General features: G+C 72.3%; 52 protein-coding genes and 1 riboswitch (1 of these 53 running past the window's edge). Of the genes, 29 read left to right on the forward strand and 23 right to left on the reverse strand.

What is annotated here, in order from left to right; translation table 11 throughout:
• Positions 1–174: 174 nt before the first annotated feature.
• The gene (locus tag ABZS54_RS14130; RefSeq protein ID WP_355534562.1) at positions 175–453 is read right to left on the reverse strand and encodes an Lrp/AsnC ligand binding domain-containing protein; all 279 of its coding nucleotides are present in this window, start codon (positions 451–453) and stop codon (positions 175–177) included.
• Between the two features lie 109 nt (positions 454–562).
• Positions 563–1,159 (reverse strand): exonuclease domain-containing protein, encoded by a 597-nt coding sequence (locus tag ABZS54_RS14135; protein ID WP_355534564.1) that lies wholly within the window; start codon positions 1,157–1,159, stop codon positions 563–565.
• 298 nt (positions 1,160–1,457) lie between these two features.
• Between ABZS54_RS14135 and ABZS54_RS14140 the strand changes: the two genes are divergently transcribed.
• The 6 genes from ABZS54_RS14140 (at position 1,458) to ABZS54_RS14165 (ending at position 8,085) form a co-directional block, all read left to right on the forward strand.
• Entirely contained in the window at positions 1,458–1,694 is a 237-nt protein-coding gene (locus ABZS54_RS14140; protein ID WP_355534566.1) for a hypothetical protein, read from the forward strand.
• A 674-nt stretch (positions 1,695–2,368) separates the two neighbouring features.
• Positions 2,369–3,673 (forward strand): NYN domain-containing protein, encoded by a 1,305-nt coding sequence (locus tag ABZS54_RS14145; RefSeq protein ID WP_355534661.1) that lies wholly within the window; start codon positions 2,369–2,371, stop codon positions 3,671–3,673.
• 202 nt (positions 3,674–3,875) lie between these two features.
• Positions 3,876–4,079 carry a hypothetical protein gene (locus ABZS54_RS14150; protein WP_355534568.1) on the forward strand — a complete coding sequence of 68 codons (204 nt, stop codon included), beginning with the start codon at positions 3,876–3,878 and terminating at the stop codon, positions 4,077–4,079.
• Between the two features lie 177 nt (positions 4,080–4,256).
• Positions 4,257–5,321, forward strand: a complete 1,065-nt coding sequence (locus tag ABZS54_RS14155) for an NlpC/P60 family protein (RefSeq protein ID WP_355534570.1) — start codon at positions 4,257–4,259, stop codon at positions 5,319–5,321.
• A gap of 90 nt (positions 5,322–5,411) precedes the next feature.
• A complete protein-coding gene (locus ABZS54_RS14160; protein ID WP_355534572.1) occupies positions 5,412–6,800 on the forward strand; it encodes a hypothetical protein in 1,389 nt (462 codons plus the stop codon).
• Positions 6,801–6,816: 16 nt separating this feature from the next.
• Entirely contained in the window at positions 6,817–8,085 is a 1,269-nt protein-coding gene (locus ABZS54_RS14165; protein ID WP_355534573.1) for a M48 family metallopeptidase, read from the forward strand.
• A gap of 146 nt (positions 8,086–8,231) precedes the next feature.
• Here ABZS54_RS14165 and ABZS54_RS14170 read toward each other — a convergent pair whose 3' ends face one another.
• The 3 genes from ABZS54_RS14170 to ABZS54_RS14180 all read right to left on the reverse strand — a co-directional run bounded on the left by ABZS54_RS14170 (position 8,232) and on the right by ABZS54_RS14180 (position 10,752).
• Positions 8,232–9,416 (reverse strand): ArsA-related P-loop ATPase, encoded by a 1,185-nt coding sequence (locus ABZS54_RS14170; protein ID WP_355534575.1) that lies wholly within the window; start codon positions 9,414–9,416, stop codon positions 8,232–8,234.
• Between the two features lie 7 nt (positions 9,417–9,423).
• Entirely contained in the window at positions 9,424–9,858 is a 435-nt protein-coding gene (locus ABZS54_RS14175; RefSeq protein WP_355534577.1) for an SRPBCC family protein, read from the reverse strand.
• Positions 9,859–9,984: 126 nt separating this feature from the next.
• Positions 9,985–10,752, reverse strand: a complete 768-nt coding sequence (locus tag ABZS54_RS14180; protein ID WP_355534579.1) for a metallophosphoesterase — start codon at positions 10,750–10,752, stop codon at positions 9,985–9,987.
• Between the two features lie 449 nt (positions 10,753–11,201).
• Here ABZS54_RS14180 and ABZS54_RS14185 point away from each other — a divergent pair, with 449 nt between their 5' ends.
• Positions 11,202–13,007 (forward strand): AMP-dependent synthetase/ligase, encoded by a 1,806-nt coding sequence (locus tag ABZS54_RS14185; RefSeq protein ID WP_355534581.1) that lies wholly within the window; start codon positions 11,202–11,204, stop codon positions 13,005–13,007.
• A gap of 112 nt (positions 13,008–13,119) precedes the next feature.
• On the opposite strand, the gene ABZS54_RS14190 is transcribed toward ABZS54_RS14185, so the two are convergent.
• A complete protein-coding gene (locus ABZS54_RS14190) occupies positions 13,120–14,265 on the reverse strand; it encodes a glycosyltransferase family 4 protein (protein WP_355534583.1) in 1,146 nt (381 codons plus the stop codon).
• Positions 14,266–14,354: 89 nt separating this feature from the next.
• Between ABZS54_RS14190 and ABZS54_RS14195 the strand changes: the two genes are divergently transcribed.
• From ABZS54_RS14195 to ABZS54_RS14210, 4 genes are all read left to right on the forward strand, one after another.
• A complete protein-coding gene (locus ABZS54_RS14195) occupies positions 14,355–15,650 on the forward strand; it encodes a glycosyltransferase family 87 protein (RefSeq protein WP_355534584.1) in 1,296 nt (431 codons plus the stop codon).
• Between the two features lie 146 nt (positions 15,651–15,796).
• A complete protein-coding gene (locus tag ABZS54_RS14200; protein WP_355534585.1) occupies positions 15,797–16,243 on the forward strand; it encodes a DUF5304 family protein in 447 nt (148 codons plus the stop codon).
• Positions 16,244–16,398: 155 nt separating this feature from the next.
• Positions 16,399–17,337: an ROK family glucokinase gene (locus ABZS54_RS14205; protein WP_355534587.1), complete on the forward strand. Its 939-nt coding sequence runs from the start codon at positions 16,399–16,401 to the stop codon at positions 17,335–17,337.
• A 108-nt stretch (positions 17,338–17,445) separates the two neighbouring features.
• Complete coding sequence (locus tag ABZS54_RS14210; protein WP_355534589.1) at positions 17,446–18,156, forward strand: endonuclease/exonuclease/phosphatase family protein; 711 nt, start codon at positions 17,446–17,448, stop codon at positions 18,154–18,156.
• A gap of 61 nt (positions 18,157–18,217) precedes the next feature.
• Here ABZS54_RS14210 and ABZS54_RS14215 read toward each other — a convergent pair whose 3' ends face one another.
• The 3 genes from ABZS54_RS14215 to ABZS54_RS14225 all read right to left on the reverse strand — a co-directional run bounded on the left by ABZS54_RS14215 (position 18,218) and on the right by ABZS54_RS14225 (position 21,725).
• A complete protein-coding gene (locus tag ABZS54_RS14215) occupies positions 18,218–20,017 on the reverse strand; it encodes a protein kinase (RefSeq protein WP_355534591.1) in 1,800 nt (599 codons plus the stop codon).
• Positions 20,018–20,101: 84 nt separating this feature from the next.
• A complete protein-coding gene (locus ABZS54_RS14220; protein ID WP_355534593.1) occupies positions 20,102–20,938 on the reverse strand; it encodes a hypothetical protein in 837 nt (278 codons plus the stop codon).
• 7 nt (positions 20,939–20,945) lie between these two features.
• Entirely contained in the window at positions 20,946–21,725 is a 780-nt protein-coding gene (locus ABZS54_RS14225; protein ID WP_355534595.1) for an alpha/beta fold hydrolase, read from the reverse strand.
• 359 nt (positions 21,726–22,084) lie between these two features.
• On the opposite strand from ABZS54_RS14225, the gene ABZS54_RS14230 reads away from it, so the two are divergent.
• From ABZS54_RS14230 to ABZS54_RS14245, 4 genes are all read left to right on the forward strand, one after another.
• On the forward strand, positions 22,085–22,876 hold the full coding sequence (locus tag ABZS54_RS14230; RefSeq protein ID WP_355534597.1) for a lysophospholipid acyltransferase family protein: 792 nt from the start codon (positions 22,085–22,087) through the stop codon (positions 22,874–22,876).
• 35 nt (positions 22,877–22,911) lie between these two features.
• The gene (locus tag ABZS54_RS14235; protein ID WP_355534599.1) at positions 22,912–24,060 is read left to right on the forward strand and encodes a DUF5931 domain-containing protein; all 1,149 of its coding nucleotides are present in this window, start codon (positions 22,912–22,914) and stop codon (positions 24,058–24,060) included.
• Positions 24,057–24,761 (forward strand): response regulator transcription factor, encoded by a 705-nt coding sequence (locus ABZS54_RS14240; protein WP_355534601.1) that lies wholly within the window; start codon positions 24,057–24,059, stop codon positions 24,759–24,761. Before ABZS54_RS14235 ends, ABZS54_RS14240 begins: the two co-directional genes overlap by 4 nt.
• A gap of 148 nt (positions 24,762–24,909) precedes the next feature.
• Entirely contained in the window at positions 24,910–25,935 is a 1,026-nt protein-coding gene (locus ABZS54_RS14245) for a 6-phosphofructokinase (RefSeq protein ID WP_355534602.1), read from the forward strand.
• A 24-nt stretch (positions 25,936–25,959) separates the two neighbouring features.
• On the opposite strand, the gene ABZS54_RS14250 is transcribed toward ABZS54_RS14245, so the two are convergent.
• The 4 genes from ABZS54_RS14250 to ABZS54_RS14265 form a co-directional block, all read right to left on the reverse strand.
• Positions 25,960–27,309, reverse strand: coding sequence for a hypothetical protein (locus ABZS54_RS14250; RefSeq protein WP_355534604.1), 1,350 nt, complete (start codon positions 27,307–27,309; stop codon positions 25,960–25,962).
• Between the two features lie 122 nt (positions 27,310–27,431).
• Positions 27,432–27,881: a nitroreductase family deazaflavin-dependent oxidoreductase gene (locus ABZS54_RS14255; protein WP_355534606.1), complete on the reverse strand. Its 450-nt coding sequence runs from the start codon at positions 27,879–27,881 to the stop codon at positions 27,432–27,434.
• Between the two features lie 35 nt (positions 27,882–27,916).
• A complete protein-coding gene (locus tag ABZS54_RS14260; protein ID WP_355534607.1) occupies positions 27,917–28,810 on the reverse strand; it encodes a phosphotransferase in 894 nt (297 codons plus the stop codon).
• Positions 28,811–29,132: 322 nt separating this feature from the next.
• Positions 29,133–30,995, reverse strand: a complete 1,863-nt coding sequence (locus ABZS54_RS14265) for an anthranilate synthase family protein (protein ID WP_355534609.1) — start codon at positions 30,993–30,995, stop codon at positions 29,133–29,135.
• Between the two features lie 294 nt (positions 30,996–31,289).
• Here ABZS54_RS14265 and ABZS54_RS14270 point away from each other — a divergent pair, with 294 nt between their 5' ends.
• Positions 31,290–32,624: a class II 3-deoxy-7-phosphoheptulonate synthase gene (locus tag ABZS54_RS14270; RefSeq protein WP_355534611.1), complete on the forward strand. Its 1,335-nt coding sequence runs from the start codon at positions 31,290–31,292 to the stop codon at positions 32,622–32,624.
• A gap of 76 nt (positions 32,625–32,700) precedes the next feature.
• Complete coding sequence (locus ABZS54_RS14275; RefSeq protein WP_355534613.1) at positions 32,701–33,726, forward strand: GntG family PLP-dependent aldolase; 1,026 nt, start codon at positions 32,701–32,703, stop codon at positions 33,724–33,726.
• 44 nt (positions 33,727–33,770) lie between these two features.
• Here ABZS54_RS14275 and ABZS54_RS14280 read toward each other — a convergent pair whose 3' ends face one another.
• Together ABZS54_RS14280 and bfr are read right to left on the reverse strand one after the other, a co-directional pair.
• A complete protein-coding gene (locus ABZS54_RS14280) occupies positions 33,771–34,106 on the reverse strand; it encodes a (2Fe-2S)-binding protein (protein ID WP_355534663.1) in 336 nt (111 codons plus the stop codon).
• A gap of 180 nt (positions 34,107–34,286) precedes the next feature.
• Positions 34,287–34,769 (reverse strand): bacterioferritin, encoded by a 483-nt coding sequence (gene bfr, locus ABZS54_RS14285; RefSeq protein WP_355534615.1) that lies wholly within the window; start codon positions 34,767–34,769, stop codon positions 34,287–34,289.
• A 269-nt stretch (positions 34,770–35,038) separates the two neighbouring features.
• On the opposite strand from bfr, the gene ABZS54_RS14290 reads away from it, so the two are divergent.
• Positions 35,039–35,683 carry a sulfite oxidase-like oxidoreductase gene (locus ABZS54_RS14290; RefSeq protein ID WP_355534617.1) on the forward strand — a complete coding sequence of 215 codons (645 nt, stop codon included), beginning with the start codon at positions 35,039–35,041 and terminating at the stop codon, positions 35,681–35,683.
• Between the two features lie 95 nt (positions 35,684–35,778).
• On the opposite strand, the gene pknB is transcribed toward ABZS54_RS14290, so the two are convergent.
• The 4 genes from pknB to thiO all read right to left on the reverse strand — a co-directional run bounded on the left by pknB (position 35,779) and on the right by thiO (position 40,098).
• Positions 35,779–37,815 (reverse strand): Stk1 family PASTA domain-containing Ser/Thr kinase, encoded by a 2,037-nt coding sequence (gene pknB, locus ABZS54_RS14295; RefSeq protein ID WP_355534619.1) that lies wholly within the window; start codon positions 37,813–37,815, stop codon positions 35,779–35,781.
• Positions 37,816–37,896: 81 nt separating this feature from the next.
• A complete protein-coding gene (locus ABZS54_RS14300; RefSeq protein ID WP_355534621.1) occupies positions 37,897–38,709 on the reverse strand; it encodes a thiazole synthase in 813 nt (270 codons plus the stop codon).
• Positions 38,710–38,713: 4 nt separating this feature from the next.
• Positions 38,714–38,923, reverse strand: coding sequence for a sulfur carrier protein ThiS (gene thiS / locus ABZS54_RS14305; protein WP_355534623.1), 210 nt, complete (start codon positions 38,921–38,923; stop codon positions 38,714–38,716).
• A complete protein-coding gene (thiO, locus tag ABZS54_RS14310; RefSeq protein ID WP_355534625.1) occupies positions 38,920–40,098 on the reverse strand; it encodes a glycine oxidase ThiO in 1,179 nt (392 codons plus the stop codon). The genes thiS and thiO overlap by 4 nt, the downstream gene beginning before the upstream one ends.
• Positions 40,093–40,205: riboswitch (TPP riboswitch) on the reverse strand. (Overlaps the previous gene by 6 nt.)
• A gap of 114 nt (positions 40,206–40,319) precedes the next feature.
• On the opposite strand from thiO, the gene ABZS54_RS14315 reads away from it, so the two are divergent.
• The 3 genes from ABZS54_RS14315 to thiE all read left to right on the forward strand — a co-directional run bounded on the left by ABZS54_RS14315 (position 40,320) and on the right by thiE (position 42,594).
• Positions 40,320–41,504, forward strand: coding sequence for an FAD-dependent oxidoreductase (locus ABZS54_RS14315; RefSeq protein WP_355534627.1), 1,185 nt, complete (start codon positions 40,320–40,322; stop codon positions 41,502–41,504).
• A gap of 69 nt (positions 41,505–41,573) precedes the next feature.
• Entirely contained in the window at positions 41,574–41,939 is a 366-nt protein-coding gene (locus ABZS54_RS14320; RefSeq protein WP_026218743.1) for an Rv2175c family DNA-binding protein, read from the forward strand.
• 10 nt (positions 41,940–41,949) lie between these two features.
• Positions 41,950–42,594 (forward strand): thiamine phosphate synthase, encoded by a 645-nt coding sequence (gene thiE, locus ABZS54_RS14325; RefSeq protein WP_355534629.1) that lies wholly within the window; start codon positions 41,950–41,952, stop codon positions 42,592–42,594.
• A 664-nt stretch (positions 42,595–43,258) separates the two neighbouring features.
• Here thiE and ABZS54_RS14330 read toward each other — a convergent pair.
• A complete protein-coding gene (locus ABZS54_RS14330) occupies positions 43,259–44,350 on the reverse strand; it encodes a polyprenyl synthetase family protein (protein WP_355534631.1) in 1,092 nt (363 codons plus the stop codon).
• Between the two features lie 144 nt (positions 44,351–44,494).
• Between ABZS54_RS14330 and metF the strand changes: the two genes are divergently transcribed.
• Positions 44,495–45,472, forward strand: a complete 978-nt coding sequence (gene metF / locus ABZS54_RS14335; protein WP_355534633.1) for a methylenetetrahydrofolate reductase [NAD(P)H] — start codon at positions 44,495–44,497, stop codon at positions 45,470–45,472.
• A gap of 83 nt (positions 45,473–45,555) precedes the next feature.
• Positions 45,556–45,849 carry a hypothetical protein gene (locus ABZS54_RS14340; protein ID WP_355534635.1) on the forward strand — a complete coding sequence of 98 codons (294 nt, stop codon included), beginning with the start codon at positions 45,556–45,558 and terminating at the stop codon, positions 45,847–45,849.
• Between the two features lie 25 nt (positions 45,850–45,874).
• Here the strand turns inward: ABZS54_RS14340 and ABZS54_RS14345 are convergent, their stop codons facing one another.
• The gene (locus ABZS54_RS14345) at positions 45,875–47,362 is read right to left on the reverse strand and encodes an FAD-dependent oxidoreductase (RefSeq protein WP_355534637.1); all 1,488 of its coding nucleotides are present in this window, start codon (positions 47,360–47,362) and stop codon (positions 45,875–45,877) included.
• A gap of 479 nt (positions 47,363–47,841) precedes the next feature.
• The gene (locus ABZS54_RS14350; protein ID WP_355534639.1) at positions 47,842–48,708 is read right to left on the reverse strand and encodes a pyridoxal-phosphate dependent enzyme; all 867 of its coding nucleotides are present in this window, start codon (positions 48,706–48,708) and stop codon (positions 47,842–47,844) included.
• 327 nt (positions 48,709–49,035) lie between these two features.
• Between ABZS54_RS14350 and ABZS54_RS14355 the strand changes: the two genes are divergently transcribed.
• The 6 genes from ABZS54_RS14355 to ABZS54_RS14380 all read left to right on the forward strand — a co-directional run bounded on the left by ABZS54_RS14355 (position 49,036) and on the right by ABZS54_RS14380 (position 56,056).
• Positions 49,036–49,323, forward strand: coding sequence for a DUF6504 family protein (locus ABZS54_RS14355; RefSeq protein WP_355534641.1), 288 nt, complete (start codon positions 49,036–49,038; stop codon positions 49,321–49,323).
• Positions 49,324–49,384: 61 nt separating this feature from the next.
• Positions 49,385–49,843 (forward strand): SAV_6107 family HEPN domain-containing protein, encoded by a 459-nt coding sequence (locus ABZS54_RS14360; RefSeq protein WP_355534665.1) that lies wholly within the window; start codon positions 49,385–49,387, stop codon positions 49,841–49,843.
• A 10-nt stretch (positions 49,844–49,853) separates the two neighbouring features.
• Positions 49,854–53,318: a DNA polymerase III subunit alpha gene (gene dnaE / locus ABZS54_RS14365; RefSeq protein ID WP_355534643.1), complete on the forward strand. Its 3,465-nt coding sequence runs from the start codon at positions 49,854–49,856 to the stop codon at positions 53,316–53,318.
• A gap of 52 nt (positions 53,319–53,370) precedes the next feature.
• The gene (locus tag ABZS54_RS14370; protein ID WP_355534645.1) at positions 53,371–54,135 is read left to right on the forward strand and encodes a methyltransferase domain-containing protein; all 765 of its coding nucleotides are present in this window, start codon (positions 53,371–53,373) and stop codon (positions 54,133–54,135) included.
• A gap of 39 nt (positions 54,136–54,174) precedes the next feature.
• The gene (gene dinB, locus ABZS54_RS14375; protein ID WP_355534646.1) at positions 54,175–55,383 is read left to right on the forward strand and encodes a DNA polymerase IV; all 1,209 of its coding nucleotides are present in this window, start codon (positions 54,175–54,177) and stop codon (positions 55,381–55,383) included.
• Between the two features lie 280 nt (positions 55,384–55,663).
• Positions 55,664–56,056 (forward strand): DUF3040 domain-containing protein, encoded by a 393-nt coding sequence (locus ABZS54_RS14380; protein ID WP_026218737.1) that lies wholly within the window; start codon positions 55,664–55,666, stop codon positions 56,054–56,056.
• 196 nt (positions 56,057–56,252) lie between these two features.
• Here the strand turns inward: ABZS54_RS14380 and ABZS54_RS14385 are convergent, their stop codons facing one another.
• Positions 56,253–57,308 carry the end of a transglutaminaseTgpA domain-containing protein gene (locus ABZS54_RS14385; RefSeq protein ID WP_355534648.1) on the reverse strand. The gene runs 1,380 nt beyond the window's last position, so only the last 1,056 of its 2,436 coding nucleotides appear in the window; the start codon falls outside the window, past its right edge; its stop codon occupies positions 56,253–56,255.

Consider the following 57,308-nt stretch of genomic DNA (forward strand, 5'->3'; position numbering starts at 1 on the left):
CGTCGTGTCTTGGTGGGGCTGGTCTTGTTGCGGGTTGTTGTGGTGGTCCGGGGGTTCTGCTGGGGGGGGGGCGGCCCTGCCGGGGGTGTCCTCAAGCGCCGGACGGGCTGGGTTTGGGGGCCCGGGGTGGGGTGGCTTGGTGGTCCGGGCGCTTTGGGCGCCCGGACGGATGGGTTACTCCAGGCCGATGGCGAAGGCGGCTTCGAGGTCGTGGTGGGAGTAGGTGCGGAAGGCGATGTGGGTGGTGGTGGCTTCCACGCCGGGGACCTTGTTGAGGCGGCCCGGGATGACGTCGGCCAGGTCGTCGTGGGCGCGGACGCGCACCATGGCGATCAGGTCGAACTCACCGGTCACCGAGTAGACCTCGCTCACGCCCTCGATCGCGGCGATCGCCGCCGCGATTTCCGGGGTCTGGTCCACACGCGTCTTGACCTGCACGATCGCGGTGATCACGGGTAGTCCTCCGGCTCTCGACGACAAGATGCCCGAGCTTAGTCGGCGTGCGACCCACGCGGGCAGCCGCGGCGGGAGGAAGAACGGGTGCGGTCGACACGCCCGGGTGTCACCCGATCGGAGTGGTTTGCCCCGGCCAAGCCCTGGGCGCCGGCGGTCGGCCCAGCGCGAGCAGGTCGGCCAACTCGTGCCGTCCGCTCTCGTGCATCCGGCCGATGAACGCGCGCAGGACGTGTGCGGTCGCCCTGGCATCGGCCAACGCTCGGTGGGTCGGATCGGTGGGTGCCTCGAAGTACCGCGCGAGTGTGCCCAGGCGCATGTTCGGCACCGTCCCCGGCGGCAGCAGCGCGCGGGCCAGCGCGAGCGTGTCCACCACCTGGAGATCGGGCCACGGCCGATCGCACGCGAGGCCGGCCGCACGCAGAAACCCCACGTCGAAGGGGGCGTTGTGGGCGACCAGGATGGCGTCCTCGGTGAAGCGGGTGAACGCCGGCAGCACCAGGTGCAGCGGCGGCGCGTCGGCCACCAGGTCGTCGGATATCCCGGTCAGGTCGGTGATGAACTCCGGGATCGGGACGCCCGGCGCGACCAGGGTCGCGAACTCGCCCAACCGGTCCGATCCGCGCACGCGGACCGCGGCGATCTCGGTGATCCGCGCCTCCTGCGGATCCAGGCCGGTCGTCTCCAGATCCACGATCGTGAACACCTGTCGTTCCACCTCGTCACGAATCGCTCGGGATCCGTGCATGGTTCGCAACTCGTGGCCCGGGGCGATACTGTCCGGCGGGCGGGAACGCCGCGGCTGGTCGGCCGCCGGCAAGCCCTGATTCGCCGAACCTCGTGACCGGCAATCCCGGTGCGCGGTGCTGCTCATGTACCGGACGGTACGTTTCCGGCCCGACACGGCCGCGCCCAGGTACCTCTCGCCGCCCGGCATCATGGGTGTACGCGGACCGCTCGCGATCCGGCAAAGGCTCGCAAACGCGAACAGGAAGGGAACACGCATGTCGATCCAGGCCCCCACCGAGGACACCCGGTGGCGTTGCTCGCTCTGCGGCAACCTGACCCGGTTCGACGTGACGCGGACCACCAAGGCGGTCGAGTTCACCCACCTCGACCTCGCGGGCGTCGCCCGGGTCGAGGAGCGCGAGATCCTTTCCGACGAGATCGAGTCGGTGCGGTGCCGCTGGTGCAACGCGACCGATTCCGTCGAGCTGGTGGCGCGACCCGACGCGAGCTGAGCGTCGAGACCGTGCGGCGACAATGGGACTGTGCATCGTTTCGGCATCGGGGCGGCCCGGCGTGGCCGTCCCCGGTCCGGAACGCGCCATGATCAAGGCGTCGGCGTCCCGGCAACGGTGACGCGGGGAGGGGCCCCAAGGGAACGGGAAGGACCGGAGGAGCAGTGAGCGGACCGGATACCCGCGCGGACGAGGTCACGCCTGCGCACGCCGCCGAGGCCGCCGAGGCCGCCGAGGCGGTGCCGGCTGCCGAGCCCGACCTCGACCCGCAGTCCCGGACCGAGGCGGGGACCGACCCGCCTGGCGCCCCTGTCGAGCCCGAGGGGTCCGTCGATCACGCGGGCGATTTGGAGTCGGACGGCCCCACCGATCCCGCGGCCCACGCGCACCCGGCCGGACCGAGGGGTGCCGAGGCCGAGGGCGCTACCGTCACCGCGACCGCGACCGCGACCGCGACCGCGACCGCGGCCGGGCCCGAGGCCGCCGCGGCCGACTCCGCGACCGAGTCGATGCCCGAACCCGAGTGCCGGGCCGAGCCCGAGTCCCAGGCCGCGGAACCCATGGCCGCCGTAGCGCCGGAAGCCGAGCCGGAGCCGGAGGCCGCTTCCCGCGGCGCCGAGCCCGGTGCCGCGGCCGACCCGGAGCGGGACGACTCGCAGCCCGCCGAGCCCGAGGTGCTGTCCGGGCCGTTGCCGGAGGCGGTTCGGGTGCGGGTGATCTCGGTGGCCGCCGACGCGCTCGGCACGATGACCGCGGACGAGGTGCCCGGCCCGCTGCGCCGGTTCGCCCGCTTCACCCACCAGCGCCGGGCCAAGTTCGCCGCGACGCCGCTGGCCGCCGCACTGGAGAACGACCCGGTGTTCCGGCAGCGCATAGCGGAGCGCTTCCGCAAGGGCCTGCCGGAGATCTCCGAGGCGCTCGAGGCCGGCAAGGTTCCCGCCGCGGCCGACCCGCTCGACGTGGCCGCCGCCGCGTACCTGCTGCGCCCGCGCGGCTGGGTCCGGCTGATCGAGACCGCCGGCGACGCGGCCAAGGAGGCCGCCGCCGACCGTGCCGAGGCCGAGGCCGCCGAGACGTTGTCCCGCCTGGAGAACGAGGTCGGCGTACTGCGCGCGGCCTCCAAGACCGAGCACGAACGGCTGCGCGCGGAGTTGGAGACGGCCCGCAAGGAGGCCGACCACCTGCGCCGCCAGGTGCGCGGTCTACAGGGCAGCGCCAAGCACGAGGAGAAGGAGGCCCGTCGGGCCCGCTCCGAGCTGGACGCGGTGCGGGTCGAGGCGCAGGCCGCGATCGCCGCCGCGGAGAAGGAGGCCCGCCGGCTGCGCGGTCGGGTCGCCGAGGTCGAATCGGCCCTGGAGGCCAGCCGCCGGGCCGCCCGTGAGGGGCGCAGCATGGAGGACACCCGGGTCCGGCTGCTCCTGGACACCGTCCTGGAGGCCGCCCAGGGGTTGCGCCGCGAACTCGCGCTGCCGCCGGTGGGCATCCGGCCCGCCGACATGGTGGACGCGGTGGTGCCGGGCGCGTCCGGGATAAAGGACATCGCCCAACGGGCGTTGGAGGGCGACGACCCGGCCCTGCTCGACCAACTGCTCGCGCTGCCCCAGGCGCACCTGGTGATCGACGGCTACAACGTGACCAAGACCGGCTATCCCACGCTCGCGCTGAACAAGCAGCGTGACCGGTTGGTCGGCGGTTTGACCGGGCTTGCCGCGCAGACCGGCTGCGAGGTGACCTGCGTGTTCGACGGCGCGCAACTGGACGCGCCGGTGCTGCTGGCTCCCGCGCGCGGGGTGCGGGTGATGTTCAGCAAGCCGGGCGAGACGGCCGACGAGCTGATCCGCCGGCTGGTCCGGGCCGAGCCGCCGGGCCGCCCGGTCGTGGTGGTCTCCACCGACCGCGAGGTGGCCGAGGGCGTGCGCAAGGCCGGCGCTCGACCGGTGCCCTCGACCATGCTGTTGCGCCGGCTCACCCGGGGCTGATCCCGGGCGCACGGGTATATGGGCGCACGGGCACGCTTCGCACCGTGTGTCGGTGCCGCTCCCTACCGTTGACGAGGAAAGTCGACGAAAGGGGAGAAGCCACATGCGCATCGCCTGTCGTACGCACCGAGGCCGTGGGCGCGCCGGCGCCGGCTGCGCGATTCCGGCCTCGATCGGGCCGGCCCTGATCAGCGCTCGATCCATGGACTCCGACATATCACCCGAATTATCGGACGCCTCTCCGTATGCCGACTCCGGGCAGTACGGCGAGCGCGCCGATCACCTCGACTACGCCGAGTTGGACGAGGAAACCCTGACCGCGCTGCGGCTGTTCGCAGCCGAGGGCATGCTGGCCGCGGTAGGTGCACAACTGCGCGAAAGCGGCGAAATGATGAGCGCTCGTTGATCGCACGATTGCAAAAGATGACCTTTTTCAACTGAATTGACGGTGCAAGATATGAAATTCGCGGATTGATTTGAAGCAACCGTGTTTGGGTCACTAGGGTCACCGGTCGAGCGCCCGCGCACTCGACCGTCCGACCCGGACGGCGGGTAGCCGGGCCCGGAGAAGGAGCCCGCCGCCGTGGCGTCCCATCGCAGGCCGAAGAGGGCCGGCAGTACCCGGGCCATCGTGCTGACCGCCGCCGTCGTCACGGCGGTGGCGTTCGTGCCGAACGTCTCGCACGCCGACCCGGCGCCGACCGCGGAGCAGGTGCGGCAGCAGGTGGGCGAGCTGTACCGGCAGGCCGAGGCGACCACCGAGGAGTACAACGGTGTCGCCGAGCGGCAGGCCCGACTGCGCGAGCGGGTGGTCCGTGCCCAGGGGCGGATCGCCGACACGCAGAGCGAGCTGTTGGCTCTGCAGGGCGACATGGGCGCGATGGCCGCGGCTCAGTACCGCGCCGGTGGCATCGACCCCACCCTCGCGCTGCTGATGTCGGAGAATCCGGACGAATACCTGTCCCGCGCCATCACCCTGGACCGGCTGGCCGGCCGGCAGCGGGACGCGGTGGCGCGTGTGCGGTCGACCCGGCGCACGCTGGAGCAGGAGCGCCGCGAGGCCACCGATACGCTCGCCGCCCTGGAGGCCGGGCGTGCGGACCTCGTGGCGGCGAAGGCCGCGGTCGAGACCAGGTTGGCGCGCGCCCGGGAACTGCTGAACACGCTGGACGCGGCGGACCGCGCGGCGTTCCTGGCCGGGGACGGGCCCGCCGAGGCCGGTACCGACCCGAACCGCGCCGCGCGCGACGACACCCGGTCGCCGGTGACCGGCCTCGAAGCGGCGCCCCCGTCGATCGGCGGCCGGGCGGCGATCGCCGTGGCCGCCGCGACGACGGCGCTGGGCAAGCCGTACGTCTGGGGCGCCACCGGACCCGACTCGTTCGACTGCTCCGGTCTGACCGGCTGGGCGTGGCGGCGGGCGGGCGTGGCGCTCCCGCGCACCGCACAGGGGCAGGCCGGCGCGGGCCGGGCGATCCCGCTCGCCGAGATCCGACCGGGTGACCTGGTCTTCTACTACGGCGGAGCCACCCACGTGGGCATCTACGTCGGCGCCGGACGGATCATCCACGCGCCCAAGCCGGGAGCCGGCGTGCGCTACGCGCCGCTGCGGTCGATGCCGGTCGCCAAGGTCGTCCGGCCCTCCTGACCCGCCCAGCCTCCTCGTCGGCACCGGTTCGGGCCGGGCCCGGTCCGGTTCGGGCCGGCCGTTCGTCGTGCCCACGTTACGATCGACCACGTGGATGACCCGAATCGGGCCGCGCGCCGGATCCGCAGCCTGCTGCCCGTCCTGGTCGTGTTGTGCGCACTCGCCCAGCTCGGGGCCGTCCTCGGGGTCACCCGGTTCATCTCGGACACGGTGACCGACGCGCCGTCGCGACCACGCGCCGGTGTCTCCGCCGGTCCCGGCCGGCCCTCGGCGGACGGCGGCGAGCAACACGCCAACGCGCGGCGGATAGCGGTCGGCGCACTCCTGGACCGGCGCTCGACCGCGTTCCTCTCCCGCGACCGCGAGGCGTTCAACGCCACCCTGGACCCGCAGGACGCCGCGTTCCGACAATCCCAGACCGGCGTCTTCGACAACATCGCCGAGGTGCCGTTCGCCGGGTGGGAGTACGAGATCGTCACCCCCGACGCGTTCGAACTCTCCGCCGCGCGCAAGAGCGCACTCGGCGCACCCACCTTCACCGCACAGGTCGACCTGCTCTACCGGATCACCGGACACGATGTGACCCCGGTACGGGTGCCGCAATACCTGACCTTCGTGCTGCGCTCGGGCACGTGGTACCTCGCGGGCGACACCGACGGCACCGCAGCCGGGATGCGCGCCCCCACCCAGGTGTGGGACCTGGGCCCGATCACCGTCGTCCAGGGCACGCACAGCACGGTGCTCGGCATCGGCGCCCGGGCCGCGCTGCGCGAGTTCGCCGACACCGCGGACAAGGCGGTACCCCGGGTCAGCGCGGTCTGGGGGGAGTCCTGGCCCGGACGGACGGTCGTCGTGGTGCCAGGTACCCAGGCGCAGATGGCCCGGCTGCTCGGCGCCGAACCGAGCAAATATCTCAAGATCGCGGCGGTGACCACCGGTGAACGCGGTGCGGCCTCGGATGCGGCCGCCGCCGACCGGGTGATCGTCAACCCGGATGCCTTCCGCGAACTGGGCGACCTGGAACGCCGGGTGGTGTTGGCGCACGAGATCACCCACGTGGCGAGCCGGGCGTTCACCCGGGCCTGGACGCCGACCTGGCTGTCCGAGGGCTTCGCGGACTACATCGGCTACCTCGATTCGGCGCAGACGATGCGCACGGCCGCCCCCGAGCTGCGTCGGGACGTGAAGGCGGGCAAGATGCCCACGCAGCTGCCGGCCGACCCGAGCTTCGAGACCACGCAGGAAGACCTGCCCCAGGCGTACGAGATGGGCTGGCTGGCGTGCAAACTGATCGCCGAGCGGTGGGGTCAGGCCAAGCTGGTCGAGCTGTACCGTACGGTCGGCGCCGAACGGCCGCCCGGCGTGAACGCGCCGGACTCGGCCTCGGCGCTCGCGTCGGCGATGGTGTCCGTCCTGGGCACCAGCCCCGACGCGTTCACCAATATCTGGCTCGACTACCTGCGGACGCAGGCCGGATGACGGGGGCACGGCGGGCATGTCGGTCCAGCGGTTGTTGCTGATCTGTCTGGTGTGCACGGGCGTGGTGCTGCTGGTGGCGGTCGTGGTGACCACGCCGTGGCGGCCGCTGCCCGAGCCGCCCGGCGGCTTCACCCACCCGGATGCGGCCCGGGACTTCACCGCCGCCGAGATCGCCCGGGGCCGCTCGCTGGCCCGGGCCGCCCGGCCGCCCGCGTACCTGTCCATGGCGCTCTCGCTGGTGCTCTCGCTCGTACTCGGGCTCACGCCTGTCGGCGCGCGCATCATCGAGGCGGTTGCTCGGCCCGTGGGCGGCGGGTGGGTGTGGCGGATCCTGCTCGGCGGCCTGGTACTGGCCCTGATCGGCCGGCTGGCGACGCTGCCGTTCGCGGCGCGCTTGGAGGTGGTCCGGCGACGGTACGGGCTGTCGGTGCAGTCGTGGGGGAGCTGGTGGCTGGACCTGGCCAAGAGCTTCGCGATGTCCACCGGGCTGCTGCTGCTGGTCGTGCTCGGGCTGTACGCGCTGATCCGCGCGCTGCCTCGGGCCGGCTGGCTGCTCGCGGCGGGCGCCGGCGCGCTGCTCGTCATGGCGATCTCGTTCCTGTACCCGCTGCTGGTGGAACCGGCCTTCAACAAGTTCCACTCGATGCCGGACGGGCCGCTGCGCACGTCGCTGATGCAGTTGGCCGAGCGGGACGGGGTGCCGGTACGGGACGTGCTGGTGGCGGACGCGTCCCGGCGGACCACGGCGCTCAACGCGTATGTGTCCGGGTTCGGCTCGACCCGGCGGATCGTGGTCTACGACACGACGGTGCGGGACGCGGATCCGCGCGAGGTGGAGCTGATCGCCGCGCACGAGTTGGGGCACGCCAAGCGCAACGACGTGCTGCACGGGACGCTGATCGGCGCGGCGGCGCTCGCGGCCGGCGTGTGCGTGCTGGGCCTGCTGATGACGTGCGCGCCGCTGCTGCGTCGGGCGGGCGCGGACGGTGCGGGCGACCCGCGCTCACTGGCGCTGCTGCTCGCGGTCGTCGCGGTGATCGGCACGGTGGCCGGTCCCGGCGAGATGTTGATCAGCCGCCGCCTGGAGGCCCGCGCCGACGTGCACGCGCTCGACCTGACCCGGGACCCGGACGCGTTCATCCGGATGCAGCACAGTCTGGCGGTGGCCAACCGCTCCAACGTCACCCCGAACCCGATCCTGCAATTCCTGTTCGCATCCCACCCGTCCGCTCCCGAGCGCATCGCGCTCGCGCGGGACTGGGAGAAGCTGCACGGGAAGAGGTAGCTCGGGGCGGGGCAACCGGGAGCTGCGCACGGGCGCCCGGGCCACCGTCCGCCAGGGCCGGACGCGGACAACGGTCACGACCGGTTGTCTGCGACGGCCCGGGGCGCCTCCCGGCGCGCTCCGGGCCGATGTCGTTGTCGCGGCCGTTACCGCGGCGGGCGCATCCAGACTGCGGGGTCCGGGACGAACCGGATGCGGAGGACGCCGTCCCGTAGGCCCGCGCCCTCGATCACGCAGCGGCGCAGCGCAGACGGGAGTTTGAACAGGCGGCGGTTCGGGCCGACCGTGATCACGAGTTCGTCGCCGCGGCGCAGCAGGTCCAGGTCGTCGCGATCGGTGCCCGGCAGTTGCAGCAGCAGCGACAGCCGCTCGCCGTCGCGTTCGATCAGGTGCTCGTCGTCGGTCGTGCCGCCCGGGCCGACCGGGGAGAAGTGGGCCGCCACGTCCGCGAGTTCGGCTGCGCCCAGTGGCTCGGCGGCCAGCGTCGGGATCTGTGCCAACGGCACCCGCGGGAACAGCGCGCACAGCGCGTCCACCGTCTCCCGCGCCACCTCGGCCCGGGACCGCACCGCCGGATCGGGCGAGTCGGCGGCGCCCACCCCGTTCACGATCACGTCCTCGATCCGGTGCCCGTACAGCGCGAGCGCCGACGCGGCCCGCCGCGCCGCCGCCAGCGCGACCGTGCCGGGCCGGACCACCACCCGTACCGTCGTCGTCGGTGCGGCCACCAGCGACCGCAACACCTCCAACTCGCCGGTCACCCGCCGAGCCGTGTCGTAGACCCAGTCCTCGGGCATCGGCACCCCCGCGACCGCGGCCAGCACCGGCCGCAGCGCCCGGGCCGCCTGACGCTCGACCGGCAACAGCCGGTCCAGGTAACGCGCCAACCCCTCCGGCAGCGCCAGCGCCGGCACCGCACGCTCGACGGCGGGCAGGTCGACCACGATCAACTCGTAGCGCCGCGCGTTCACCGCCCGCGCGAGCGCCCGCAGCGCCAGCACATCGCCGGCGCCGGGCAGCACGGTGATCTCCTCGGGATCCAGCGGATCCACCCCGATCACCGCGAGCGCCGCGCCCAACTGGCCCTGGACCAGCAAAAATTCGCGTTCGAACTCGGCCCGCGCGGCGACCCGCTGCACGGTCAGGTCCGGCAGCGCGTCGAACGGATCCGCGCCCACCGGCACGTCCAGGACCGTGTCCACATCCCGCGTGCCGTCGGCCGCGAGGAGCAGCGTGCGTCGGCCGGCCCGTGCCGAGGCCACCGCCGTCGCCGCCGCGACGGTCGTACGTCCGGCTCCCGGGAGGCCGGTGACCAACAGGACTCGCGTCACCGCCGGATCAGCTCTCGACGCGCTTCTTGAGCCCGGTCAGGGCCCGGTCGATGATGACCTTCTCCGCCTTGCGCTTGAGCATGCCCAGCATCGGGATCTTGACATCCACGGTCAGTTCGTAGGTCACGTCGGTGCCGCCGCTGATCGGGCTCAGCGCGTAGCGACCGTCGAGCGCCTTGAGCATCTGGCTGGTCACCAGGGTCCAGCGCACCTCGTGGTCGCCGTCCCACGTGTAACCGAGCACGTGCTCGTCGCTGATCACCCCGGCGTCGAGCTTGAACCGCACACGTACCGCGCGCCCGGTCGCCTCGTCGATCTCGAGGACCTCGGTCTCCTTGACTTCGCCGGTCCACTCGGGATAGCCCTCGAACCCCGCGATGACGGCCATGACCTCGGCCGGCGTGGCGTCGATCGTGATGGTCGAGCTGGTCCGTTCAGCCATCGTGAGGAGTCCTCCGGAAGCTTGCGTAGCCGTTATGGCTGTCCTGCACGGACATCACCGGATGTCCGCGTACAACCGATCCGCTCGAAGGCTATCGTGCCCGACCTGCGCGTACGTGGCACCGGCTCACCAGGTGAGGACGTACGGTTTCCCGGTGGCCTGAAAATGCCCCACGTTGACGCATTCGGTACGTCCGATCCGCATCCGCGCCCGCAGCGGCTGGTGCACGTGACCGAACAGCACCAGGGCGGGTTCGGTCTCGTGGATGGCCCGCAGCACCGCCTCGCTGCCGCGCTCGAACCGGCGGGCCACCACGTCGTAGGTCAAGTCCGGCACGGCGGGCGGGATGTGGCAGCACAACACGTCGACCCGACCGACCGCGGCGACCTTGGCCGCGTACTCCTCGTCGGAGATCTCGTACGGCGTGTGCATCGGCGTGCGCAGCCCGCCGCCGACGAAGCCGAAGGTCCGGCCGCCGATCTCGACGACCTGGCCGTCGAGCACGGTCACCCCCTCGCGCGCGTAGTCCGACCACAGGTCGGGCACGTCGACGTTGCCGTAGGTGACGTAGGTCGGTGTCGGGAAGGCCGCGAAGAGCGCGGCGTACTGCCGGCGCACCGCCTGCTCGATCGCCGCGCGGGCACCACCCGGCACGCCCGCCCACAACGACCCGGAGAACGCCCGGGCCTCGGTGAACCGGCGGGCGTTGCGCAGCGCGAGCAGCCTGCGGGTGTTCTCCACCCCGAACAGATCGGTGAAGATGCCCCGGTCGAGGTCGTGGTAGTCGAGGAAGAGCACCAGGTCGCCCAGGCACACCAGGGCGTCGGCACCGTCGCCCGCGTGGGCGAGTGCCTCGGCAGCGCCGTGGACGTCGCTCACCACGTGGACCCGCATGTCCGTCACTGTACTGACGGCCCGGAACCGAAACCGACGGCGCGTCGGGGTTGCCTCCGTCACACCCGTCCCTCACGACGAATCGATACTCTCGACACGCACCACCGAATCGGGATGGATGGGCCGTCGGTCTGCGGACGGGATCCGCGTCGATCCGGCCGTGGGCTTGTCCGTGGCGTGAGACCGGGCACAGGATCCTCGTGACCTCTGTCCCCCGGACCTACTTGCCAGTAACGTCGGCCCCCGTCAACGACTCGGCAAGACGACCGACGAGCCGCACCGACGAGACCCGCCGAAGAAACAGACCCGAGACGCAGACCGAAGTACAGACAAAGAACAGACCCGTGAGACCGGCCGGCGGGCACGACACGCCGGCGACACGGATCGACACAGACAACGGCAAACGGCAGCGCCGAACCCCGGCGCCGAGACCGCAACGAGGAGCATCAGTGCGCGAGTGCAGCGTCCCGGCCCTGGCCGAGGTTCCCGCCGAGGGCAACCTGACCGACCTCATCAAGCGCAACGCCGCAGAGGCACCGGATGCCCCGGCGCTCGCCCGCAAGGTGGGCGGACGCTGGACCGACGTGACCTCGACCCGGTTCCTGGCCGAGGTGTACGAGGTCGCCAAGGGCCTGATCGCGGCGGGCATCGAGCCCGGCGATCGGATCGGCCTGATGTCGCGCACGCGCTACGAGTGGACGCTGATCGACTTCGCCATCTGGTGTGCCGGCGCGATCTCGGTGCCGGTGTACGAGACCTCCTCGGCCGAGCAGCTCGAGTGGATCCTGTCCGACTCGGGCGCGCGTGCGGTGATCGTGGAGAACGCGGCGCACGAGGGCGCGGTCGAGCGGGCCCGTGACCGGCTGCCCGAGCTCAAGCACGTGTGGCGGATCGACGAGGGCGCCGGCGAGAGCGCGGTGGCCGCGCTCACCGCCGGCGGGCGGGACGTGGCCGACGCCGTGGTCGAGGAGCGCAGTGCGACGCTGCGCGCCGACTCGGTGGCGACCATCATCTACACCTCCGGGACCACCGGGCGGCCCAAGGGCTGCATCCTCACGCACGGCAACTTCCAGGCCGAACTGGGCAATGTGGTCGCGCTGCTGACCCAGCTGTTCATCCCGGAGAAGTCCAGCTGCCTGCTGTTCCTGCCGCTCGCGCACGTGCTCGGCCGGATCCTGGAGATCGGCTGCATCATGGCGCGCGTGCGGGTCGGGCACTGTCCGGACGTCAAGGACCTGACCAAGGAACTCGCGACCTTCCAGCCGACCTTCGTGCTCGCGGTGCCCCGCGTGTTCGAGAAGGTCTACAACGCCGCCTCGGCCAAGGCGCAGGCCGACGGCAAGGGCAGGATCTTCGACATGGCCGCCGAGACGGCGATCGCCTACAGCGAGGGCATGGACGCGGCGAGCATCAGTCTGGGCCTCAGGCTCAAGCACAAGGTGTTCGACAAGCTGGTCTACGGCAAGCTGCGCGCGGCGCTGGGCGGCCAGGCCACCCACGCGATCTCCGGGGGCGCGCCGCTGGGCACCCGGCTGGGACACTTCTTCCGCGGTATCGGCTTCACCGTCCTGGAGGGCTACGGCCTGACCGAGACCTGCGCCGCGCACACGGTCAACCCCGCGGTCGGGATCCGGATCGGCACGGTCGGTCGGCCGGTGCCCGGCTCGGCGGTGCGGATCGCCGAGGACGGCGAGATCCTGGCCAAGGGTCCGAACGTGTTCACCGGCTACTGGAAGAACGACGCGGCCACCGCCGAAGCGTTCGAGGACGGCTGGTTCCGCACCGGCGACATCGGCGTGCTGGACGACGACGGCTTCCTGACCGTGACCGGCCGCAAGAAGGAGATCCTGGTCACCGCGGGCGGCAAGAACATCGCACCGGCCGTGATCGAGGACCGCATCCGCGCCCATTCGCTGATCAGCGAATGCATGGTGGTCGGCGATCGCCGCCCGTTCGTCGGCGCACTGATCACCATCGACCCGGAGGCCTTCCCGACCTGGAAGGAGCAGCACGGCAAGCCCGCCGACGCGACGGTCGCCGACCTCGCCGAGGACCCGGACCTGCTGGCCACCGTCCAGGACGCGATCGACGAGGGCAACAAGGCCGTCTCGCGGGCCGAGGGGGTGCGCAAGTTCCGGGTGCTGACCATCAACTTCACCGAGGAGAGCGGCCACGTGACGCCGTCCCTCAAGCTCAAGCGCAACCTGGTGCTGCGGGACTTCGAGCAGGACATCGAGAAGATCTACGAGGGCTGAGCCGAAAGCCCCGCACGCGAGCCGCGTCCGCGCGGCGCCACAGGCGGGCGCTCACCACCGAGGGCGGCCGGCCCGGGAATCGCCAGGCCGGCCGCCCTCGGCGCGTTGTGCGTCAGCCTGCCCACTCCGGATCCAGCAGTCCGCGCAGCCGCCCCGACAGCAGGTCCCAGCGCCACTCCCGCTCCACCCAGCGCCGCCCCGCCGCGCCCATCCGGGCAGCCTGCGCCGGGTCGGCCAGCAGGCCCGCCACCTTGTCCGCGACGGCGGCCGGCGAGCGACCGTTCACCACGTACCCGGTCTCCCCGTCCAGGACCGCGTCCGGCGCTCCGCCCGAGTCGCCCGCCACCACCGGCCGGCCCACCGCGGACGCCTCCAGGTAGACGATGCCCAGGCCCTCCACGTCCAGCCCCTTGCGCCGGGTCCGGCACGGCATCGCGAACACGTCGCCGGCCTCGTGGTGCGCGGGCAACTCGGCCCACGGCACCGCACCGGTGAACACCACCGAATCGCGCACGCCGACCTCGTCCACCATCGCCTCCAGCCGGTCCCGGTAGGGTCCGGCGCCGACGATCAGCAGCGCCGCGTCGGGCACCCTGCGCCGGATCCTGGGCAGCGCGTGGATCAATACGTCCTGGCCCTTGCGCGGGACCAGGCGCGACACGCACACCACCACCGGCCGATCGCCCAGCCCGTGCCGAGCGCGCACCTCGACCCCGCCCACGTCCGGGCGGAACACCTTCTCGTCCACGCCGGGCGGCAGTTGCACCATCCGCGCGGCGGCGGCCGGAGTGAGTGCGGGCGCGATCTTCCCCCGGGTGTACTCGCCCAGGTAGGTGACGGTGTCCACCCCCTCGCCGATCCGCCGCAACAACCGCCGCGCCCCCGGCAGCACCGCCCAGCCCGCCTCGTGCCCGTGCGTGGTGGCCACCAGCCGCTCGACGCCGACCGCGCGCAGCCGGGGCGCCATCAGGCCCAGCGGCGCCGCCGCGCCGAACCACGCGGTGTCGCAGCCCTCGGCACGGGCGATCTCGCGGGCCCGACGTACCGCACCGGGCGTGGGCACCAGCATCGGAGTGCGGTCGCGCACCACCGGGAAGGGCTGCTCCGCGTCGAACACGGCCATCTCCGCCCGGTCCTTCCACGACGACGTGTAGACCACGACGCCGTCGGCCGGCAGCCGCAGGGCCATGGAGTGCACGAAGGACTGGATCCCACCGGGACGCGGCGGGAAGTCGTTGGTGACGATCAAGGTTTTCATCACGACCGAGGATCCCAGACCGCGACGCGCGGACCCGGCCGATCCGGCGACGCCCCGACCGCCGGTGCCCGCCTCGGTACGATCCGTCGGTGAGCCCTCCCCAGTCGCACCGCATCCGGAACCCGTTTCGGACCCCGTCGAGTGCGCTGTGGACCATCGTGCTCGTCTGGGCGGCGACCCGACTGCTGTTGCTGCTGATGGTCACGGAGGTGCTGCCGAATCCGTGGCCGTTCGTGATGGGCGACGCGCGGTTCATCTACCGCGAGTGGTTCGACGTGCTGCGCTCGGGGACCTTCCCGGTGGACGACGTGCGCTGGCAGTATCCGCCGGGTGCGGCGGGAGTGTTGCTGCTGCCCGGGTTGTTGCCGTTCGACTACGCGACGTCGGTCTACCTGGTGATGATCGTCGCGGACGCACTGGTGCTTTGGCTGCTGGCCCGGACCGTCCCGCGCGGCGCCTCACCGTACGGCGCGGCCCTGTGGGTGGTGGCGGTGCCGCTGCTCGGGCCGATGATCCTGGCGCGCTACGACCTCGCGGTGACCGCGCCGACGGTGGCCGCGCTGCTGTTGATCGGCGGCCGGCGTACCGACCGCAACCGGCTCGCGGGCCTGCTCACGGGTGTGGCGGCGGCGATCAAGGTGTGGCCGGTGCTGATCTTCGTCGGGCTGCGCGGGCGCGGCCGGACGGCCCGGGTGTACGGGTGGACGCTGCTCGGCGGCGCGGTCGTGGTGCTCGGTTTCGCCGCGGCGCTGCCCGGTGCCTTCGCGTTTCTGGGCTACCAGCGCGAACGCGGCATCGAGGTCGAGTCGGTGTTCGCGCTGCCCTTCCACCTCGCCACTTGGTTCGGCTGGAGCGGCCGGGCGCAGGAGAGCTACGGCTCGCTGGAGTTCCACGGCCCGTACGTTTCGGCGGTCGGCCGGCTCAGCCTGGTCGCCGGCGTGCTCGGCTTCGGCTGGCTGCTGCTGTGGCGGGTTCGGGCCCGCCGGTTCACCGGCGCGACGGCGTGCGACGCGGCGCTGTGCGCGTTGCTGATCTTCGTGGTGACCAGCCGGGTGATCAGCCCGCAATACCTGGTGTGGCTGATCGGTCTGGCGGCGGTGTGCCTGACGCGTCGCGACACCACCCAGCGTCCGGTCGCCGTGCTGCTGCTCTGCGCGATGCCGCTGACCCTGCTCGAGTTCCCGGTCTGGTTCGGCGAGTTGCTGGACTCGCAGGTCCATGCGGTGCTGGCGCTCGGGCTGCGCAACGCGCTGCTGGTGACGGCGACGGTGGTGTCGGGTCGGCGGTTGTGGCGGGCGAGTCGGGCCATGGAGGCCGCGGCCGAGGTGCCGGATCGGGCCGCGACAGCCGGTGCCGCACGGCGGCCGGCGGAGACCTCCGTATAGGGGAGCGGGTCGCTCGCGCGAGGCCCGATTTCGCGCCTGGTGGAGGTGAGTGGGTCCGCCGATGGGTGCGGTCGCGCTGCCGGCTTCGGATTGTTCGCGGGAGGTTCTGTTCGCGTTGGGCTGCGAGAGCGCGGAGAATGCGTCGGATGGATCCTGATGAGCGGGTGACGGGTAAGGGTGCGGCCGAGGACGGCGCGGGTGCGTGGGCGGACAGCACGGACGAGGTGCCCACGGCCGGCGGCGCCGAGGACCGGGCACGCACCGAGCGTGATGATGCCGAGCGGGTCGACCCCTGGGCGCGGCTGGGCGAGGAGGCCCGCAAGTTGGCCGAATCGTTGAGCGGGGCCGACAAGGGGGACGAGGCGCCCGCCGCGCGGTTGGCCGAGGAGGCGCGCAGGTTGGCCGAGACGCTCGTGGAGCAGGCCGGCGCGGTGCGCGAGCAGGTCGCGCGCAGGCATCCCGAGGTGGCCGCGCACCTGGCCGCGGCCGGGGCCGAGTTGGCGTCCGCGTACCGGGCCTTCGTGGGCGATCGGGAGCGCCGGTGGGCCGCGAAGCCGGCGGAGACCGAGCGGATTCGGCTCGACGACGAATAGCGGGGAGCGCGCGTCCCGGCGCCGCCGCCCGCCCGTGCGGTCGCTCGCGCGCGGGCATCCCCGCGGTGACCTGCGGGCGTACGGGTGGGGTGGACCCGCGGAAGGGACCAGTACGATCCGTTGCGGGCAATGCACGCGAACGAGCTTGGGACGACATGGGACTCACGATCGGTGTCGACATCGGTGGCACCAAAATCCTCGCGGGCGTGGTCGATGCCGACGGGGTGATCCTCGATCGGCTCAAGATCGCCACCCCCAAGGATGCCGATGGCACCGCGCAGGTGATCGCCGAGGCGGTCGACACCCTGCGGCAGAACCACGTCGTGGAGGCGGTCGGGCTCGGTGCGGCGGGGTTCATCGGCGCGGACCGGTCGACCGTGCTGTTCTCGGCCAACGTCGGCGCGTGGGTGGGCGAACCGCTGCGTGACCGGATGGAGGCGCTGATCGGCCTCCCCGTCGTGGTGGAGAACGACGCCAATGCCGCCGCCTGGGGCGAGGTCCGCTTCGGCGCCGCGGCGGGCCACACGAACGTGATGTGCGTGACCGTCGGCACCGGCATCGGCGGCGCGATCGTGTTCGGCGGCGAGCTGTACCGGGGCGGTGGCGGGATAGCGGGTGAGCCCGGACACATGCGGGTGGTCCCGAACGGCATCGCCTGCCCGTGCGGCAACTACGGCTGTTGGGAGCAGTACGCCAGCGGCAGCGCGCTCACCCGCTACGCCCGCGACCGTGCGGCCGGGATGCCCGAAGCGGCGGAGAAGCTGCTCGCGCTCGGCAACGGCACGCCCGCCGGCGTCCAAGGCCCGCACGTCACCCAGGCCGCGCTGCTCGGCGACCCGGTCGCGCTCGCCGCCTTCCGCGAACTGGGCACGTGGCTCGGCCAGGGCCTGGCCGACCTGTCGGCCGTGCTGGACCCCGCCGCGTTCGTGATCGGCGGCGGCGTCTCGGACGCGGGTGACCTGCTGCTGGTGCCCGCGCTGGAGACCTACCGCAGTGTGCTGCGCCGGGGCCACCGGCTCGGTGCCGAGGTCGTGGTGGCCACTTTGGGCAGCGACGCGGGACTGGTCGGCGCGGCGGACCTGGCCCGGCACTGACCGTCGCGCGGATGTCGTGCGGACAACCACCGCCCGTGCACCGGGCGGGAGTACAGCTGGTCGATCGTGGTTGGGGCCGGCCGGTCCGAACCGGGCAAGGGGGCTCCAGTGACTGTCGGTACCGGTGAGATCCGGGTCATGTCGTACAACGTGCGCTCGTTGCGCGACGATCGGGAAGCCCTCGTCCGCATCGTGCGCCACTGCGCGCCCGATCTGCTCTGCGTCCAGGAGGCGCCGCGGTTCCTGCGGTGGCGGCATGCGGTGGCCCGGTTCGCGCGCGAGTGCGGCCTGGTGGTGATCACCGGCGGGGGCACCGCCTCCGGTCCGCTGCTGCTGGGCGGCCTTCGGGTGCGGGTGCGCCGGGCGCAGGACGTGTTGTTGCCGCGTACGCCCGGGCTGCGTCAGCGCGGCATGGCGACCGCCGTGGTCGAGGTCGGCGGCGCCGAGTTCGCGGTGGCCGGCACCCAACTGGGCCTGGACGCCGCCGAGCGGTTGGTGCAGGCCGAGCTGGTGCTGCGCCGGCTGGCCGGGCTCGGCGTCGAACACCGGGTGCTGGCCGGGGACTTCAACGAATCGGCCGGGCGTCCCGGGTGGGACCGGCTGGCCGGGGAGATGCAGGACGGATTCGCGATCGCGCCCTGGGGTTCGGAGTTCACTTCGCCGCGGCGCGACCCCGGTCGCCGGGTGGACGGCGTGTTCGTGTCCAAGGGCATCGAGGTGCTCGGCTGCGGCGTGCCCGACGACGTTACGGACGCCGACTACACCGCCGCCTCCGACCACCGCCCGGTGCTGGCCACCCTGCGGGTGCCCACCACCTGACGGCGGGTCGAGCGGACCGATCCGGTCGGTCCGGGTCGCGTGAGTCGAGCGGTTCGTCCCGTCAGGGCTGGAAGCTCGCCTTGAAGCCGGCCAACAACTCCTGCGTGGCCTGGTCGTTCCAGACCGCCTCCGGGGTGTCCATGTACAGCGAGTAGCCCCGCCCGGAGGGGACCGTGAAGCCGAGGTTGAGCACATGGTGCCGGGTGCTGCTGCCGTAGGTGAAGTGCCATGCGGCGGCGGGGTAGTCGCGGTAGTCGGCCTTCTCGATGCTCAGCTTCCGGTAGTTCGGGAAACTGTCGCGCACCTGGGGTTCCAGCTCCTTCCAGTCCTCGACCGGATCGGTCGGTGAACTGGCGACGGTGTCCACGTTGAGCTTCAGCGTGCCCTCCGCGTTGGCGAAGAACTCCTGCGAATCCACGGTCTTGACCTTGGTCCACCCCGGGGGCAGACCGATCCGGTAGCCGGAGGTGCCCCCCGTGTAAGAAGTCCAGCCCGCCGGCAGGCCGTTCGAGTCGGCGGCGGGAGGTGGTTGGGTCTGCGGCGCGGTTTGCGCGGGCGGGTCGCTCGGGCCGCTCTTCGGCGGGTCCGCGCTCGGTGGCGGCTGGCTGGGTTGGCCCTGCGCCGGGGCGGTCGCGGAGGTGCTCGGCGAGGCGGAGGAAGTGGCCTGTGCGGCGGGTGAGTCGGTGTTGCCGGTGTTCTTCGCCGTGGGCTTCTTGTCGTCCTCGGGGGCGATCAGGAAGAGGATCAGGCCGATCACGACCCCGAAGACCACCAGGGCCGCGATCGCGGCGGGCAACGGCAGCCACGGGAACGTGCGTGCCGGGCGGTCCTCCCGGACCGGCTCGGCGGGTTTCCCCGGCGGCGGGGCGAGGAGCGCTGCCATCTCCGCCGCGGTCTGCGGTCTTTCGTCGGAATCCGGCTCGATGGCGCGCACGGCGGGTGCCGCCGCGGGTATGGACTCCGCCTCGGGCGCGGGCCGGGGCAGCAGCGGCACCGGCGCGATCGGCACGGCCCGGGTGGCCGCGTTCTCCTCCCGGATCTCGCGCAGCGCGTCGCGCAGCATCGCCTCGGCCTCCGCCGCGTCCGGCCGCTCCTGCGGGTCCCGGGCCAACAGAGCGCGCAGTACCGGGTCGAGCGCGCCCGCGTGCTTGGCCGGCGTCGGATCCTCGCTGACGATCGCGGTCAGCGTGGCCAGCGGTGTCGAGCGCTCGAACGGGGCCTTGCCCTCGACCGCCGCGTACAGCGTCGCGCCGAGCGACCACAGATCCGAAGCGGCCGTCGGATTCAGGCCCTTGGCCCGTTCCGGCGGGATGTACGCCGGCGCGCCGAGCACCACACCCGACTGGGTGACCGACGAGTCGCCCTCGACCACCGCGATGCCGAAGTCGCTGAGCACGGCCCGGTCGTCGAGCGTGATCAGCACGTTGCCGGGTTTGACGTCGCGGTGCAGGATGCCGGCCGCATGCGCGGTGCGCAGCGCGTCGATCATGGTCAGGCCGATCTCGGCGACCCGATCGGCGGCCATCGGGCCGTCCCCGCGAATCACCTCGGCCAGCGAGCGCGAGGGGACCAACTCCATGACGATCCACGGTCGATCGTCCTCCTCGACCACGTCGTAGACGCGGACCACCGAGGGATGGCTCAGCCGGGCGGCGGCGCGGGCCTCGCGGGCGGCGCGCTCGCGCAGCCGGGCCCGCTCGGCGTCGTCCGCCCCCGGCTGCGGCAGCATCTCCTTCACCGCGACCTCGCGGCCCAGGACCTGGTCCCGTGCCCGCCAGACCGCACCCATGCCGCCTCGCCCGAGTCGGTCGGCGAGCAGGTAGCGCCCGCCGATCAGGCGTCCCTCGTTATCCGCGTCCACGCAAGGAAGGTACCCGGACCCGGACCCGGAATGCTGGATGACGTCCCGTCAGAGTCCGCCGTGATCAAGCCGGGTGACGGCGGGTCAGACCACCGCGCCGTCGTCCGGGTCGTCCTCGTCCCGATCTCGCCGCATCCGGGCCACCAGCGCGACGAATCCGCCGGTGAACGCGGCGAACGCGGCGAACGAGGTCCACGGCCCGACCGGGCGGCCGAGCAGCACCGACACGAGCAGGTAGAGCGGACCGCCGACCAGCGCGATCCAGGCGATCTTGGTGGCCGCGTCGGTCTTGGGCAGCGGGGGCGGCGGAGGCGGTACGAAGTGTTCCTCCGGGTCCTCCTCCAACTCGTTCATCACCGGCGGTCCCGGTGGTGCGAGCGAGTAGTCGCGCGGCCCCGCGGCGGCGGGCACCGCGACCTTGAACGACCCGTCTGCCGGCGGTTCGTCGCGTTCCGGGCGCTCGCCGCCCAAGTCCTCGGCCACCGGCCAGCGCGGGATCGGGTCGGCCACGTCCTTGTCGAACGACGCGACGATCTGCGCCCACACCTCGTCGTCACCCGGTCGTTCGGCGGGCGACCGGGGTTCGGCCCGCTCCGCCCGCTCGGCGCCTTCCGCGCGCGGCGGATCCACCTGGGGGATGTCGGCGGGTCCGGCTGCCGCCTCCTTGGCTCGGGAGCGGGGGGAGGACGGCTCGGTCAGCGAGCGCAGGATCGCCCGGGCCCGCGACGTTGCCGCCGCGTCCACCCACAGACGTTCGATCTGTTCGGGCTCCTCGTCCGGATCCCGAGGCTCCAACGTCGAGACGTATGCCGCCACCCCCGCGTCCCGCAGGGCGACCAGCATCACGTCCGCCGCCTCGGGATCGAGGTCGGTCAGGGGCTTGAAGGACTCCGCGTCGAGTCCGTTGCCACGTCCGCGCACCGTTCGTTCAGTCCCTCTCGGCCGTCTCCGGGGCCCGCGCGTCCGGCGCGAGCCGGCGTACGAACTCCAGGCTGGATGCGAAGATCCGTTCCGCGTCGTGATCGAGCGTCGCCACGTGGTAGCTGTCGTTCAGCAGGACGTCGGTGACGTCCGTGGAGGAGATCTTGGCCAGCACCGTCTCGGAGTTGGCCGGTGAGACCACGTGATCGTGCGGACTGTGCAGAAGCAGCACCGGCTGGGTGACCTGTGGCAGGTCGGCGGAGACCACGCGCCAGAAGCGGGACAGCGAATAGGCCGCCTTCACCGGCGTGCGCGGGTAGGCGAGCTCGACCGAGCCCTCCAGGCGGATGTCCGACGCGATGCCGGCCACCGACGGTATGACGTGGCGCAGCACCGGCAGCAACCTGACCTTGGGGTCGTCGGCCTGCACGGACGGGTTGACCAGCACGAGGCCGGCCACCTTGTCGCCGTGCTGCTGGGCCAGCCGCAGCGCCAGTCCGCCACCCATCGACAGACCCATCACGAACACCGTGTCGCAGCGCTCGCGCAACCGGTCGAACGCGCGGTCCACGGTCGCGTACCAGTCCTGCCACGTGGTCAGGTTCATGTCCTGCCAGCAGGTGCCGTGACCGGGCAGCAGCGGCAGTGACACGGACAGACCGGCGGCGGCGAGGTATCGGGCCCACGGCCGCAACGACTGCGGCGTGCCGGTGAAGCCGTGGCACAGCAGGACGCCCACGGACCCGCCGTCGTGGTGGTGGGGCTCGGCACCGGGCAGGATCGACACCAACGGACTCCTTCGGGTGACGGGCTTGGCGGGACGAGCCGACCGGGTGGCCACCACGAAGGTGTGGTGACCGATGGACGACGGCGATACAGGTTCCATAACGGGGTCGGGAGGCGAGTGGTTCCGCCTTCTACTCCCAACACCTGGGCGCTCCGGAATCGTCCCACGGGGGTGCGCGATGCGTACAGCGGCGCGGCGCGGGTCTCGCCCGCCCCGGGACCCCCGCCCACGAGCGATGTCGCGATCGGGCTCCGAACCCGCCGCGGCACCGGTGTCGGCCGGGCCCGACAAGGCCGTACGGGGGTCCCGGCCGGAACGGATGCTCTAGGGTTCGTCCTGTCCCGAGGAGGAGGTCAGGGTTGTTCTACCGGCTGATGAAGATGATCGTCGGCCCCGTATTGAGGCTCTTCTTCCGCCCCTGGGTGGAGGGTGAGGAGCACATCCCGGATCGGGGCCCGGCGATTCTGGCGAGCAACCATCTCTCGTTCTCGGACTCCTTCTTCCTGCCCGTCGTGGTCCCGCGGCGGATCACCTTTTTGGCGAAGTCGGACTACTTCACCGGACGCGGCGTCAAGGGCCGGCTCACCGCCGCGTTCTTCAAGGGCGTCGGCCAACTCCCCGTGGACCGCACCGGCGGACGGGCCAGTGAAGCCGCGCTGAACGCCGGTCTCAAGGTGCTGCACGAGGAGCACCTGTTCGGCATCTATCCCGAGGGCACCCGCTCCCCGGACGGCCGGCTGTACCGGGGCAAGACCGGGATCGCCCGGCTCGCGCTGGAGTCGCACGCGCCGGTGATCCCGGTGGCGATGATCGACACCGAGAAGATCCAGCCGCCCGGCAAGATCGTGCCCAAGGTGATGCGGGTGGGGATCAAGGTCGGCGAGCCGCTGGACTTCTCCCGCTACGAGGGAATGGAGGACGACCGCTTCATCCTGCGCGCGATCACCGACGAGATCATGTACGCGCTGATGGAGTTGTCCGGCCAGGAGTACGTCGACGTGTACGCGGCCGACGCGAAGAAGCGCATCGACGAGGCGCGCAAGCAGGCGGCCAAGGCGGCCGACGAGACGGCGGACGCCGCCGAACCGGACGCCGGCGCCGGGCCCGCGCCGAACGACGAATCGGGCGGTTCCGGCCGACCCGCCGCCTGACCGGGCGCAGCCGGCACATCCTGGGGGTTCACGACGTGGGGGTCGAACAGTCGCTCTGGCGGGCACTCACGGTCTTTCGGGTGCTCGCGCTGTGCTACGCGGTGGTGCGCTTCGCCCAGGTCGCGGACGACTACCGCTATCCGGCCGGCGGGTGGGCCATCATGGCGCTGCTCACCATCTGGACGGCGGCGACCGCGTACGGCTTCCGCAGCCCCACGTTCCGCGCGCCGCCGCTGCTGATCATCGACGTGTGCGTGGCGGTCAGCTGCGTGCTGGCCACCCGCTGGCTGGACGATCCGGAGCGGGTCGCCCAGGGCACCATGACGCTGCCCACCGTGTGGGCCTCGGCGCCGGTGCTGGCCTGCGCGATCAAGGGCGGCTGGCGCACCGGTGCGCCGGCCGCGCTCGCGATCGGCGCCTCCAACGTGGCCGAACGCGGCGCGCTGACCGCCGACAACCAGCACAACACCGTGTTGCTGCTGCTCGCCGGCGGCGCGGTCGGCTATGTGGTGCAGATCGCCCGGGTCAGCGAGCAGGCGCTGGCCCGGGCGCTGCAGCTGGAGGCGGCCACGCGCGAGCGGGAGCGGTTGGCCCGGGACATCCACGACAGCGTGCTCCAGGTGCTCGCCCTGGTCCAGCGCCGCGGGGCCGAGATCGGCGGCGACGCGGCGAGCCTGGGCAAGCTGGCCGGCGAGCAGGAGGTGGCGCTGCGGCAGCTGATCTCGGCGACGCCCGCCCGGGTGGAGTCGGCCGACCTGCCCGGCTCCGGGGAGGACGGCGATCCGGCTCGACAGGATCTGCGGGTGCTTCTGGGCGCCTTCGCCGGGGCGCGGGTGACCGTGTCCGCGCCGGGTACGCCGGTCTTGCTGCCGACCCCGGCGGCGCGCGAGGTGACCGCGGCCGTCGCGGCGGCCCTGGACAATGTGCGCCGGCACGCGGGCGAGCAGGCCAACGCGTGGATCCTGGTGGAGGACGAACCGGACGAGATCGTGGTCAGCGTCCGGGACGACGGCCCGGGGATGGCCCCGGGCCGGCTGGAGGCGGCCCGGGCCCAGGGCCGGTTGGGCGTGGCCCAGTCGATCGAGGGCCGGGTGCGCGATCTCGGCGGCAGCGTGGTGTGGTCGTCGGTGACGGGAGAGGGCACCGAGTTGGAGTTCCGGGTGCCGAGGCAGGGGAGCGGATGAGCGACACGAGTACACCCACACCGACGGCCGAACCGGCCCCGACACCGCTCAAGGTTCTGGTCGTCGACGATCACCCGATGTGGCGCGAGGCGGTGGCCCGCGACCTCGCGGCGGCCGGTTACGACGTGGTCGCCACCGCCGGGGATGGCCCCGAGGCAGTTCGCCGGGCCCGGGCGACCTCGCCGAACGTTGTGATCCTGGACCTGCACCTGCCCAAGCTGCCGGGCGTTGAGGTCGCCCGCGAACTGGTCCGGCACGACCGGTCGGTGCGGATCCTGGTGCTGTCCGCCAGCGGTGAGCAGGAGGACGTGCTGGAGGCGGTCAAGGCGGGTGCGACCGGATACCTGGTCAAGTCGGCGAGCCGCGAGGAACTGGTCGACGCGGTGGGCCGGACCGCGGTCGGGGATCCGGTGTTCACCCCCGGGCTGGCCGGCCTGGTGCTCGGCGAGTTCCGCCGGATGGCCACCGACCCGCCACGCAAGGACGCGGACAAGGGCCCGGCCGCGCCGCGGCTGACCGATCGGGAGACCGAGGTGCTGCGGATGGTCGCCAAAGGCCTGTCCTACAAGCAGATCGCCCAGCGGTTGTTCCTGTCCCACCGCACGGTGCAGAACCACGTGCAGAACACCTTGAACAAGCTGCAACTGCACAACCGGGTGGAACTCGTGCGCTACGCGATCGAGAAGGGCCTGGACGACTAGACGCCCCGCATACGTCCGGCCCGGATCCGGGTCGATCGATCCGATCAAGTCGGGTACCTCGAACGGGTGGTGGGAAGAGTCGAGGTGGCTTCTCGCACCGGTAGCGTGGGCCGCGAATCGTGCCGGACGGAAGAAATCGGAGATTTCGATGCGTGTCGGAGTACTGACCGGCGGCGGCGACTGCCCGGGCCTGAACGCGGTGATCCGGGCGGTCGTCCGCAAGGGCGTCCAGGACTACGGGTACGACTTCATCGGCTTTCGGGACGGCTGGCGGGGGCCGCTCGAGGGCGACACCATGCCGCTGGACGTCAAGGCCGTACGCGGCATCCTGCCGCGCGGCGGAACCATCCTGGGCTCGTCCCGGACCAACCCGATCAAGGTCGACCGCGGCATCGAGCGAATCCGGGAGAACCTGGCCAAGTTCGAGGTGGACGCGCTCGTGGCGATCGGCGGCGAGGACACCCTCGGCGTCGCGACCCGCCTGCACGAGCACGACGTCAAGGTCGTCGGTGTGCCCAAGACCATCGACAACGACCTCAACGCGACCGACTACACCTTCGGATTCGACACCGCGGTCAACATCGCCACCGAGGCGATCGACCGGCTGCACACCACCGCCGAATCGCACCGCCGGGTGCTGATCGTCGAGGTGATGGGCCGGCACGCGGGCTGGATCGCGATCCACTCCGGGATGGCCGGGGGCGCGAACGTGATCCTGATCCCCGAGCAGAACTTCGACGTCGAAGAGGTCTGCGGTTGGGTGGACAGCCGCTTCCGGACCAACTACGCGCCGATCATCGTGGTCGCCGAGGGCGCCATCCCGCTGGCCGGCCAGATGGTCACCAAGGACCGGACGCTGGACGCGTTCGGCCACGTCAAGCTGTCCGGCATCGGCGACTGGCTGGCCTCGGAGATCGAGAAGCGCACCGGCCACGAGGCGCGCACCACCGTGCTCGGCCACGTGCAGCGCGGCGGTACGCCCACCGCGTTCGACCGGTGGCTGGCCACCCGGTTCGGCTTCCACGCGATCGACGCGGTCAACGCGGGCGACTGGGGCAGGATGGTCGCGCTGCGCGGTACGGAGGTGGTGACCGTGCCGCTGGAGGCGGCGACCCGCGAGCTCAAGACCGTGCCGGCCGCCCTGTACGACGAGGCGAAGGTGCTGTTCGGCTGATCCGCGAGCACGGATGACGCCGGGTCAGGCGTCGGGCCCGAGCTCGGTCCCGACGCTCTGCCGGCGGTTCCTGCGCGCGAAGTGCACGACCGTCCCGCCGATGCCGGCCAGCACGACCCAGACCACGACGGTGGCGACGGTGAGCGGGTCGTCATTGTCCTCCTTGCGCTGCTCGGCCGCCGAGTCCGGGGCGGTCGGCGGCAGTTCGGGCCGCAGCCGGGGAGCGCCGGTCGGGGCGCCGGGATTGGGCACGTGGAACACCTGGAAGTCGCTGCGGGAGACGAGTCGGGCCGGTACCTGGCCCGGGAGGCCGCCGCCGGCCAGCACCGCGAGGTCGCCGCCGGCCACCGGGGAGCCGGCCGGGATCGACACCCGGATCGCGATGGTCGCCAACTCACCGGGCGGCAACGGACGTTGCTCGTCCCAGGGCTTCGGCGCCAGGGTCCCGGACAGGTGCGCGCTGCGACCGTTCGCGGGATCGGTGAGCACCTTGAGTTCGACCGGGTTCCAGCCCGGTAGGTAGGTGTCGTACGCCTCGACCACGAGTTGCCCGGGCGTGATCGGTGACTGTCCCGTGGTGAAGATCAACTCCGGTCGCACCCCGGGGATGACCCGGTCGGTGTCGTTGGAGAGGGTGAGCCGGAACTCGGCGGCGCCACCGCCCGCCTGCAACCAGCCGGGCACGCCGGTCAGCGCGAACGTCGCACCGGCGCCCCGCCGCTGGGTCGGCAACACCTTCGCGATGCCGCCCATCCGGTCCGGTGCCGCGTCGGGTACGGACGGGGCGTGGGTCCGGTCGGTGGGCGGCGGACGGGTGGGCAGTCCGCCGTCCGGGCCGAGCAGCATCGTCTCGACGGAGATGCCGTAGCTGGGGTGCGCCTCGCCGTCGGTGACGGGAGCACGGAGTCCGGGATTGACGCCGACCGTCACGAACTGCGCCGGGACGTTCGCCGCGATCGAGAACCGCACCCGGATCTCGACCGACGCGCCCGGTGCCGGACTTGAGGTCTTGCCACGTCCACCGGGGAGCGACAACGGCACAAGGGCGTTCGAATCCAGGGGGGTGAGCGCCCAGGTTCCCCGGGTCGGGTCGAGCATCTCCACCCGGACCTGGTCGGGGGCGATCCGGCGATCCCCGGTGATCGACAACATCGCGGCCATGGGCACCGCGGTCGGCTCCGTGTTGCGCAGCTTCGCGGTGACCTCGACGGGGGTGGCGGGCCGGATCCGGTCCGGCAACCCGGTCAGCTCGACCTGTCGAACCTCCTCCGACCCTTGGTCCGCGGAGGGATCGGGAACCGGCGTGGCGATCGCGAGCGGCGACCCGAACAGCACGAGTAAGGCCGTCGAGGCGAGACAGCGGCGCAGGCGCATGCGGGGTACCCGTCGTAGGAAGGAGCGTGCTCGACCGTTGGTGCGAACGGCCGGAGCCTACCGGGCGGTACGCGCCGGCCCCCACCCATATATGAGGCGCGGGCCGGTCGCCGGTACCCGGCTCAGGAGCCGTGCCGATCGCCCGCGCGGCGCAGTCGGATCACCGGGATGTCCCGCTCGGTTTTGTGCTGATAGCTCTCGTAGGGCGGGAACACCTCGACCAGGTGCGGCCACACCCGCGCCTTCTCCTCGGGGGAGAGCGTCTCCGCGATCGCGGCGAACCGCTCGGTCTCCACGCGGAGTCGCACCTGCGGGTTGGCGGTCAGGTTCAGGTACCACAGCGGGTGGTGGTCCGAGCCGCCGAGCGAGGCCACGATCAGGTAGTCCTCGCCGTCGCGTCCGTAGATCAGCACGCTGCGGTGCCAGACGCCGCTCTTGCGGCCCAGCGTGTCCAGGAGCAGGCACGGCGCGCCCCGCATCGTGATGCCCTTGGTGCCGTCGGACTCCTCGTAGAGCCGGGCCTGGTCGGCAACCCATTTGGTCGGACTGGGGCTTGCGTCGAGCTCGGACATCCGTGCCTCCGGGGGATGAGTTCGGGTGATCCGAGTCACTCTAGTGTCGCCCGGCCGGGCGATCGGGCAGGCCGGGGCGAACACGCGCGGCGGTGCGTCCGGGCCGCGCGCGCCTCGGCCAGCGCGGTCAGGCGGGCGTTCCAGGGGGCCGCGTGGGTGGCCCCGATACCGCGCGCGCACTGGTTGGTGGCGGCGAACACGAAGGTCTCCATGGCCTCTTTGGAGACCGTCCGCCAGCAGGCGAACCGGTCCGCCCACGAGGCCGCCTGTTCGGCGGTGTGTCCCTCGTCCATCAGCCGGCTGGCCACGAGCGTGACCTCGATCCATGCCGGGCCCCGGGCGGGCTGGGCCCAGTCGACCAGGTAGGCCCGGGGGACCCGATCGCCGATCAGCACGTTGTGCGGATGCAGATCGGTGTGCAACAAGCTTTCGCCGCGCAGGAGTTGCAGCTGACGGCTGGTCAACAGCGAGCGCCAGCGCTCCTCGATCCGCGGGAGCGGCAGATCGCGGACGGCGACCCGGCCCAGCCGGCGCAGCGCGTCCGCGACCAGCGGCAGATCCGCGGTGCCGGGCGCGAAGTCGGCGTGCCGGCCGACGATGTGGTCGAATCCCAGGAGTACCCAGTCGTCCAGCCGCACCTCCCAGCGCAGCCGCGGCGACACGGTGCCCACGTGCGGGGCGACCCGGGCCTCCACCCGCTGCTGCGGGACCGCCGGGTGATCGCGCGGGACACCCTTGACGAAGTAGCGGGACCGCTCGGTGGTCACGATGGCGGCGAACTTGCAGTTGAATCCGGCCCACACCGTGGCGACGGCCAGCACGCGTCCCGCACACCGTTCGACCGCGGCGCGCGCGTCCGTGGGCAGTTCGTCCCAGCGGGTGCGCGGCGCCGTATGGAAGTGCGGCGGCGGGAGCGGCGGATCAGCCATCGGCTTCCGGTGGTGACGGTGGCAGCGGGCGCGGCCCGCCGAAGGTCACTCCGCACTTGCGGCAACGTTTGCGACCGCTCCAGTCGACGGGGTCGTGCGGCGGACAATCGGAGCCCACGGGAACCCCCTCCACTGGAACCGGTCAACGAACGGGGTCGAGCATCCTCCGTCGCACCGTGGCGAGCAACGCGATTATGGTCGCACGCCGGTGCGACGCCGGGGCCGGTGCGGGCCGGGCGCCCGGCCCGGCTTCGAGCACCGCGCCCGGGCCGTGCGCCCGGCCGTTTCGGACCGGGCGCGGCGGCGCGTTCGGGAGCGGACCTCACAGTCCGGCGAGCAACTCCCGGACGATGCTCAGGCCGTTGTGGGTGAGCACCGACTCCGGGTGGAACTGCACGCCCGCGAGCCGCATCCGGCTCGACCGCAGCGCGTGCACCCGGCCGCTCTCCGGATCCGCGGCGAACTCGACGTTGGGCACGCCGCCGACCGGCCGCACCGCCGCGAACGCGTTGTAGAAGCCGACCTGCTCCGGCCGGCCGAAGAAGTCGATCCCGACCTGCTTGCCCTGATACGGCCGTGCCTTGCGGATCAGGTCCAGGCCCAGTTCGCGGGCCAGCAGCTGGTGTCCCAGGCAGACCGCGAGCAGCGGCCCACTCGCGTCCAGGCGGGTCCGCAGCAGCGCATCCATCAGCCGGATCTTGCGGTGCGCCGCGTCCCGGGGATCACCCGGTCCCGGGCCGAGCACGACCAGCTCGGCGGTACGCACCCGCCGCGAGGTGACGTCGTCGTACGAGCGGACCTCCACGTGCAGGCCGAGCGTGCGCAGCACGTGGGCGAGCATCGCGGTGAAGGTGTCCTCACCGTCCACCACGAGCACCTGCCGGCCCGCCAGTTCCGGAGCGCGCAGCGCGCTCTCGTCCCGCGGCCGGAGCCAAAACGGCGCGAGCGCGCTGTTGCGCGCGGCCAACAACGCGCCCACCTCGGGATCGGCGGCGAGCGTCGCGCCCGTGGTGTGTTCGGCGGCGGGCACCACACCGAGCGCGGCCAGTACCCCGGCCGCCTTCGCGTGCGTCTCGGCGACCTCGTGCTCGGGGGTGGAGTGCCGGACCAGGGTGGCGCCCGCGGGCACCCGCAGATCGCCGTCGGGCGTGATGTACGCGGTCCGGATCAGGATCGGCGCGTCCAGCGTGCGCCGGCCCTCGTCGTCGCGCCCGATCAGCGCGAGCACGCCCGAGTAGTAGCCGCGCCCGGTCGGCTCGTGCCGGCGGATCACCCGGCACGCGTTCTCCAGCGGACTCCCGGTCACCGTCGGCGCGAACATGGTGCCGCGCAGCACCGCGGCGACGTCGTGCGAGGTGGTCCCGCGCAGCAGGTACTCGGTGTGGGTGAGGTGGCCCATCGGCTTGAGGAACGGGCCTTCGACCGCGCCGCCGAGGTCGCACACCGCGCTCATCATCTTGAGTTCCTCGTCGACCACCATGAACAGCTCGTCGATCTCCTTGGGATCACGCAAAAACGCCAGCAGTCCCTCGCGCGAGGGCCCCTCGGCCGGATGCCGGTAGGTCCCGCTGATCGGGTTCATCACCACCTCGCCGCCCACCGAGCTGACGTGCCGCTCCGGGCTCGCGCCGACCAGGGTGAGGTCGCCGGTGTGGATCAGATACGTCCAGTAGGCGCCGCTCTCCCGGGTCAGCAGCCGGTGCAGCAGGGTGCCCGCCGAGGCCGGCGTGTACCCCTCGATGTGATCGCGGTAGTCGCGCCGGATGACGAAGTTGGCGCCCTCGCCGGTGCCGATCTCGTCCTGGATCACCCGCTTGACGATGGTGGCGTAGGTCTCGTCGTCCACGTCGAAGCCGCCGCCGCGCAGCGCGACCGGCACCTGCGGCAGCGCCGCCTGCACCTCGTCCAGCGGCAGCCGTAGTTGTGCGGTGACTTTCAGGCAGCGCAGCGGGGTGCCGTCCTCGTGGCACTCGAAGCCGCGCTCGCGGATCTGCGCGTACGGCACCAGGGCGAGCAATTCGTGGCCGGGGCCGCCCTCGGCCGGCAGCGGGAGGTCGGCGAGGTCGCGCACGTCGACGATCTCGCCGGTGAGCAACTCGACCTCGGACGAGTGCTCGCGGCGGATCAGCGCGAAGGGCGGCGGGGTGTCGGAGAACAGCGGGGACAGGGCGTCGGCGGTGCGCATGGGTGCTCCTCGGTCGGGAAGAGACGCCCTCCCGACCGGGCGATCCGCCGGTTGTCACTCTCGTTCGGGGAGGAGGTCCACCCGTCCGGGAAAAACAAAGGGCCGCCCTGCCGGGCGGCCGTCGGATCGTCGAGGTGATCGCGAAGTCAGTGGGCCGCCGCAGGGACGGGCCACCAGGAACTCCGATGGAAGCTGATCGCGATCACGGCCGCACTCTATCGGGCGGGCCGAGTCGGCGTCTCGCTCTCCGGGCGGTGGACTCAATCGGGTTGCCACTCCGCTTAGTCTTGAACGGTGACCCTGAACGACATCGAATCCTGGCGTACCCTCCCGGCGGCCCAACAGCCCGAGTGGCCGGACAACGAGGCCCTGGGCTCCGCCCTCGCGGACCTCCGTTCCTATCCGCCGCTCGTCTTCGCCGGCGAGTGCGACCAGCTTCGTGGTCGGCTCGCGTCGGTGGCGCAGGGCGAAGCGTTCCTGCTCCAGGGCGGCGACTGCGCGGAGACCTTCTCCGGCAACACCGCCGACGCGATCAAGAACAAGCTCAAGACCCTGCTTCAGATGGCCGTCGTGCTGACCTACGCCGCCTCCGTGCCGGTGGTCAAGGTCGGTCGGATGGCCGGGCAGTACTCCAAGCCGCGCTCCAGCGGCATGGAGACCCGCGACGGGGTGACCCTGCCGTCCTACCGGGGCGACGCGGTCAACGAGCTGGCCTTCACCGAGGCCGCGCGCACGCCGGACCCCGAGCGGCTCAAGCGCATGTACCACTCGTCCTCCGCGACGCTGAACCTGGTCCGTGCGTTCACCACGGGCGGCTACGCGGACCTGCGCCAGGTGCACGCCTGGAACCAGGACTTCGTGGCACTGTCGCCCTCGGGCGAGCGCTACGAACGGCTCGCGGCCGAGATCGACGGCGCGATGCGCTTCATGCACGCGTGCGGGACCGACCCCGAGGAATTCCGCACCGTGGAGTTCTACGCCAGCCACGAGGCGCTGATCCTGGACTACGAGGACGCGCTGACCCGGGTGGACTCGCGCACCGGCGACCTGTACGACGTGTCCGGCCACATGGTCTGGATCGGCGAGCGCACCCGGCAGCTGGACGGCGCGCACGTGGAGTTCGCGTCCCGGATCCGCAACCCGATCGGCGTCAAGCTCGGCCCGACCACCTCGCCCGAGGACGCGCTCGCGCTGATCGACAAGCTGGACCCGAACCGCGATCCGGGCCGGTTGACCTTCATCGTGCGCATGGGCGCGGGCAAGGTCCGGGACAACCTCCCGGCTTTGGTGGAGAAGGTGGCCGCGGCCGGTGCGCAGCCGGTGTGGGTCTCCGACCCGATGCACGGCAACACGTTCGAGGCGTCCAGCGGGCACAAGACCCGCCGCTTCGACGACGTCCTGGACGAGGTCAAGGGCTTCTTCGAGGTGCACCGCGCGCTCGGCACCCACCCGGGCGGCATCCACGTCGAACTCACCGGCGACGACGTCACCGAGTGTGTGGGCGGCGGCGACGAGATCTTCGTCGACGACCTGCACCAGCGCTACGAGACGGCGTGCGACCCGCGGCTCAACCGCAGCCAGTCGCTCGACCTCGCGTTCCTGGTCGCGGAGATGTACCGAAAGAGCTGACCCGGCTTCACCGCGATCGCCGAAGGGTGGACCCTCCCGGGGGCCCGCCCTTCGGCGCGTCTGGAATGCTGCCGGTATGACCTTCACGGACCTGCGCAGCGACACCGTCACCAAGCCCGGCCCCGCGATGCGCGCGGCGATGGCCGATGCCGAGGTCGGCGACGACGTATACGCCGAGGACCCGACCGTGCGGGCACTGGAGGAGTACGTCGCCGACCTGTTCGGGCACTCCTTCGCGCTGTTCGCGCCGACCGGGGTGATGGCCAATCAGCTCGCGGTGCGGATGTCCGTGCCGGCGGGCGGTGAACTGGTCCTGGACGCCGACGCGCACATCGTGGCGCACGAGGACGCGGCGGCGGCCTGGCACGGCGGCATCCAGACCCGGACCACGCTCAGCCCGCGCGGCCTGCTGGAGGTCGCCGATCTGGCCCGGCTGATCCGGGTCGGCAACCCGTACACCGTGGGCACCCACATGGTCGCGGTCGAGCAGACGCACAACCGGGGCGGCGGCTCGGTCTATCCGCTGGAGCAGCTGACCGCGATTCGCGACCTGGTGCACGGGCACGACCTGCCGCTGCACTGCGACGGCGCGCGGATCTGGAACGCGCACGTGGCGACCGGCACGCCGCTACGGGCGTATGGGGCGCTGTTCGACACGCTCAGCGTGTGTCTGTCCAAGGGCCTGGGCGCGCCGGCCGGGTCGGTGGTGTTGCTGCCCGCCGAGTGCGAGGCCGAGGCGCGTCGGATGCGGCACCGGATGGGCGGCGGGCTGCGCCAGGCGGGCATCCTGGCGGCGGGCGGGCTGTACGCGCTGAAGCACCACGTCGAGCGGCTGGCCGAGGACCACGAGCACGCGCGGGAGTTGGCCGATCTGCTGCGCGATGCGGGCTTCGCGGTGGTCGACCCGGAGACCAACATCGTGTTGGTCGAGCTGGGGGAGGGGCAGCCGAACGCGGCCGCGGTGGCGGAGCGCTGCCGGGCGGAGGGGGTGCTGGTGTCGGCGTTCGGGCCCCGGCTGATCCGGCTGGTCACCCACATGGATGTGGACGCGGCCGGATGCGAGCGCGCTGCGGCGGCGATCACGCAGGCGGCGAAGGGCTGAGCGAAGGGCACGGTCGGGCGGCGCCGGCTCGGGCGGTGGTGGGCTCAGGCGGCGCTGTGTCGGCGCAGCGGGACCACGTTGTCGGGCACGGCCGAGGCGGCGACGGCGGCCGTGACCTTGGGCATCGGCAGGGCGACCGGTTCGGCGGCGGGGGTGGCGGTGGGAGTGCCGGTGCAGGCGGTCGCGCAGGTCTCGGCCTCGCCGCACAGCTCGCGACGCCGGCGGCGCGACTCGTCGCGGGGCAACATCGCGGTGATGCTCTTGACGCAGCGGCCGCAGTCGGTGCCGGCTCCGCCGCAGGACTGGGCTATCTCACGCATGGTGCGCGCGCCATCGGCTATTCGGTCGTTCACCTGTTTGTCGGTGACACCGAAACACATGCAGACGTACACGGAGAATTTCCCCCCAGCGGCGAGGTCACTTAGGTAAGGGTAACCTCAGCGCTCGCCGGGGGGAATACCGGGTGATCGGTGACACAATCCAGCCGGTTGTCCGGGCTGGAAGCACGGTGTCCGTAGTGTCTGCGGTGTCCGTGCCGTGGGAGTGCCCCGACTCGCCGGTCAGCTCTCGTTCGGCTGCTTGAGCAGGCCCGCGATGTAGAGCTGCTCGCCGACCTCGGAGAGCAGGGCGAGCTGCGTCTCCAGGTAGTCGACGTGCTCTTCCTCGTCGGCCAGGATGTCCTCGAAGATGTTGGCCGAGGTCGCGTCGCCCTTCTCGCGCATCAACGGGATGCCGCGCCGCAGCCGCTCGACGGCCTCCATCTCGACCGCCAGGTCGGCGCGGAACATCTCCTCCAGGTTCTGGCCGATCCGCAGCGCGTTCAGCCGCTGGTAGTTCGGCAGGCCCTCCAGCATCAGGATGCGGTCGGTCAGCCGCTCCGCGTGCTTCATCTCGTCGATGGACTCGTGGCGGGTCCAGGCCGCGAGCTTGATGTAGCCGCGGTGCTCCTGCATCTTCGCGTGCAGGAAGTATTGGTTGATCGCGGTGAGCTCCGCCGTGAGCTGTTCGTTCAGGAGCTCGATGATCTGCGGGTCACTGTGCATCGCGACGCACCTTCCGATGTGGGTGGGACACAGGAGAACTCCGAGTGCGCATGAGGCAGGAGTTTTCTCACGAATCCTGTCACTTTTGGTAGTGCATCCGCCACGAAGGGCAGCCTTGCCTTGCAATGTCGAACATGTACCCGCGCACCGCGCGAGGGCGGTCGGGTTCCGGGACGCCGATCGCGGATCACGCACGGTGACCGCCGAAGGGCCTCGGGCCGGGCAGGGGCGGTCGTGAGTTGGGCGGGGCGTCTGGGACCATGTGAGGTATGGGGCATACGGAAGCGGCACAAGGTGGGACCGAGGCTCCGGACCGCGATCCGCGACTTCCGCCGGGCCAGCGCCTCCAGCGCGGATGGCCCGTTCTGCACTATGGACCGGTCCCGCGGTTCAAGCCCGAGATATGGGACTTTCGCGTCTTCGGCGCGACCGCCTCGGGGGACAAGCACTGCTGGAACTACGACGAGTTCTCGGCGCTGCCGCACGACACCGTCATCGCCGACTTCCACTGCGTGACCAAGTTCAGCATGCTCGGCAACGAGTGGAGCGGGCTGACCATCGCGAAGCTGTTGGAGATCGCCCCGCCCGCCCCCGAGGTCACCCACGCGATGGTGTGGGCGGAGTACGGCTTCAGCTCGAACCTGCGGATGTTCGACTTCGCGAACGACCAGACCATCCTGGCCACCCACCACAACGGCGAGCCGCTGACCGCCGAGCACGGCTTCCCGGTCCGGCTGATCGTGCCGCACCTGTACGCCTGGAAGGGCCCCAAGTGGGTGCGCGGGATCGAGTACATGGTGGCCGACAAGCGCGGCTTCTGGGAGGAGCGGGGCTACCACAACATCGGTGACCCGTGGCAGGAGCAGCGCTACTCGTACCAGGAGGAGAGCGGTGAGGGGCCGGCGCTGACCTGAGCCGCCCCAAACGCCGCGCCCCGGACGTACGAAGGCCCCACCCGAGCGAATCGGAGTGGGGCCTTCGCACGTGCCGCGCCGGAGCGGGACCGCGCCTAGAAGTTCGAGATGAACACCTCGCTGTTGCGCTTGACCATCGAGCCCGCCGCCGGGTCCTGCCTGCCGACGTTGGCCGGGATCAGCGGGATCATCCGGTTGTTCACCCGCAGCCCGGCGGCCTGGAGTGCCCGACCCGCGTCGTCCGGGTTCATCCCGGTCACCGGCGGGACCTGGACCAGGTCCGGGCCCTTGGACAGCACCACGGTGATCTTGGTGCCGAAGGGCACGGTCGCGTTGGTGCCCGGGGTGGACGACATGATCCGGCCGACCGGCACGGTGTCCGAGAACTGCGGGGTCGGATCCGCCTCGACGGTGACCCCGGTCGCGGGCTGGAACCTGGCCTTGGCCTCGTTGATCTCCAGCCCGGTCAGGTCCGGCACCACGGTGTCCGGGCCCCGGCTGATCACGAGGGAGACCACGCTGTCCCGCTGGAGCTGCTCGCCGACGGTCGGCTGGCTGCTCACCACGGTGCCGGGCGGCTTGGGGCTCGCCACCCGTGTCTCGGTGCCCGGCTTCAACGCCGCGTCGACCAGCGCCTTCCTGGCGTCCTCCAGCTTGAGGTTCACCAGGGCCGGCACCACGTGCCGCTCGGGGCCCTTGGACAGCTTGACCTTGACCGTCGAGCCGCTGAGCACGTTCTTGCCGGGAGCCGGGTCGGTGGACATGACCGAGTCCTTGGCGATCGTCTCGCTGAACTCTCCGTCGCCGTCGTAGGCCACCTTGAGGTCGGCCGCCTTGAGTCGCTTCTCCGCCTCGGCCCGGGTCATGTTCAGCACACCCGGTACGTCGGAGTACCGACCCGAGCCGTACCACCACGCGCCGCCACCGATCGCGGCGGCGACCAGCAGCACGATGGCGAGCACGATCATCCCGCGCGAGGGCCCGCGTCGACGCCGCCGGCCCGGCAGCCCGGGCTGCTGCGGATAGCCGCCTCCGGCGGTGCCTGCCGGAGGCGCCTCGGCGGCCGGCGCGTACTCGTGGTGCTCCGCCGGATAGGGGTCGCCGTACGCCCCGCCGCCGTAGCGCGCCTGTTCGTCCTGGGTCGAGTCCACGCTCAGCCCGAGCGGCGCCAGGTGCGGCGGCAACAGCACTTCGCCCGCCCGGAACACGCTCGTGGCGTTGTCGTGGAGCGGCTCGGGCGGCGGCGGCAGTCGCAGCGCCGCGCCGAAGTCCAGTTCCGCGTCCGGCATCGCGTGCCGGGTTCGGCGGACCAGGGTGAGCAGCGTCTCGGCGTCGTTCGGCCGGTGTTCCGGGTCGCGCACGGTTGCCGCGCGCACCAGCGTGTCCAGCGTGTGCGACAGACCCGGCACCGCGAGCGAAGGCGGCGGCACGTCCGCGTGCACGTGCTTGTAGATCACCTCGACGGCGGTCGCACCGTGGTGCGGCTGCCGGCCGGTGAGCATCTCGTAGAGCACCACGCCCGCCGCGTACACGTCCGAGCGCGGGGTGGACTCGCCGCGCTCGACCTGCTCGGGGGCGAGGTAGGCGACGGTGCCGACCAGGACCTTGCCGGTCGCGGCGGTGGCGGTCGTGGTGGTGGCGCGGGCCAGCCCGAAGTCGCCGAGCTTGATCCCGCCGTCGTCGGAGATCAGCACGTTCTCCGGCTTGACGTCGCGGTGCACGAAGCCTGCCCGGTGCGCGGCGGAGAGTGCGGCCAGCATCGGCTCCAGCACCCCGAACGCCTCGCGCGGGGTCATGTTGCCCAGGTCCTGGAGCAGCTCGCGCAGCGTGCGGCCCTCGACGTACTCCATCGCCAGGTACGCGACGGCGCCGTCGGTGCCCTGGTCGAAGACGTTGACCACGTTGGGATGCGACAGCCGCGCCGCGGCCTTCGCCTCCAGGATGAAGCGGCGGGTGAACTCGGGGTCCTGGGCGAGCCCGGCATGCATCACCTTGAGGGCGACGGTGCGGTCGAGTCGGGTGTCGAGAGCCCGGTACACCGTGGCCATGCCACCCGCGGCAACTCGGGCATCGACCCGGTATCGACCGTCGAGCAGCCGCCCGACGAGCGGATCGTTCAAGGTCGTGTCCATGTTCAGGAGTGTAGGGTCCACTGCTTTGTGGACGCCGACGGTCTTCCCCATGGTTCCCCGCCCACAGGCCTGTGTACAGGCTCAGAAGGCGGGATGCTCGGGGCCGGCCTCCAGCATGCCGGCCATCGGTGACGACGCGTGCGCATGGTGCCGCATCGGAATCCGCCCGGCTCGGTACGCCAGCCTGCCGCCGTCCACCGCGTGCCGCATCGCCTCGGCCATCAACTGCGGCGACTGCGCGCGAGTGACCGCCGTCGCCAGCATCACCGCGTCGCAGCCCAGCTCCATCGCGAGCGCCGCGTCGGAGGCGGTGCCCAGACCCGCGTCCAGCACCACCGGGACCTCAGCCTGCTCGGTGATCAGCCGGATGTTGTGCGGGTTGCGGATGCCCAGGCCCGAGCCGATCGGCGAACCGAGTGGCATAACCGCTGCGCAGCCCACCTGTTCGAGCCGGCGCGCGAGCACCGGGTCGTCGTTGGTGTAGGCCAGCACCCGGAAGCCGTCGTCGACCAGCCGTTCGGCGGCGTCCACGAGCTCCACCCCGTCCGGCAGCAACGTGCGTTCGTCGGCCACCACTTCGAGCTTGACCCAGTCGGTCTCCAGCGCCTCGCGGGCCAACCGTGCGGTCAGCACCGCCTCGCCCGAGGTGAAGCACCCGGCGGTGTTCGGCAACACCCGGATGCCCAACCGGCGCAGCACGTCCAGCACCGAGCCGGCGGTCCCGGGGTCCACCCGGCGCATCGCCACCGTGGTGATCTCGGTGCCCGACGCGATCAGCGCCTGTTCCAGGATCTCCAGGCTCGGCGCGCCGCCGGTCCCGGTGATCAGCCGCGAGGTGAAGGACTCGCCGGCGATCACCAGCTTGTCGTCCTTGTCGTCCTTGTCGTCGGCCATGCCGTCATCCTCCCTGGACGGCGGTCAATACCTCGACGCGACTGCCCGCGTCGAGCACGGTCCGGGCCCACGCCCCGCGCGGCACCACCGACTCGTCCACCGCGACCGCGACGCCCTTGGCTGCGGTGGTCAGCGTGGCCACGAGTTCGGCGACGGTGGTGCCGGTCGCGACATGGCGCCGGTCACCGTTGACGCGGACCTCGATGTCGTTCATGCCATCACCTTCCGGGCGGCGGTCGCGAAGCGGTCGGGCCCGAAGGGCGCGACGAGTTCGGGGGTGGTGCCGTGTGCGAGGACCTCGGCCACGGTGTCGGCGGTGATCGGGGTGAGCAGGATGCCGTGCCGGTAGTGGCCGGTCGCCACCACCAGGCCGGGCAGCGCGGAGCGGCCAATGATCGGCGCGTTGTCCGGGCTGCCGGGGCGCAGCCCGGCGAGCGTCTCGACCAGCGGCAGCTCGGTGATGCCGGGGACGAGTTCGTGCGCGTCGCGCAGGAGTTCGTACACGCCGCCCGCGGTCACCTCGGTGTCGTGGCCGAGTTCGTGCTCGGTCGCGCCGATCACCAGTTCGCCGTCCGCGCGCGGGACCAGGTACATGCTGCCGCCCTTGACCACGCCCCGGACGTTGCGGGACAGCAGCGGCAGCAGCGCCGGCGGCACCTTCAGTCGCAGGATCTCGCCCTTGACCGGCCGCACCGGCGGGATCGCCTCGGGGGGCAGGCCCGGGACGAGCGCCGAGCGGCAGCCCGCCGCGAGCAGCACCTGATCGGCGATCAGGTCGCGTCCGCCGGCCGTTCGCACGCCGTGCGCGCGCTCGCCGGCGACCAGGATCCGCTCGACGCTCTCGCGCACGAAGACGACGCCGGCCCGCGCGCAGGCCACGAGCAGTGCCGCGACCAGCCGGCGGTTGTCGATCTGGTGGTCGTCCTCGACGTGCAGGCCGCCGGTGATCGCCGGGGACAACATCGGTTCGAGCCGACGGCACTCGCGGCTGGTCAGCCACGACGACTGCAAACCGAGCCGCTGCTGATAGGCGTGCAGGTCCTTGAGTACGGCCCGGTCGTCCGCGTCCAGCGCGACCGCGATCGTGCCGCATGCGTGGTAACCCGAGGGCAGGTCCGCGGCCTCGGTCAGTTCGGCCGCGAACTCGGGGTAGCGCCGCGCCGATTCGATACTCAGCCGGAGCAGGCTCTCCTCGCCGTACTGGAGTTCGGAGACGGGGGTGAGCATGCCGGCCGCGGCGTGCGAGGCACCCCGGCCCGGGGCCGGATCGACGACGGTGACCGTGAGCCCGTACCGGGTGCGCGCGCGCCAGGCGACAGACAGTCCGACGACTCCCGCGCCGACCACGACGACGTCGGTGGGGTGCTCGGACATGGTGGGGCTCGACATGGTGAGAGGAACTCCCTTCGCCGGTATGACCCGGATCAGGTTCGGACGGTCGGGGGCTCGCAGCCCCCCTCTCAGCCCGGTCTCACCGGGCTCCCGTGACCTCTCCACACTACGACACCGGTTTCGGGTGTCCCGGGGGCGCCCGAGTGCGCCGAGATGTCCTTGACTGAGTCAAGACCCTGCTCGTCGGCGGCGCCGAGTCGCGTCATAGGGTGCCCTGCATGGACAACGTGCTCGTCGTGGGTGCCGGCATGGCCGGCCTGCAAACCGTGGTGGCGCTGCGGGACCAGGGGTACACCGGTCGCGTCACCCTGCTCGGGGCCGAGGCGCACGCGCCGTACGACCGCCCGCCGCTGTCGAAGGAGGTGCTCGCCGGCAAGACCGACGACACCTCCTTCGAGGCGGACTGGGCCGCACTGGAGACCGAGGTGCTGTTCGGCCGGACCGCGACCGGACTGCGCCCGGGCGCGGTGGACACCGACGCGGGGCCGATCGCCTTCGATCGATTGGTGATCGCGACCGGCTCGCGTGTGCTCGACCTGCCCGGCGCGGCCGAGGTTCCCGGCGTGCACGTGCTGCGCACCATCGACGACGCCCGCGCGCTGCGCGCCGCACTGGTGCCCGGCGCGCACGTGGTGATCGTCGGCGCGGGCTGGGTCGGCGCCGAGGTGGCCACCGCCGCGGCCGCGGCCGGCTGCCCGACCACCGTGGTCGAGGCCCTGCACACCCCGCTCGCCGGACCCTTCCCGAACGCCGTCGGTGAGCGGTTCGTGCCGTGGTACGCCGAGGCCGGCGTGGAACTGCTGCTGGGCGCGCGGGTGGACCGCCTGGAGGCGGGCGCGGTGCACCTGACCGACGGCCGACGGCTGCCCGCCGACGCGGTCGTGGTCGGCATCGGGGTGCGCCCGGCAACCGAGTGGCTGGCGGGCTCCGACGTGGTCCGCAACGAGCGCGGCTTCGTCGAGGTGGACGAGCACCTGGCCACCTCGGTGCCCGGGGTGTACGCGGTCGGCGACTGCGTGGACTTCCCGTCCGCCCGGTACGGCACCCGGATGAACGTCGAGCACTGGGACAACGCGCTCCAGGCACCGCGCGTGCTGGTGGCCAACCTGCTCGGCGGCGACCAGGCGTACGACCCGGTCCCCTACTTCTGGTCCGACCAGTTCGGCCGGATGGTCCAGTACGTGGGCCGGCACGGCGGGAGCGACGAACTGGTCTTCCGGGGCGCGGACGAGGACGGCAAGTGGACCGCGGGCTGGTTCGCCGACGACCGGCTGGTGGCGCTGCTCGCCGTGGGCCGGCCGCGCGACCTGGCCCAGGGCCGCAAGCTCGTGCAACTGGGCACCCCGGTGGATCGGGAGCGGTTCGTCGACCCGGAGAACCCGCTCAAGTCGGTCGCGCGCTGACCACCACTCGCCCGCCCCACCTCCGGGCGCCGGCGGCCGGCACCGGATGCGGAACCTAAACTTGGCCGGGTGAGCGAGATCGACGCCAAAACAGAAGCCCTCGTCCCCGCCTGGGTGACACTCCCCGACATCGCCGAGATCCTCGGCGTGGACATCCTGAAGGTCCGCCAGCAGCTCAAGGAGCGCAAGTTCCTGGCCGTGCGCCGCGGCGAGCACCGGGCCCTTCAGGTGCCCGCCGACTTCTTCCAGGGCGGCAACATCGTCAAGGGCCTGGTCGGCACGCTGACCCTGCTCGCGGACTCGGGCTTCACCGACGAGGAGGCGCTGGAGTGGCTGTTCACTCCGGACGACACGCTCCCGGGCACGCCGGTGCAGGCGCTGCAGGAGAACCGGATGACCGAGGTGCGTCGCCGCGCCCAGGCACTGGCGATCTGAGGCCGCGCGGATGACGAGCCGTCAGGAACGGTTGGCCGCCGCCCGTCTGTACCTGTGCACCGACGCCCGGGAGCGCCAGGGCGACCTGCCCGCGTTCCTGGACGCGGTGCTGGGCGCGGGCGTGGACATCGTGCAGCTGCGGCAGAAGGGCTTGGAGGCCCGCCCCGAACTCGCATACCTGGAGGTGTTCGCGGACGCCTGCCGCCGGCACGGCACGCTGCTCGCGGTCAACGACCGCGCGGACGTCGCGCACACGATCGGCCCCGACGTACTGCACCTGGGCCAGGACGACCTGCCGGTCCCGGCGGCGCGCGCGATCGTCGGCGGCGACGTGCTGATCGGCCGATCCACGCACGCCGAGGCCGAGGTGGACGCGGCGATCGTCGAGCCCGGGGTGGACTACTTCTGCACCGGGCCGGTCTGGCCGACCCCGACCAAGCCGGGTCGACCCGCGCCGGGTCTGGACCTGGTCCGCTACACCGCCGCGCTGCGCCCGCCCCGGCCGTGGTTCGCGATCGGCGGCATCGACCTGGGCAACCTGGATCAGGTGCTGGACGCGGGCGCCGACCGCGTGGTGGTCGTACGCGCGATCACCGAGGCCGCGGACCCGGCCGAGGCCACGGCGGAATTCGTCCGGCGACTCGCCGGGCGCTGACCCGGAGTCCGGGTGTCGGGCCGAGGAACCGGGGGCTACGGCTCGGTCGCTCGGGCGGGTCGCGTGCCGTTGGAGTGCCCCGGTCGCCGGGATCGCCGGCGCACGGCGGTCGACGGTCGGGCCGGCCCGATGCCGGACATGTCCGGCAGGCGGCGGAACCTCGTCGTACTTGCGACCGTGCCGCCGCGCGGTGCCCGCCCGGGCGTGGTTCGGTCTGGGCCGATCGAGTGGTTGGCCCCGCGGATGGCGCATTCCGGCCGAACCGGGCGGAGTGAGCGGCCAGACTGCCGAGATGGACACACCCGACGTTCGTCTCCGTCCGGGGTCCGCAGAGGATGCCCGCGACCACGACCCGCCGCACCCCGCGACAACGCCGCTGATCCCCGGCCCCCGGCTCACCGCCGCCGAACGCCCCGCGCCCCGACCCAGGCACGCGGGCCCGGCATCGGACGGCGGCGGTGCGCTGCTGTTCCCACTGCTCGTGCTCGCCGCGATGATCGGCGGGATCTACCTGGTCGGCCGCAACCCGCCACAGGCGCTGTTCCACGCCGACCAGACACACGGCCCCCATCCCGCCCGGGGGCGGCCGGCCGAGTCGCAGCAGCCCCGGTCCGCGCCGGCCGGCCCGCCGTTCGTTGTCGCCGGCCCGCCCTCGGACGCCCGGCTAGACGCTGCGCACGGTGGCGGCGTCGGCCAACTCGCGCAGCACTTCGCGCGCGTCCTCGGCGATCGGCGCGCCGGCCAGGGCCGAGAGGGCCCGCTCGGTCAGTTCGGTGATCATCGTCTCGACATCGGCGAGGGCGCCGGTGTCCTCGATCACCACGCGCAGTTCCTTGACGCCGATGTCGCTCAGTCCCGGATCCCCGAGCAGCGTGTCCAGCACCTCGGCCTGGGCGCGGGAGGCCCGCTCGCCGGCGAGCGCGAGCAGTACGGTCCGCTTGCCCTCCCGCAGGTCGTCCCCGGCGGGCTTGCCGGTCCGTTCGGGATCGCCGAAGACGCCGAGCACGTCGTCACGCAGCTGGAACGCCTCACCCAGCGGCAGCCCGTACGCGGAGTAGGCGGCCAACGCGGCCTCGTCGGCGCCGGCCAGCGCGGCGCCCACGTGCAGGGGGCGCTCGATCGTGTACTTGGCGGACTTGAATCGCATCACGCGCCGTGAGCGCTCGACCGAGCCGCCGCCCATCGCCTGCTCCAGCACGTCGAGGTACTGACCCGCCATCACCTCGGTGCGCATCACGTCGAACAACGGCTTGGCCGCCCGCAGCGCCCGGTCCTCCACCCCGCTCGCGCCGAACATCTCGTCACACCAGGACAGACACAGGTCGCCGAGCAGGATGGCCGCAGCGGAGCCGAACGACTCGCCCGAGCCGACCCAGCCGCTCGTCCCGTGCAGGCCCTGGAACCGCCGGTGCACGGCGGGCTTGCCGCGCCGGGTGTCGCTGCTGTCCATCAGGTCGTCGTGGATCAGTGCGCTGGCCTGGAGCAACTCCAGCGCGGTGGCCGCGCGCACGATCGCCTCGTCCGGTGCCGCCGGGCCCGCGATGCCGCGCCATCCCCAGTAGCAGAAGCCGGGTCGCAGCCGCTTGCCGCCGTCGAGCACGAAGTCGTTCAGTGCCTCGGTGACCGGGACCATGCCCTCGCCCACCTCGGCGAGCACCTCGGCCTGGCGGTCCATGAACTCGCCGAGCGCGGCATTGATGCGCTGCCGCAGCCCATCCCGGTCCAGGGGGTGTACGGGGAAGGAATCGGCAGCCATGGAGTCTTCCGTCGAGGACGATGAAACGATGGGGAAATACGAGGAAGCCTAACTTGCGGCCCACTCGGCCATCCGGAGCAGTCCGGTCGTCTCGCCTTGTGGGAAGCCGTTCTCGCGGGTACGACCGCCCGATAGCCTGCGTACATGTCTCTCGGTGCCGCATCCACTCGCATCAGTCGAACCCCGGCCATTCGCGATCTGCTCGCGAACGGCACCCGGTCCTTCTCGTTCGAGTTCATGCCACCCAGGACGGAGCAGGGCACCCGCACCCTGTGGGACGCCATCCGTCGGGTCGAGGCGCTCGCGCCGACCTTCGTCTCGGTCACCTATGGCGCCGGCGGCTCCAGCCGGGGGCTGACCGTGGACACCACCGAGCGGATCGCCACCGAGACCACGCTCACCCCGGTGGGGCACCTCACCGCGGTCGGGCACTCGCGCGCCGAGCTGCGCAACATCATCGGGCAGTACGCCGACGCGGGCGTGCGTAACGTGCTCGCGCTGCGCGGCGACCCGCCGGGCGATGTGAAGGGCGAGTGGGTCGCCCACCCGGACGGCTTCACGTACGCGAGTGAGCTGGTGGAGCTGCTGCGCGCGTCCGGCGACTTCTGCGTGGGTGTGGCCGCGTTCCCGGAGATGCACCCGCGCTCGGCGAGCTGGGACGAGGACATCCGGCACTTCGTGGCCAAGTGCCGCGCGGGCGCCGACTACGCGATCACCCAGATGTTCTTCCGGGTCGAGGACTACCTGCGGCTGCGCGACCGGGTCGCGGCGGCCGGGTGCGACATCCCGATCATTCCCGAGGTGATGCCGGTCACCAGCCCGACCACGCTGGTGCGGGCGAACGAGCTGAGCGGCTGCTCGGTGCCGGCCGATTTGGCGGCGGCGGTCGAGGCGGCCGCGGACGACCGGGCGGCGGTGCGCGCGATCGGCGCGGAGTTCGCGACCCGGATGTCCGAGCGACTGCTCGCCGAGGGCGCGCCGGGGCTGCACTTCATCACCCTCAACCGATCCACGGCGACCACCGAGATCTACCAGAACCTCGGACTGCACGAACGATCGGGCGAAGGGCCGAACAACGGCTCGGGCGTGGCCGCGGGCGAAGGATTGGGCCAAGCCGGCTGATTCGGTTGGTTCCCGACGACGGTTCATCCTCCGATGCCGCAGCGCTAGGGTGAGGCAACGCGCCGGTAACGAAGGGATCGACCGTGCAGATCGGCCTGGTGGTGCTCTACATCCTGTTCGTGCCGATCGGACTGTGGCTGCTGACCGAGGTGCTGTGGCAGCACGGCGCACCGTTTCGCTACCGGGTGCTCGCCTTCGTCGGCTTCATCGGCGTGGCCGTGGGCGTGGGCATCAAGAACCCGGTGGTGGTCGGCATCGGGGTGTTCTGCTTCGCGGTCGGCCAGTTCCTGACCACGCGCTATGTGCGCAAGGCGTACCACCACGGCTGGACGGTCAGCGGCCGCCGCCCGAAGGGCCGCCGGGCCAAGGCCCGCTGAGGACACTGCCGGACCGGCCCTGGAACTACGCGCGCCCGATCAGCTCCGCCACCAGTGCCGCGGACATACCGACCCGGGTCAGACCACCGCCCGGGTGGGCGCTCGCACCGACCGAGAACAGGCCCGGTACGGCCGACCGGTTCGGCACTCGGCGCGGCGCGTTGCGCGGACCGTCGGCACCCGCGCCCGGCACCTCGCCGCCCGGGGCGCCGGTCTGCCCGGCCAGGTCGGCGGGGGTGCGCAGCACCGACCACAACACCCGGTCGCGCACGTCCAGGCCGCGGCGGGCGAGCAGGTCGAGCACGGTCGCCGAAAAGCCGTCCCGCCCGGCGGCCGCATCCCAGTCCATCGGGCCGTGTCGGGGCACGCGCAGCTGTACCGTCCACGCGCTGTGTCCCTCGGGGGCCAGCGTCTCGTCGTCCGGGGCCAATACGCACAGCGTGGGATCGGCCGGCGGCGTCGCCCGGTCGGCGAACAACGCGTCCGGTTCGCGCCCGGGGTCGTCCGCGAACAAATAGGTGCGGTGCGGTGTCCCCGGGGTGCGACCGCGCAGCGCGAGATGCAGTTCGAGCATTGCCGAGGAGGCCGGCACCCGGCCGGCCGCCGGAGCCTTCGGGCCCGGCAACAACCCGGCGGCCCCGGGGTCGATCGGCAGGTCGGTGATCACGATGTCGGCGTCGAGCCGGCCGCCGTCGGCGAACAGCACGCCGGACACCCGCCCGCCCGCGCGTTCGATCGCGGTCACCGCGGTGTCGGTGCGCACCTTCACCTTCCGCTGCACACAGCGCGCGTGCAGCGCCTCGGTCATCCGGTGCAGGCCCCCGCGCACCCACCACACCCCGAAGGTCTCCTCCAGATACGGCAGCGTGGCCAGCGTCGCGGGCGCCTTGCCGGGGTGGCAGCCCGCCTCGACGGCGAAGCGTTCGAGATGGGCGCGCAGCCGCGGGTCGCTCAGGTGGGCCCGACCGAGCGAGCGCAACGAGCGCCAGGGCGCGGTGGTGCGCAGGTCGGCCCGCCCGCCCGCGCTGCGCAGCCGCTCGGCCCGCCCGGCCGGATCGGCCAGGAGCGGCGCCTCGAAGAAGGTCTTGCGGGTGATGCCCCACATCTCGCCGGCCCGGTGCAGCAGCCGCTGCCAGTCGTCGCCCGCACCGGGCCCGAAGCCGGACTCGAACGCGTCGTGCGTCCCGGACCGGGACGCGTTGGGGATGTCGACGACGGTGCGCGGCCCGTTCGCGGCGGCGAAGGACTCCCGGGTGGGGGTGGTGACCGGGACCAGGTCCACGACGTCCTCGATCGCAGCGCCGGTCTTGAGGAACAGGTCGCGATAGACGGCCGGCAGCGTGAGCAGCCCCGGGCCGGTGGTGAAGGTGAAGCCGTCCCGGACGATCGACCCGGACGCCCCGCCGGTCGAGGAGGACCGTTCGCAGATCGTCACCTCGTGCCGAAGCGTGGCCAGCCGAGCGGCCACCGCCAATCCACCCATACCTGCGCCGACAACCACGATGCGTGCCACGGTGGCACAGCGTATATGCAGGTGAGGGGGATCAGGCCCGCCCCCCGGGCCTGATCCCCCTCACCTTCCCGCGACCGCTCCCCACGGTCCACGGGCCCACCCCCCAGCGGGTCACGATTGGTAAGACTCGCGACCCGGGCAGAGGGTTGTACGCGCGAGGAAAATTTCTTTCCATCGAATGCAACCCGGGTCGGAAATCGTGATCAAGACGGATATGGACGGCGATACTCGGGCCCGCTTCTGAGTATCCGTACGGATGTTCGCCGCCCGGGCCGACCCGGCACAGTGGTGGGCACGGGGAAGCGCCCACGGGAGTCTCGGGGGAGCGCCGTTCGGGGGAACGGCGGGGCGCGACGTCATCGGGATCGGCGCGAGGGGCGCCGGTCCCGATGGGCCGGCCGGCCGGGGGTCGTCGGGGCCGGCTCTGCCGATGGGGGCCGGCGGGGCCGGCGCCGGCCGACGACCCGCCGAGGTCGGGATCAGCCGGTGACCACCGCGATCAGCCGGGTGCCCGGGTCGAACGTGCCGCGCTCGGCGAGGGCGAACAGACCGAACAACATCTTGCCGACGTAGATCGGCTCGGGCGCGAAGTCGTGCCGGGCCGCGAAGTCGGCGAGGAACGTGTCCAGCTCCGGGCCGCGGCGGGCGTAGCCGCCGTGGTGGAAGCCGTGCTCCACGTGCCAGTTGTCGGTCGGCGCGCCGTATGTGCGCCGCTGGAGGTCGGCCACCTCGTCGGCGAGGAAGCCGCCCCCCAGCGCCGCGAAGCCGATCGCGCGCCGCCCGGGCGGCAGGCCCGCCGCGATGCCGGCCAGTGTGCCGCCGGTGCCCACCGCGACGCAGACCACGTCGAAGTCGTCGCCGAGCTCGGCGGGCAGTTCCGCGCAGCCGCGCACGGCGGCCTCGTTGCTGCCGCCCTCCGGGAGTACGTACGCGGGCCCGTGCTCGGCGAGCAGCCGATCGAGCACCTGCGGGGTGTGTTTGGCGCGGTAGGTGGCGCGGTCCACGAACACCAGCCGCATGCCGTGTTCGACGGCGAAGGCGAGCGACGGGTTGAGCGGGCGATCGGCGAGCTCCTCACCGCGCACCACGCCCACCGTGGCCAGTCCGAGCGCGTGGCCGGCCGCGGCGGTGGCCCGCAGGTGGTTGGAGTACGCGCCACCGAAGGTCAACAGCGTGCGCTGCCCCTGCCCGCGGGCCGCCGTCAGGTTGTGCTTCAGCTTGCGCCACTTGTTGCCCGACACCTCGGGGTGGATCAGGTCGTCCCGCTTGAGCGCGAGGCGCAGGCCGAGGGCGGTCAGTCGGGGATCGCACAGCTCGTGCAGCGGGGAGGGCAGACATGGGCGCACCCGGACAAGGGTGGCACGTCCGGTTGGTCCCCGGTGGTGTCGGTGTCGCCTGTCACGGTGGAAAGCGTGGGGAGCGACCCGCTCTCGACGACCGGCCCGGTGGACTCGAACATGCTCGAACATCACTCGAACACGACGGTTCGCCCGGGACTGCGGCAATGACGTTGACGTGGGTGGAGGAGAGAGCTTTACTGGCAAACGAGATCGAACTTTTGTTCGAAGAAAGAGTTCGACTCGAACGGTACGGGGCAAGCGGATGGGCAGCCTGGGGCTGCGGTGCGTGGGGAAGCGCATCGCGGCTCCCGGCCTCGGCAGAGGAGGAGCTGTATGACGCGCCTGCACACCGACCCGGTGGAGGTGCTGCGCAGTGGTGGGGATCCCGCGCGGTTCCTGTGGCACGACCGGCTCTACGTGGTCCGGGAGGTGCTCGGTCACTGGGTGGAGACCGGCGAGTGGTGGCAGCACGCGCGCTCGCGGACCGCCGTGGTGGCGACGGGGGAGCGCGAGGTGTGGCGCGTGGAGGCCGGGGCCGGCCGCAGCGCGCCGTTGGGTGTGTACGACCTCAGCCTGGACGCCGGCGCCGGGACCTGGACGCTGGCGCGGACCGCCGATTGAGGAGGTGACTGCCGTGAGCGCGAGTGTGAGTGCGAGCGCGAGTTGGAACCAGTCCGCCCACATACCCGAGCCGCCGATCCGCCGGGCGCCCGTGCGCTGGTCGTCCGCCCCGCGCGGCGCGCTCGATCTGCTGACCCAGGCCCGGCGCGGGCTCACCGAGGCCGCCGTCAACCACGACGCCGCGGAGCGGTACGCCACCGCCCACCTGGCCGCGCTGCGGGTGGCCGCAGCCGTGCTGGCCGCCCGGGCACAGGCCGACGACGAGCGCCCGGGCCGTCGCCGGCGGGCCCCGCGCAGCGCATGGGAGCTGCTGCCGAAGGTGGCGCCCGAGCTGACCGAGTGGGCGGCCTTCTTCGCGTCCGGCGCCCGCAAGCGTGCCGCAGCCGAGGCCGGGCTGCCCGGCGCGGTCACCGGCCGCGAGGCGGACGACCTGATCCGCGACGTGGAGAGCTTCTTCCGCCTGGTGGTGCGACTGCTCGCGCTGCCCCCGATCCCGGCCCCACCCCCTCCTATCGATTGAACGCACCACCATGAACCGACCGAGTCGATCGAACCGCCCGTTCGTCCACCTGCACGTCGCGTCCGGGCATTCGATGCGCTACGGCGTCGCGCACCCGCGCACGCTGATCGAGCGCGCGGTCGAACACGGTCTGGACACGCTCGCGCTGACCGATCGGGACGGGGTCTACGGCGCCGTCGCGTTCGCCCGCGGATGTGTCGCGGCGGGCATCCGGCCGATCCTGGGCGCCGAGCTCGCGGTGCTGCCCGCCGAACCGGCCGCCGCCGAGGCGGGCCGGCGTCGACGCACCCCGGCGCGCGGCGGCGCGTTCACCGACCCCGGCCATCCCCGGATCACCGTGCTCGCCCGGGGCAAGGCCGGCTGGGGCGCGCTGTGCCGGCTGATCAGCGACGCGCACCGGCGCGACCGGGCCAACCCGGTGACCACGTGGGACGCGCTCGCCGCGACCGACGGCGCCGTGGTGGTGCTGGCCGGACCCGACTCGGAGATCGGGCGGGCGGTCGCCGCCGACGAGTGCGCACGCGCCGAGCGGCTGCTCACCCGAGCCCGGACCGCGCTGGCCCAAGATGCCTTCTTCGTCGAACTGGTATGCCATCTGGCGCCGCTCGGCCGGGCCCGCTCGGCCGCCCACGCGGCCCGGATGTTGCTCCTGGCGGATGCCCACCGGGTGCCCGCCGTGCTCACCAACGCGGTGCGCTACGCCGACCGCGAGGACGCCGTGGTCGCCGACGTGCTCGACGCGGCCCGCCGACTGGTCCCGCTGGGCCGGCACCACCTCACCCGCACCGGCTCCGAGGAATACCTCAAGCCCACCCTCGACATGGTCGCCGTCGCCGCCGAGATCACCTGCCTGGCCGGCCGCGGTACCGCCGCCGCGCTGCTCGACGCCACCCGGGCCCTCGCCGACGGTCTGGTCCTGGACCCGGCCGAGGACCTCGGCATCGGCAGCGTGTTCTACCCCGAGCCGGAGGTGCTCGGCGTCCCGGCGAGCCGAGCCGCCGCCGAACTGCGCGCCCGCTGCGAGGCTGGCCTGGGCCTGCGCGGGATCGCCCCCACCGCCGAGGCCCGCACCCGCCTGGACGACGAACTCGCGCTGATCGGCCGGCTCGGCCTGCCGTCCTACTTCCTGACCGTGGCCGGCGTGGTCGACCTGATCCGGGAGATGGGCGTGCGCTGCGCGGCCCGCGGCTCCGGTGCGGGCAGCCTGGTCAACCACCTGCTCGGCATCTCCGGGGTGGACCCGCTGCGGCACGGTCTGCTGATGGAGCGATTCGTCTCGGACCGGCGCGCCGCCCTGCCCGACATCGACGTCGACGTGGAGTCCGCCCGCCGCACCGACGTGTACCGGCGAATCATGGAGGTCTTCGGCCCCGAGCGCTGCGCGTGTGTGTCGATGGCCGAGACCTACCGCGCCCGACACGCCATCCGCGACGTCGGCGCGGCGCTGGGCCTGGCCGCCGGTGAGATCGACGAACTGGCCAAGGCGTTCCCGCACATCCGGGCCCGCGACCTCGGCGCGGCCCGGCGCGACCTGCCCGAGCTGCGCGCGAGCCGACTCGCCCAGGACGGCGGTCTGGACGGCCTGTTCGCCCTCGCCGCCCGCCTGGACGGGCTGCCCCGGCACCTCGCCCTGCACCCGTGCGGCGTGCTGCTCTCCAACCCCACCCTGCTGGACCGCACCCCCGTCGAGACCTCCGCGCAGGGCTTCCCGATGAGCCAGTTCGACAAGGAGGACGTCGAACACCTCGGACTGCTCAAGCTCGACGTGCTCGGCGTGCGGATGCAGTCCGCGATGGCCCACGCGGTGGCCGAGATCGAACGCGTCGACGGCGCCGCCCCCGACCTGGACGCGGTCCCGCAGGACGACCCCGCGACCTTCGAGCTGATCCGCTCCAAGCGGACCTTGGGCTGCTTCCAGATCGAATCGCCCGGTCAGCGGGAACTGATCGGCAAGTTCGCCCCGGAGACGTTCGAGGACATCATCGTGGACATCTCGCTGTTCCGGCCCGGCCCGGTCAAGAGCGACATGGTCACCCCGTTCCTGGCCGCCCGTCAGGGCTGGGCCGAGCCGTACTACATCCACGAAGACTTCCGGAAGGCGCTCGCCGAGACCTGCGGCGTCGTGGTCTTCCACGAACAGGTGATCCGGATCATCTCCATCGCGACCGGCTGCGATCTCGCCCGCGGCGACGCGGCCCGGCGCGCGCTGGGCAGCCACGAGCGGAAACCGGTCGTCCGGGACTGGCTGTACGAGCGGGCCGCGGCACGCGGCTACACCGCTCCCGTGATCGACAAGATCTGGGAAGTGCTGGAGGCATTCGCGTCGTTCGGCTTCTGCAAGGCGCACGCCGCCGCGTTCGCGGTGCCCACCTACCAGTCCGCGTGGCTCAAGACGCACCACACCGCCGCGTTCCTGGCCGGCGTGCTCACCCACGACCCGGGGATGTACCCCAAACGGCTGATCCTGGACGACGCGCGCCAATTCGGCGTGCCGATCCTGGGCGTCGACGTCAACCGCTCGGACGACGTGTACCGGGTCGAGCCCACCGCCGACGGCACGCCCGGCATCCGGATCCCGCTGGCCGAGATCAAGGGCATCGGCGCCGACGAGGTCGCACACGTGCTGGCGCACCGCCCGTACGCGTCCCTGGTCGACTTCAAAGCCCGCGGCGGCGCGTCCCGCCCGACCACCGAGCGGCTGATCACCGTCGGCGCGTTCGACACCGTGCACCCGGCCCCCAGCACACGCCGCGACCTGCTGCTGCACCTCGCCGACCTGGACCGGCTCGGCCGTGCCGGGCGGCACCGGGGCGGCGCCGAGCTCGACCTCGGGCTGGCCCCCGACACGCCGCCGCGCACCGGGCTGCCCGAGCTCACCGCCGTCGAGCGGGTCCGCGCCGAACTCGACATCCTCGGCCTGGACGCCGGCCAACACGTGCTCGACTTCTACGCACCGTTCCTGGCCGACCTGGGCATCACCCGAGCCCGCGACCTGCTGAGCCGGCGCAACCGCGCCGAACTGCTCGTGGCCGGCGTCAAGGTGGCCACCCAGACCCCGCCGATCCGCACCGGCCGCCGGGTGATCTTTCTGACCCTGGACGACGCCACCGGACCGGTGGACACCACCTTCTTCGAGGACGCCCAGGACCCGTACGCGGCCACCCTGTTCCATTCCTGGCTGCTCGTCGTGCGCGGCGTGCTGCGGCGCACCGGCCCGCGCGGCGTGTCGCTGCGGGCCACCGGCTGCTGGGAGCTGGGCGGCCTGTACGACGCGTGGAGCACCGGCGGCATCCCGGCCGTACACGAGATGATGGCCGCGTCGACCCCCACCGGCCCCGCACCCGCCACGCGCCGGGTCCTGGTGCACACGAGCGGCTTCAAGATCTCCCCGTACGCCGACCTGCGCCCGGCCGGCGGCCCCACCAAGCAACCCCCACGCAAGCTCTGGCACGCCAGCCCCGGGAGCGCGGGATGACTCCCCACAACGCCCTAAGGTGGAACCCGACCAGTTCCGGAGGAGGGTGTCCGTGTCCGACCAGACGCGCAGGCGCAGCTCGATGCGTACGGCCGTCGTGTGGCAGGTGCTGCGCGAGGCGTTGGACCGACGGGTCGAGGCGGCCGGGCGGAGCGTGCTCGACGTGCTCGACGCCGGCGGCGGCACCGGCAACCTCGCCGTGCCCATCGCCCGACTCGGCCACCGGGTCACCGTCGTCGATCCCAGCCCGGACGCGCTCGCCGCGTTCGAACGCCGGGCCGCCGAGGCCGGGGTCACCGACCTGGTCCGGGCCTACCAGGGCGACACGCACGGCCTGTTCGACGTGGTCGAGCCGGACGCCGCCGACGTGGTGCTGTGCCACGGCGTGCTCGAGGTGGTCGACGACCCCTCGGCCGACCTCGCCCACATCGTCCGCGCCCTGCGCACCGGCGGCACGCTCAGCCTGCTCGCGGCCAACCGCACCGGCGCGGTCCTGGCCCGTGCCCTCGCCGGGCACTTCGACCAGGCCCGCGACCTGCTCGCCGACCCCGAGGGCCGATACGGCCCGGCCGATCCGCTGCCGCGCCGGTTCACCGTCGCCGACCTCACCGCGCTGGTCGCCAAGGCCGGCCTGGAGGCAGGCCCCGTGCACGCGATCCGGGTCTTCGCCGACCTGGTCCCGGGCGTCCTGGTCGACGATCCGAACTCGTTCGACGCGCTCCTGGACCTGGAGCGCGCCGCGGCCGAACAGCCCGAGTACCGCGCTCTGGCCACCCAGTTGCACCTGCTCGCGAGCAAGCCGGCGGGCGGGGTCTAGGACCCGCTCCGATCGCCTGGCCCGGACGGGCGGTGCCCGATGAGCACCGCCCGATCCGGCGCGCCGGCGATCATGCACGTGGACATGGACGCCTTCTACGCGTCCGTCGAGATCCGTCGCAACCCCGAGCTGTGGAACACCCCCCTGGTGGTGGCCGGCCAGGGCCCGCGCGGGGTGGTGCTCTCCGCCACCTACGATGTGCGCGCGCTGGGTGTACACGCCGGCCAGGCCACCTCCCGGGCCCGCCGGCTCGCCCCGCACGCGGTGTTCCTGTCACCGGACCACGACGACTACGGGCTGGTCTCCGGCGGCGTCATGGAGGTGCTCCGCTCGATCACCCCGCGGGTGGAGCCGCTGTCGCTGGACGAGGCGTTCCTGGACCTGGCGGGTGTCACCCGCCGACTCGGCCCGCCGGAGGCGGTCGGCGAGAACATCCGCGCCCGGATCCTCGACGAGCAGGGCATCACCTGCTCGGTCGGGATCGCCGACAACAAGTTCACCGCCAAGCTGGCCGGCGCACTGGCCAAGCCGGACGGGCTGAGCGTGATCCGCCCCGAGGAGGTCGTGGACTTCCTGCACCCGCTCCCGGTGGACCGACTGTGGGGAGTCGGCGAACGCACCGGCGCGCTGCTTACCGACCTGGGCCTGGCCACCATCGGTGATGTCGCCCACACCTCGGTCGAGACACTGAGCCGTGCGCTCGGCCCGGCCGCGGGTCGCGGGCTGCACGAACTCGCGTGGGGCCGGGACCGGCGTCCGGTGATCCCGTGGGAACCCGAACGCAGTATCGGTGCCGAGGAGACCTTCCCCACCGATGTGGACGACCCGGACGTGATCCGCCGCACTCTGCTCGACCTCGCGCACCGCACCGCGACCCGACTGCGTCGGGCGAAGGCGGCCGGGCGAACGGTCACGATCAAGATCCGATTCGCCGACTTCAGCACCCTCACCCGGTCCAAGACCCTGCGCGAGGCCACCGACGTGGGCCACGAGATCTACGGCGTGGCCTGCGTCCTGCACGGCGCGCTGGGCCTGGAACGGGCCCGACTGCGGCTGGTGGGCATCCGGGTGGAGGGCCTGGTCGGCGGCGCCCATCCGCGCCAACTGGCGCTCGGGGAACGGGTTCTGGGTCGGCGCGAGGCGGAGCGGGCGGCCGACGCGGTGCGCGGCCGGTTCGGCGACGCGGCACTGACCTCGGCCACGCTGCTCACCCCCGGGCCCCGGTCGCGCGGGCGTTTCGGGCGCTGAGTCGAAGCCCGCCGGCCACGATCGGTCCACGACTGTGACCCGCGTGGCCCCGCCCCTCGGCGCGAACCCGCTCCGGCCGCATATCATCGAAGCCCTGACCGGGGGACATGAGCGTGCGCCGGACAGGGCAGGAGTGTCGACAGGGGCGGGAATCGATGTGGTGACCCATCATCTTGGAGCAGGCTTCGAGCCCGTGCCGAGGGTGGCTTTCACGACAGCGATTACCTGCCTATCCTGAAAGGGCCGCAAGGTCGCGTCGCGGCCGACGAAGGAGGACGCCGTGCCGCTCTCAGAGCACGAGCAGCGCATGCTTGAGCAGATGGAGCGAGCGCTCTACGCCGAAGATCCCAAATTCGCGACAGCGCTCGAAGCAGCCGGCATGCGCCGGCACACCCGGCGACGCACCGTTCAGGCAATCCTCGGATTCCTGCTCGGCATCGTCCTGTTGATGACCGGCATGATGGTTCAGCAGATCTGGGTGAGCGTCATCGGCTTTCTGGCGATGCTCGGTGGGGCGCTCCTCGCGGTCACCGGCTGGCGCCGGGGACCCGCTACGGCCAACGCGGGCGAAGGCGGTGGCGCTCCCGGGCGCGCACCGCGCCGGCGCAAGGCCAAGGTGATGAACCGCATCGAGGACCGCTGGCGCCGTCGGCGCGAGGAAAACGGCGGCTGACCCTTCGGGACGATCCGGGCGACGCGGCGGGGGAGACCCGGCCGCCGCCCGGCCGACGGGCGGACCCGGGTCCGATAAGCATCCACCCATCCGGGTGAGCGATTCGGGTGTACATACGAACGCCGGTGGCGATGACTTCCGAGAATCTCGGGAGTCACCGCCACCGGCGTTTTCCTCGGTTCGGGCGCCGCCGCGCTCAGCCGATGTCGACCGGCTTGGCGGTGGGCCCGGGGCCGTCGCCCCGGCGTCGGCGCGGTCGGATCCGCTCGACGAACGCGTACCGGCGTTCGGCCAGGCTCGGTCGGCCCCGGCGGCGCAGCGAGGACGGGAGCACCCTCGCGCGCAGTCGACGGCTGCGCCCGGCCTGGTCGAGCAGGCCCTTGCGGACCGCCCGTACGTCCTCGCCCAGGCCCGGTTGCCGGGTCGGCGGGACCTGTGCGTACAACAATCGCTCGGTGGCCAGTGCGACGCGCGGCAGCGCCTCGCGGGCGGCGAGCACCGCGGCGGATTCGGGGTTCGCGGCGTCGCCGTCCGCTGCCTCCGATTGATCGGAGAGCACGCGCAGCAACCGCTCGGCCGCCTGCCGCGGGGTCTCCGCGCCCGGCGCCGGATGGCCCAGGTCGCGGGCGGTGTCCAGCACCTCGGCCCAGCCGCCGAGCACCGGCCCGGCGCGATCACCGGGTTCGGTGTCCGCCCCGTCCGCCGCCATGTTTCGGGTCAGCGCGGCGAGTCGGCGACCCCTGATCCGGCCCCGGGTCAGCATCGGCGCCGCCGCGAGCAGCACGACCAGCGCGATCCCGGAGCCGATCAGCAGCGCCCGACCGGAGAACCAGGGCTCGTCCGAGGAGCCGCCGGCGGTGACCGGCGCGGTGCTCGCGGATGCCGAGGGCGCCACGCTCTGCGCGGTCTGCGGCTGCTTCGTGGGCAGTTCGCCCGCGCTGCCCGGCGACAGGGAGGGCGCGACCGGCGCGACGTCCTGCTGAGCGTAGGAGGGCGAGTTGCCCCGCGAGGGGGTCGGCTCGAAGCGGATCCAGCCCGCTCCGGAGAAGTAGAGCTCCGGCCACGCGTGTGCGTCGTGGCTGCTGACCTTGTAGGTCAGGTCGGTCTGCAGCGTGCCGGGGATGAAGCCGACCGCGACCCGGGCCGGGATGCCCAGCGTGCGGGCCATCACCGCCATCGCCGACGAGAACTGCTCGCAGTAGCCGACCTTTTGCTCCAGGAAGTTCTCCAGGGCGGAGGCGCCGTTGCCCTG

Origin of the sequence: Embleya sp. NPDC005575 (genome assembly GCF_040605455.1) — a bacterium.
In the GTDB taxonomy this organism is placed as follows: domain Bacteria; phylum Actinomycetota; class Actinomycetes; order Streptomycetales; family Streptomycetaceae; genus Embleya.

Excerpts from the sequence above, each read along its gene's own strand:
- ABZS54_RS14140 (WP_355534566.1), top strand. The coding sequence starts at position 1,458 with ATGTCGATCCAGGCCCCCACCGAGGACACCCGGTGGCGTTGCTCGCTC.
- ABZS54_RS14150 (WP_355534568.1), top strand. The coding sequence starts at position 3,876 with ATGGACTCCGACATATCACCCGAATTATCGGACGCCTCTCCGTATGCC.
- ABZS54_RS14165 (WP_355534573.1), top strand. The coding sequence starts at position 6,817 with ATGTCGGTCCAGCGGTTGTTGCTGATCTGTCTGGTGTGCACGGGCGTG.
- ABZS54_RS14175 (WP_355534577.1), bottom strand. The coding sequence starts at position 9,858 with ATGGCTGAACGGACCAGCTCGACCATCACGATCGACGCCACGCCGGCC.
- ABZS54_RS14180 (WP_355534579.1), bottom strand. The coding sequence starts at position 10,752 with ATGCGGGTCCACGTGGTGAGCGACGTCCACGGCGCTGCCGAGGCACTC.
- ABZS54_RS14190 (WP_355534583.1), bottom strand. The coding sequence starts at position 14,265 with ATGAAAACCTTGATCGTCACCAACGACTTCCCGCCGCGTCCCGGTGGG.
- ABZS54_RS14200 (WP_355534585.1), top strand. The coding sequence starts at position 15,797 with ATGGATCCTGATGAGCGGGTGACGGGTAAGGGTGCGGCCGAGGACGGC.
- ABZS54_RS14205 (WP_355534587.1), top strand. The coding sequence starts at position 16,399 with ATGGGACTCACGATCGGTGTCGACATCGGTGGCACCAAAATCCTCGCG.
- ABZS54_RS14240 (WP_355534601.1), top strand. The coding sequence starts at position 24,057 with ATGAGCGACACGAGTACACCCACACCGACGGCCGAACCGGCCCCGACA.
- ABZS54_RS14245 (WP_355534602.1), top strand. The coding sequence starts at position 24,910 with ATGCGTGTCGGAGTACTGACCGGCGGCGGCGACTGCCCGGGCCTGAAC.
- ABZS54_RS14250 (WP_355534604.1), bottom strand. The coding sequence starts at position 27,309 with ATGCGCCTGCGCCGCTGTCTCGCCTCGACGGCCTTACTCGTGCTGTTC.
- ABZS54_RS14255 (WP_355534606.1), bottom strand. The coding sequence starts at position 27,881 with ATGTCCGAGCTCGACGCAAGCCCCAGTCCGACCAAATGGGTTGCCGAC.
- ABZS54_RS14260 (WP_355534607.1), bottom strand. The coding sequence starts at position 28,810 with ATGGCTGATCCGCCGCTCCCGCCGCCGCACTTCCATACGGCGCCGCGC.
- ABZS54_RS14265 (WP_355534609.1), bottom strand. The coding sequence starts at position 30,995 with ATGCGCACCGCCGACGCCCTGTCCCCGCTGTTCTCCGACACCCCGCCG.
- ABZS54_RS14275 (WP_355534613.1), top strand. The coding sequence starts at position 32,701 with ATGACCTTCACGGACCTGCGCAGCGACACCGTCACCAAGCCCGGCCCC.
- ABZS54_RS14280 (WP_355534663.1), bottom strand. The coding sequence starts at position 34,106 with ATGTGTTTCGGTGTCACCGACAAACAGGTGAACGACCGAATAGCCGAT.
- bfr (WP_355534615.1), bottom strand. The coding sequence starts at position 34,769 with ATGCACAGTGACCCGCAGATCATCGAGCTCCTGAACGAACAGCTCACG.
- ABZS54_RS14290 (WP_355534617.1), top strand. The coding sequence starts at position 35,039 with ATGGGGCATACGGAAGCGGCACAAGGTGGGACCGAGGCTCCGGACCGC.
- pknB (WP_355534619.1), bottom strand. The coding sequence starts at position 37,815 with ATGGACACGACCTTGAACGATCCGCTCGTCGGGCGGCTGCTCGACGGT.
- ABZS54_RS14300 (WP_355534621.1), bottom strand. The coding sequence starts at position 38,709 with ATGGCCGACGACAAGGACGACAAGGACGACAAGCTGGTGATCGCCGGC.
- thiS (WP_355534623.1), bottom strand. The coding sequence starts at position 38,923 with ATGAACGACATCGAGGTCCGCGTCAACGGTGACCGGCGCCATGTCGCG.
- thiO (WP_355534625.1), bottom strand. The coding sequence starts at position 40,098 with ATGTCGAGCCCCACCATGTCCGAGCACCCCACCGACGTCGTCGTGGTC.
- ABZS54_RS14315 (WP_355534627.1), top strand. The coding sequence starts at position 40,320 with ATGGACAACGTGCTCGTCGTGGGTGCCGGCATGGCCGGCCTGCAAACC.
- thiE (WP_355534629.1), top strand. The coding sequence starts at position 41,950 with ATGACGAGCCGTCAGGAACGGTTGGCCGCCGCCCGTCTGTACCTGTGC.
- ABZS54_RS14330 (WP_355534631.1), bottom strand. The coding sequence starts at position 44,350 with ATGGCTGCCGATTCCTTCCCCGTACACCCCCTGGACCGGGATGGGCTG.
- metF (WP_355534633.1), top strand. The coding sequence starts at position 44,495 with ATGTCTCTCGGTGCCGCATCCACTCGCATCAGTCGAACCCCGGCCATT.
- ABZS54_RS14355 (WP_355534641.1), top strand. The coding sequence starts at position 49,036 with ATGACGCGCCTGCACACCGACCCGGTGGAGGTGCTGCGCAGTGGTGGG.
- dnaE (WP_355534643.1), top strand. The coding sequence starts at position 49,854 with ATGAACCGACCGAGTCGATCGAACCGCCCGTTCGTCCACCTGCACGTC.
- dinB (WP_355534646.1), top strand. The coding sequence starts at position 54,175 with ATGAGCACCGCCCGATCCGGCGCGCCGGCGATCATGCACGTGGACATG.